The organism is Paraglaciecola mesophila KMM 241, from assembly GCF_000315015.1.
Classification (GTDB): domain Bacteria; phylum Pseudomonadota; class Gammaproteobacteria; order Enterobacterales; family Alteromonadaceae; genus Paraglaciecola; species Paraglaciecola mesophila.
The window spans coordinates 1-57671 of sequence record NZ_BAEP01000064.1 but is presented as its reverse complement, the minus strand read 5'-3'; the positions used below and the strand labels follow the sequence as shown (position 1 = coordinate 57671).

The following is a 57671-nucleotide window of genomic DNA, read 5'->3' as shown; positions in this document are numbered from 1 at the left end:
GCCCCCACAGACACGTTGCGCCCGGGTAAAGAGCTAGTGGTATGGCTAAAAGGCAAGGACGGCAAAAAGCACAGCGATGCAGTAATACGCACTCTCACCTATACCGTACGCGGCGGCGATTCATTGGCCAGAATTGCGCAAAAATTTAAAGTCAATGTGTCAGACTTGGTCGCATGGAATCAAATAAGCACTCAAAAATACCTACAACCGGGCCAGAAGCTTAAAATCAAAGTAGATGTCACTCGCACCTAAGTGCGAGTGGTTTACTTTACCGAGAGAAGCTAACTATTTTGGTTTCTCTCTCGACCTGAGTTCTCCTTTGTCTTTTTATCCGAGCTTCCTTTTTCACCAAGCTTTTTGGTCATCCAATCTTTCCTTTTGCTAAATCACCTCTCTCGCCAAGCCCTGCAGCCCTAAACGACCGTTACCGGATGCCCAGCTAAGAAAGTGCCCGGCTAAAGAAGTGCCCGGATGAAAAAGTGTATGCCCAAGAAAGTGCTCGACTAATATAGGGCTAGGCAAAGAAAGTGCTCAGGCAAAAAAGCGCCCTGCGTACTAGCGCGCTGCTGCGCGATAGATAAATTCAATCCGATTACCACTAGGCTCATACACCACCATATGCTTGTTCGGCCCATTACCCGCCAATTCAGGTGCAAACTCTATCTTGACCTGCTTGTCCTGCAAGAAGGTGTCATGCATCGCATTCAAGGTCGCCTCACTGCTGACTCTAAGTGCCAAGTGATGTAACCCAACATTGTGCTTGCGATCAAATGCCACAGCCGTACTGGGGTCAGTCACGCGCCACAACGTAATGACAACACTGTAGTTTGATAGAAATACAGATGGGTACTTTTCATCACGGCTCAGTACATGAAACCCTGCATACTGGGTGAAAAATCGCTCTGAAGCCTGTAAGTCACTCACCGTTAGCCCGACGTGGTCAACGCCTTGAACGCTTTGTTCTTTCGCTAGTATCTGCCCCGGTTCCTGTGCATGCAGTAGCGTGCTTGCTGAAAACATTAGGCCCAGCCCAACCGATAATAAAAATCGCTTCATTGATGCTTTTCTCTACGGATAGTTAATATTCAAATGAACAGAACGGGATGCTCAATACTATCTTTCATCGATTTATGATCTTCCCTAACTTAGTTAAGCCTTTCATTTTACGCCTAACGCTCCCTAGAACGGCCCATTACACCAGCCAGCTCAAAAGTACAAAATGGCGTTTTTTATGAATGCGAGAAATGCGTGCTTTGGTCTTTTTACTCTAAAATTAACATGAGGCGTTGCGAGTTCGCGCGTTGTCCAAAGTGCAGCGCTTAGCAAGAGATTTTAGCCTGAGCTTTATGATGGCTCGTTTGCACATTCTTGTTTTGCATTCTTGTTTTGCATTCTTGTTTTACATTCTCGCGCAGCCACCCGCCAAAGAAGAGGCTGACTAAAGCCGTCGGAACAAAAAAGGCCAGCTAATCAGCTGGCCTTGAATGTGTCATCTATGTAACGAAAAAATACTATCCCTTACGCCAAGTGGTGCCACTGGGGCCATCTTCAAGAATAATATTAAGGGCATTTAGTGCATCTCTTGCGGCATCTGCTGCTGCCCAGTCTTTAGCAGCGCGGGCATCGTTACGCGCTTTAATTAAGCCTTCAATTTCTGCCACTTCATCATCATCTTGCTGCTCGCCTTGCAAATATTCGCTTGGGCTGCGTTGTAAAATGCCTAGTACCTTACCTAAATTAATCAGCACGCCGGCTAAATCACTGGCTCGTTCATGACCTGCTTCCCCTTCAGCTTTGGCTCTGTTGAGCTCTTTGGCGACGTCGAAGAGCACGGCCATGGCCTCTGGCGTGTTGAAATCATCATCCATGGCTTTATCAAAGCGAGTAAGATAATCAGTACTTTGCATATCGACCCGGGTATTTGCCTTTACGTCTCGAAGAGACGTATACAAGCGCTCAAGTGCACTGCGTGCTTGAGTAATGTTATTTTCGGAATAACTCAACTGGCTTCGATAGTGAGCTGACATCAAGAAATAACGCAGGGTTTCAGCATCGTGTTGTTGCAACACATCCCTTAAGGTGAAGAAGTTGCCTAATGATTTAGACATTTTCTCGCTGTCGACTTGTACCATGCCCGCGTGCACCCAATAATTTACATAAGGGGTGTCGTAGGCGCAGCACGATTGTGCTACTTCATTCTCATGATGAGGGAAAATCAAATCTGATCCACCACCGTGAATATCAAAGTGCTCACCCAAGTGTTTTTGATTCATGGCTGAACATTCAATATGCCAACCTGGGCGCCCTTCCCCCCAAGGTGATGACCAGCTTGGTTCACCTGGCTTAACTGTTTTCCACAATACGAAATCCATGGGATCATCTTTATCGCTGTCTACATCGACGCGCGAGCCCATGTTCAGTTGGTCCAGGTCTTGTTTACTTAGTTTGCCGTAATCCGCATAGCTGCTCACATCAAACAACACATCGCCTGATTTAGCCTGATAAGCATGACCGCGCTGAATGAGGCGCTCGATAATCGCTACGATTTCGGGCATGTGGGTAGTCACGCGGGGCTCAATATCCGGCTCAAGCAACCCTATCGCCGCGAAATCTTCATGCATCATGGCAATTGTGCGCTCAGTTAGTGCACTGGTCGTTTCACCATTTTCATTCGCACGTTGAATGATCTTGTCATCAATGTCGGTGATGTTTCGCACATAATTCACGTCATAGCCTTTGTGGCGTAAATAGCGCACCATTAAATCGAAACTTAAGTACGTGCGAGCGTGCCCCATGTGCGACAGGTCATATACTGTGATACCGCACACGTACAACCCCACCTTTGATTCATGTAAAGGTGTAAAGAGCTCTTTTTGTCGAGTCAGGGTATTGTATATGTGTAGCATTAACCGTTTTCCTATTTGTAAATTCAATGACGTTTAAAATGACCTAAAAAAAGGTGGGCACAACTGCCCAGAACGCCGATTCTATCACTGTGTCACTCCACTCGCATTAATCAATATGAATCAACTGCTTAAAAAGCGCGTCGCTTTACGTTAGAATGGCGAACTTTTATTTTTTATGATTCACCTGAGGGCATTAAAATGGTCACAATTCATACTAACTACGGCGTCATTAACGTAGAGCTTTTCGCAGACAAAGCGCCTGAGACAGTTGCTAACTTTTTAAGTTATGCCAAAGAAGGGTTTTACGACAACACGATTTTTCACCGTGTTATCGATGGTTTCATGGTTCAAGGCGGTGGTTTCGAGCCTGGCATGGAGCAAAAAGCAACAAAAGCGACCATTAAAAATGAAGCGAACAACGGCCTTGCCAACGAAGTAGGCACATTGGCCATGGCACGTACGAATGAGCCGCACTCTGCTAGCTCACAGTTTTTCATCAACGTGGCTAACAACAGCTTCTTGAACTTCCGCAGCGAGTCTGGCGATGGCTGGGGTTACTGTGTATTTGCTAAAGTGACTGACGGCATGGACGTAGTCAACAAGATCAAAGACGTTAAAACTGGCAACTCTGGATATCACCAAGATGTGCCTGTAGAAGATGTGGTTATACAGAAAGTTGAAGTAAGCGAATAATCTAGTTTTCGAGGCCTGTTCATTCTGAATAGGCCTTTTATTGAGTCTCCTCATGTCTTTTACCTACTTTATTGCCGATTTACATCTATCTGCTGAGCGCGAAGATATCAGTCACTGTCTATTTCAGTTTCTTGAGCATGATGCACGCCAAGCAGATGCACTTTATGTATTAGGCGATTTATTCGAAGCCTGGATTGGCGATGACAATCAAACCCCATTCAATCAACAGGTCGCCAGCGCATTTAAGCAGGTTGCAGATTCTGGAGTCGATGTTTTTTTTATTCATGGTAATCGCGATTTCCTTATCCGCGAACGCTTCGCGAAACAGGCTGGCTTTACCTTATTGCCAGAGCAAGTGGTCATTGATTTATACGGCACACCGACCTTGATCACCCATGGAGATGAACTGTGCACTAAAGATGTGGCTTATCAAAAATTCCGTAAAAAAGCCCGTGGTTGGTGGTGGCCTAGGTTAGTCTTGTGCTTGCCCTTGAAAACGCGACAAAAAATTGCCGAAAACGGCCGTGCAACCAGTAAAGAAAATCAGAAACAACTTACGACAGACATAATGGATGTCACCCCTCAAGAAGTCATAGACACCATGTCTCGTTTTAATGTAACGCGGCTAATACATGGCCATACACATCGCCCCGCTATTCACGCTTTAACCGTAAACGGCCAACCTGCCCAGCGCATCGTGCTAGGTGATTGGTACGACCAGGGGAGTATTCTCACAGTGACCAAAGACAGCTTATCACTCACTGAACACCCATTTTTTCAAGCAACAAAATAACGCGTTCAGGTCAGAAAGGTTGTCTAACCACCGCAAGTGCGTCATAAATCTTTAAAATTTCTGCCATTTTTATGCAACCGTAACGTCACGGTTTCGTCAATAAAGTGTCAGCTAACCTTCATACAAGTCCCCTAACCTATTCCCGCTGTTACTAAAGCCGCTAGTAAATAAATCTTAAAAGCACACCACATTCGGGAATAAAAACATGAAAATGAACTGGATATCAACGGCCAGTGCCCTTGCACTAGCTGTATCAACAGCGCTTCACGCTGATGTTTTGCCTAGCTACCAAACGGACAATACTTGGTATGCTGATGCGCAAGCTAAATTGGCCGCAAAATTAAACACTAATAATCAATTCAAAGCCAAGAATGTCATTTTGTTTGTAGGCGATGGTATGGGTATTTCAACACTTACTGCTGCGCGTATTTTACAAGGTCAACTAGCCGGTAACCCTGGTGAAGAAGGCTACCTAAGCTTCGAGACATTCCCCCATACAGCTCATGTTAAAACCTATAATGTAGATGCACAAACCCCAGATTCAGCAGGCACCATGACAGCGATGATGTCAGGCCTTAAAACGGACGTAGGCGTTATTGGTGTCAACGAGAATATTGAACGTGGCGATTGTTCTACGGTTGCCGGTAATGAAGTATCTACCGCATTAGAACTCGCTGAAATAAAAGGCATGGCGACGGGTATTATCTCCACGGCGCGTATTACTCATGCAACCCCCGCTGCGACCTACGCTAAATCGGCCGACCGTAACTGGGAAGATATTTCAGATATGCCAGAGGAAGCCGTTACCGCCGGATGTACCGATATTGCTGACCAACTTGTTAACTTTGAGTCTAACCTTGAAGCCCGTTTTACAGGTGTTGATGTAGACGGTTTAGAGGTGGTCATGGGCGGCGGACGTCGTCACTTTTTACCTAAAGATGCCGCATCTAACAGTGCAGATGCCGTCAGCGAAGTAGAAGGCGATCGCACCGACGAGCGCAATTTAGTCACAGAATGGCAAGACATGTACACAAACGGTACCTATGTCATGGACCAAGCTGGTTTTGATGCAGTAGACGCAGCCACTACCACACGCCTATTCGGTTTATTTAATGAATCACACATGCAGTACGAAGCAGATCGCGCTAATGACGTAGCGGGCGAGCCTTCATTAACTGACATGACCAGCAAGGCCATCGATGTACTAGACAATAACGATAACGGTTATTTTCTAATGGTGGAGTCAGGTCGTATTGACCACGGTCACCATGCCGGTAGCGCATACAATGCATTAACCGATGCCATTGAATTATCCAACGCCATTCAGGCGGCAGTTAATAGCACAAGTTCTGAAGATACCTTAATTTTAGTCACAGCGGATCACGGTCACGTATTTACTATCGCGGGCTACCCGAAACGCGGTAATCCCATCCTTGGTAAAGTAGTTTCTGTTGGTGCTACGGAACCTGCCTTAGCGGCAGACGAAATGCCTTATACCACTTTGGGTTACACCAATGGTAATGGCTTTCATGATTTAGGCGATGAAACCGACGCTGATGCCAGTTATAGCGAAGAACTTGCTGCTGGGCGCATGAACATCACTGACGTCGACACCACCACCTCCGGTTATCACCAAGAAGCGCTTGTCCCCCTTAGCTCAGAAACCCATTCAGGCGAAGACGTGGCGCTGCATGCAAGCGGCCCGGGTTCTCAGTTGGTGCAAGGCGTGGTAGAGCAAAGCGTGGTCTTTCACATCATTGAGCAAGCGCTTGACTTAATTCAGGAATAGGTAGAAAAACATGAAAAATTTAAAATTATCCCTAATAGCGCTTGCGGTAATGGGTCTGTCAGCATGTGACGGAGACGACGGTACTAACGGCACCGATGGCAGCAACGGCGTAAATAGCTTAATTGTGCAAACAGCGTTAGCCGCAGGCGATGCAAATTGCCCGAACAGCGGTGTACAAATTGATTCTGGTATCGATGCAGACAGCAGCGGCACATTGGAGTCTAGCGAAATTGATTCAACTGAGTATGTTTGTTCTCCTGGCGTCACAACGGTAGACAGCAGCGAGTTACTTACTAACGTCAATAATGAATGGTTTGTGGAAGGGCAAGAAGAAGTCGCCGCCGCTCGCCAAACATGGTTAGAAGCAACAAACACCACCTCTGCAAAAATCACTGCGGATACCGCGCCCTCGGTAGCGGCGAAAAGTATCGCTAGTTTACGTGGCAGCGCCAAAAACGTCATTTTATTTGTTGGCGATGGCATGGGCATCTCTACTGTGACTGCAGCACGTATTTTAGAAGGTCAAATGAAAGGTGAGCTAGGGGAAGAAAACCAACTTAGCTTTGATAAAATGGATTTTTCTGGTTTGGCAAAAACCTATAACGTGGATGCACAAACCCCTGATTCAGCTGGCACCATGACCGCCATGATGAGTGGTGTTAAAACCGATGTGGGTGTTATTGGTGTTGATGAAGACATCGAACGTGGTGAGTGCTCAACTGTAGCTGGCAACGAGCTTGTGACCGCGTTAGAGCTTGCAGAAATTGCCGGTAAATCTACAGGTATTATTTCAACGGCCAGAATCACCCATGCTACACCAGCTGCAACCTACGCTAAATCAGCGGATCGTAACTGGGAAGACGTTTCAGATATGCCAGAAGCTGCGGTAACGGCGGGCTGCGTTGATATTGCAGACCAACTGGTTAATTTTGAAAGCATGCTTGAAGCACGTATTAGCGGAGTGGACGTAGATGGAATCGAAGTCGCCTTTGGTGGTGGACGTCGTCACTTCTTGCCAAAAGATGCCAGCTTTAATAGCACCGATGCAGTAAGCGCAGTAGAGGGTGACCGTACAGATGGACGCGACCTCACGGCAGAATGGCAGACAAACTACAGCAACGGCGTTTATATTACTGACCAATCAGGCTTTGATGGCCTAAACACCGAAACCACTGAACGTGTGTTTGGCTTATTCAACGAGTCTCATATGCAGTATGAAGCGGACCGTGAAAATGATGTAGCAGGCGAGCCTTCCGTCAGTGAGATGACAGAAAAAGCAATAAAAATATTGGACAACAATGACGAAGGCTTCTTCTTAATGGTTGAATCTGGTCGTATTGACCATGGTCATCATGCTGGAAGTGCTTACAACGCATTGACCGACACCATTGAGTTTGCACAAGCCGTGCAAAGCGCCATTGATAATACCGACCCAGAAGAAACCTTGATTATCGTCACGGCGGACCACGGGCATGTCTTTACTATTGCTGGCTACCCTAAACGTGGTAACCCTATTTTAGGTAAAGTTGTGAACGTTGGTGCTGATGAGCCTGCAATGGCAGCAGATGATATGCCGTATACAACATTGGGCTACACAAACGGTCTGGGCTTTCGCAATTTAGGTGACGAAACGGATGCCGACGCAACCTACTCTCTTGAAATTGCAGCGGGTCGTCAAGACTTAACGGATGTTGATACCACGAGTACTGGTTACCACCAAGAAGCACTAGTACCGCTTTCGTCTGAAACCCACTCTGGCGAAGACGTAGGCGTATACGCAAGCGGCCCAGCTGCCTTGTTGGTCAATGGTACCAATGAGCAAAGCGTGCTGTATCACATCATGGACTTTGCCGCTGATTTAACAACGCAAGCAAACGCTGCTCAGTCACAAGAGTAGAAACACGATGAGGTTAGGTCGCTTAAAGCGCCCTAACCTTTTTTATTTACACACTAAAAATTTCTTTGTTGTTGGCGGCATAAAACACTTGAATTAAAAATATGTATTTGCAGTACCCCGCTCTACCGTACTGATAAAAATAATCCATAAAGCAGCACGCTCAAGCCGAACAGCAGCACCACATGTAGTTAAGCTCGCAGCCTATCATTTACTATACCAATGGCTTTGTACTTAACCTGCAGGAGTAAAATATGAAAAAGACGCTCATTAATATTCGTACATTACTAGCAACGGGTTTAGCGCTCTCAGCAGTCACAGCGATCTCAATCGTCACATCGCCCACATTTGCGGCGCCCCAAGCGAATGCCCAATGTGCAACAACGCCTTCAAAACTCGGGGCATCCTATATCCTTGAGTCAAGCAATGGTGTTCAGAGCCGTAATAGCGAATTAGTTTTATACCGAAACGGAAAAACCGTAGCGCACCACTACCCACAAACTCAGATCACTGAAAGTTGGTACTTGTCTCCTAATCAACAAGTCAAACCCACGCGATTCTTCGACAGCGCTGAGCGCGCCATCGAATACCAACCCGGGGAAAAGGTACATGGAAAAACCGAAACAGACTGGGATTATCGTAACAATCTGATCTCACAAGCACTGCTTTCACAACTTGATTTAGTAAAAGAAACAGGCACGGGTTGCGAGCTAACACGTCACTACAGTAAAACCATTGGCCATACTAAAATTAGCGTGCAGTGGGCAGTAGAGCAATCATTGTTGCTCGAATACAGTTGGCAACAAGACAACAAAAAAGAAATGTGGACCTTGACTGAAGTTAATCACGACGCCAAAGAAGTTGATCGTTTCTTTGCACAACGTTCACAATACCAGACCACAGATTTTGCCGATATTGGTGACGACCACAGCGATCCTTTTCTCACAAAAATGGTTACCTTAGGCTTTATTGAAAAAGGAGCATCTGGCTTTTACGATGATAAAGGCAATGCACTGGCTGGCGGTCATCATCACTAGTTTATTTATCGGTTGTATTAAATTGAAAGTAAAAACAAAAACGGTTGCTTCAAGGCAACCGTTTTCGTTTCAAACCGTCACAACACGAACTTAAAATACGATCGATTTACCTCGCCCGTGAGACTCAGAGCCTGCGTCTAACTGACCACCACGGTTGATGATCGTGTGTAAATCCCCGAAGCGATTGTTATTCATGGTGTACCCCATGTCTTCCAATGCTTTAACCGTTTGAGGGGTCAAACCATCTTGATAACGGATAACATCTTTAGGCAGTAACTGATGATGAAAGCGCGGAGCATCAACGGTTTCCTGGGCGCTCATATTAAACTCTAACGCGTTTAGAATAGAAGTATACACTGAACTAATAATGGTAGTGCCACCGGGTGACCCCGTCACTACACTCACTTTGCCATCTTTTAATACAATAGTGGGAGTCATGGACGAAAGCATACGTTTTTTCGGGTGGATTTCGTTAGCCTCACCGCCTACTGCACCAAACACATTTGCTACACCAGGTTTAGCACTGAAGTCATCCATTTCATCATTTAATAAAAAGCCTGCGCCTTCTACTACTACGCCGCTGCCAAAACCAAGGTTGATGGTCGTCGTATTGGAGACTGCATTGCCCCACTTGTCGATAATCGAAAAATGCGTGGTTTCCTCACTTTCTTTAAGGCCAGGCTTGATTAACTCAGTTACTGAGATGCTATCCACGCTGATATTAGCGCCGCGCTTAGCAATATAGTCTGGATCGATTAGCTCTGAGACCGGCACTTGAACAAAATCGGGGTCCCCTAAGTACTCAGCTCTATCGGCAAACACACGTTTCCCGGCCTCTGCTAACAAATGTACATAGGGTGCAGAATTATGCTCAAGCTTATCTTTGCCCTTAGTGAGCTTGTCGTACATGGTTAGCCATTGAATTATCGCAATACCGCCTGAACTTGGCGGTGGCGAGGTCAGCACATCGTATTCGCGCCATTTAGCACTGATAGGTTGGCGAGCTTTAGCTTCATACTCCGCTAAATCTTGTTCTGTGATCAGGCCTTTATTGTTAGCCATAAAATCAGCGATGATTTTTGCTGTTTTGCCTTTATAGAAACCATCACGACCTTCGTCCCGAATAAGCGCCAATGTCGCGCCTAACTCCGGTTGTTTAAACACTTCGCCAGCCTTAGCTGAGGCAAAGTAATCATCAAAGTTGACGTCAAAACCTTTGTCTTTTAACCGCTTGCTGTAACGGCTAATGTAGCCAGCGAGTTTTTGCGGCATTACAAAGCCCTCAATCGCTAATTTAACAGCAGGGTCGACTAGGTCTTTCCACGGTAATGTGCCGTATTTTTCATGCGCCAACCACATGCCTGCCACTGTGCCGGGTACGCCTGATGACAAAATGCCAATCACAGATTGATATGGCACCACATCACCGTGGGCATCAAGGTACATATCACGATGGGCAGCAAGCGGCGCTTGCTCGCGATAATCGATAAAGTCAGATTCTTTATCTTTGTAAACCAGCATGAAACCGCCACCGCCAATATTTCCTGCTTCTGGCAAGGTCACGGCTAATACAAACTGGGCAGCAATCGCCGCATCAATTGCATTACCGCCATCTAGCATAATTTGCTGCGCTACATCTGCGCTAAACGCATCAGGCATAGCAACCGCCGATTGACCTATGCTCACTTCGTTTTGAGTTGCCAGAGAGGCTTTGTGCACTACTTGCTCGGGCGCACTGCACGCGCTGAGCATAAAAAATGACAGTACAACTATGAGTGAATACTTCATCAGACTTCCTTTTATGTTAAACATATAACCAGTGAATGCATCATTTAGCCTGCCTAGCTAAATGATGCCATCGCGAAGACGCGTTTACAGCATGATCAGACTGGCAATAAAGTACGCGATAAACGCCAGTGCGCCACCAAATAAGGCATAAGGCATTTGAGTTCGAACGTGGGTCAGTAAGTCACAACCTGATGCAATCGACGATACAGCGGTGGTGTCGGATATCGGCGAACAGTGATCGCCAAACACCCCGCCACCGAGTATTGCCGCCAATACAAGGGAAGGCGGTAAACCTAAGGTTTGAATCAGTGGTACACCAATAGGAATGAGAATAGCGAAAGTGCCCCAACTTGTTCCCGTGGTGAAAGACATGATCCCTCCAGCTAAAAACAGCACAGGTACAATCAAGGATAATGGCAGATAGTCGCCCACTAGGTTAGCCACGAAAATCCCTGTGCCCAACTCTTTTAAGCTCCCCCCTAATGTAAGTGAAAATAACACTATGGTGACCAGTGGCAGTATCTCCCCCATGCCTTTGAAACCTTCATCTACCAACTCTTTGTGAGTATATTTTTTAGCACTTATCAATAAAAAGTACGCGACCATACAAGCCAGCACAGTTGCGTACAGTACAGATTTACTGCCACTTCCCGCGGCAATGTCCCCATCCCCTGTCCACAACATAAAGCCAATCATACCGAATATCATGGTGCCAAGAGGGATAAGCATAAAACGTGCTTTACTAGGTGGGATCGGCAAGCTTACGTCGTTATTCTGCTGCATCTCGCGCTCTGCTTCACGCATAGGTCCGTGTACTCTATCTGTGACTATGGTGTAGGTCACGATGAGCAGTGCAATAATGGCGTAAAAGTTAAATGGAATAGTGCCCCATAATATCGAAACCGGAGATTCTTCTAATTCGTAATTGCTTAATAAGCCAAGGACAAACGCCCCCCAGCCGTTAAGTAGAATCAAGATGCAAACGGGCGCACTGGTGCTGTCGATAACGTACGCTAGACGTGCTCGGCTCATTTTAAATTTATCGTACAATCCACGAGATAAAATGCCCGACGCCAGTACGCTCAAGTTGGACTCAATAAAAACCACTATGCCAGTAAACATGGTAAGTAAGCCAACTTGACGTTTGCTTTTCGCTACGCCTTTATTGATTAGCATCTCAACAGTGGCAGTGACTCCGCCCGAATTGCGTATATACGCAAGCAACGCGCCGATTAACATACTAAATATGAGAATGCGTGCATTCCCTGCCGAACTGGCTATTTCGATAACTCGCTCAATTGAGCCAATAATGCCACTGAATATAAACTCGCTACCATTTCGGTAAGCAAGTAATGCTTCAGCTGAAAATATGGCGAGAATCAACGCCAAGATCACTTCTTTACGCCAAAAAACCACCACGATTGCGATGATCGGCGGAAGGATAGAATACCATTCCATATAGAACCTTATATATGCGCCTGTGCGCTATTATTATGTGTGTTGAACTTGGAGTGTTGACCTAAAATAAATACTTACTCAAGAAGAGTCAATATTCGAATAAATTATCACGCTTAGGAGGTACTCGTCAGCAACATTACACTATTTTTCTGAAGGTATTAAATACTATTATATCGCAAGTGCTGTGGTGTACTTAATTTGCTCCATAGCAAAACTCGATGTGACGTCTGACAACTCAATGCCCCCTACTAGGCGTTTATAAAAGACATCGAAGGCTTTCATGTCAGCTACAACCACTTTAAGCATGTAATCATACTCGCCACTCATGCGGTAAAACTCTACAATTTCCTCAATGCCGGCGGCATATTCAGCGAATCGACCCAACCAATTGATGTCGTGTTGCGCAGCTTTGACTTGCACAAATACAGTCATGCCCAAATTAAGTTTTTCTGCATCAAGTAGCGCCACACGTTTCTTAATGATTCCCAGTTTTTCAAGGTTTTGAATGCGTCGCCAACAAGGGGTTGAACTCAGACCAATCTGTTCGGCGATATCACTAACAGACAAAGTTGCATCATTCTGCAGAAGTCTTAATATTTCCCTGTCCAACCTATCCATAAAAATTAACTCTAATAAAAACCATTAAATGAGAATAATTTTTTAAATTTACAAAAACAAGCACAATAGTTAGAAATTTATTCTGCTATATGCGTGGCATAGTATTGACCTGTTTTCTTTTCTATCAATGGAATACCTAACATGTCGAACGAAGCCCTTTCAATGGCTGTAAATAACACTCATAACGAAAACAACAAACTGATAAACGACCCTAAAAGCTCTTCAGCACCCGCTACCAAAGGGCGCATTTACGACGACATCACTCAAACTATTGGCAATACACCTCTAGTGCGTTTAAGTCGCTTAGGCAATAAGTACAAGGTACAAGGCGAAATACTCGCTAAAGTGGAATACTTCAATCCTGCTGGCTCAATTAAAGACCGTCCTGCGCTGGCCATGATCAATGCACTCATGTTGTCAGATTCGTTTGATGAAAATACTCAAATTATTGAAGCAACCTCAGGCAACAACGGCGTTGCTTGTGCATGGATATGTGCCATGAAAGGGATTCCATTGACCATAGTGATCCCAGAGCATATGTCAATTGAGCGACAAAAATTGATTAAGCACTATGGTGCGAAAGTGGTTACCACGGCGAAAGATTTGGGCACTAAAGGCGCTATCGATAAAGCGAAAGCCTTGGTAGCAGAAACGCAAGGCGCAGTGATGCTCGATCAGTTTGGCAACCAAGCGAATCCAGATATGCACTTTAACAGCACCGCACAGGAAATTTGGCGCGACACAAATGGAGAAGTTGACGTGCTGATCGCTGGCGTCGGTACAGGCGGCACCATCACAGGGATCGCCAAAGCGCTTAAAATTCGCAATCCAAATATCAAAATCATTGCCGTCGAACCCGCTTCATGCCCAGTGTTGAGCGAAGGCTGTGCGGGTGTGCACAAAATTCAGGGTTTGAGCTCAGGGCACGTACCAGATGTATTAGATGTCAGCTTGCTAGATGAAATTATTACCGTGAGTAACGAAGATGCTATTGCTTATGCTAGGGAACTTGCTCGTGTAGAGAGTTTGCCTGTGGGTATTTCATCCGGTGCAGCAGCATGTGCGGCTGTTCAAGTTGCTCAGCGAGCAGAGCTTGCGGGCAAAAACATCGTGACGATCCTAGCGGATACTGCAGAGCGTTATTTCAGTACTGACCTATTTGCTCAGGAGTAACGAGAATGCTCATGAGGATTCGTAGATACCCGTGAGCCAAAAGCTTCTGAAATATAGTGATTTTGGCGCTGTTTATTGGCGCCTTTTTACTAACGCCCCTTAAAGCAAACTGTTATTTCGGCGAATGACCGTTGTAGGCATGATTAAACGGCTGTCGTTTTACCTCATTTGGTTGATCGCCTTGGGCAAAGTTGATGTCTTCAATATGACGCAGCTTTCGCCACGGTCTATCACTGACAAAGAGCATCACCAAAATACCCGCTGAAATAGCACCTGCAACTTTAAACAATAAAATAGCGACCATAAAAAATAAGGTGCCAGAGGTTTGTTGCGGGATATTCGCCAAAGGCAAAAAAGCAGATATAACGGTAGCAAGAACAGCAACGGTAAATAGAAGTGATACAAGTGTTTTATTATTAGACATTATTAGTTCCTCTAAAAATTCCTTTTTGTGTGACTTGTCCCTAATGCACTTTCGTATGCAAGACCACTACAATATAGCCACCAAAGTGAGGGCTATCAAACTGATTTTGAGGGAATATTGAGCGTAAAATGAGGCGTATCAATTTTACGGTAAATAAAACTCGCCCATTAAGCAAATGGGCGCTACGCATTAATTAAATTCGAAGAATAACGCCGCAAGGCTCAAAGACGCGACCAACAACAATACCAATCCATTGATACCGAAATTGTCATTTTTTCTTCTGGTTCGCTTTCGCTTCATTAACAAAACCGTCAAACTTAATGCCACACAGGCAAAAAGCAGAGCGACTAAATAGGTACTTAAAGAGGACGACCACTGTTCGCGACCAGTCACCCCCCAAAAGTCTTGTACACCTGTTACGAATTCTGGGCGGGCATAATGAAACACGATCAAAGCAGCCACGAAGACCACCCAGCCAACAACGTTCACCCCAACGATCGTTTGAAATAATTTATCGTTCTCTACTCGTGTTTTACGACGGTTTTCACCTTGCCAATTTTGCTTGTCTGTTTCCATTGATTGTTCGCATCCGATTTTTCTTGAGTCTAAGCGTCACCTGAGTAAGATTACACACCTTGTGAAATTAGCCAACAAACGGACGTAAAATATTGGTCATCTGCGCCTACTTTTCACACGAATTGGTTCGTTATGTACTGAAGATTAGCTATTTTAGCCGATTATGCAGCGTTATCATGGCACTTACCCCTAAAAAAATGACATAATTTAGCCTTGCTAAATTTTACTAAATACCCAAAGTGGTTTGGAGAGAAAACATGGCGCAAGCCCCAGTGGCAGATATTTTTGCCGGTAAATATTCAGTAGGTCAGCAGGTCACCGTAAAAGGTTGGGTTAGAACCCGTCGTGACTCGAAAGCTGGTTTATCCTTCGTTGCATTACATGACGGAAGTTGCTTTGACCCTATTCAGGTCATCGCCCTGAATACCCTGAATAATTATGCCGACATTCAACGGTTAACCACTAGCTGCTCCATCATCGCCACTGGCGTGCTAAAGGAATCGCAAGGCCAAGGCCAATCGCTTGAAATTGAAGCCGAAGAAATTCAAATTGTCGGCTGGGTAGAAAATCCAGATACCTACCCTATGGCACCGAAGCGTCATAGTTTAGAGTACCTTCGCGAACACGCTCATTTGCGCCCAAGAACAAACGTAATTGGCGCCGTTACCCGCGTGCGTAACTGTTTGTCACAAGCAATACACAGATTCTTCCACGAAAGTGGCTATTGCTGGGTCAGCACCCCTATTCTGACAGCAAGTGATACCGAAGGCGCTGGTGAAATGTTCCGTGTGTCTACCCTAGATATGATGAATGTGCCTACGACCGAACAAGGTCAAGTTGACTTCAGCCAAGATTTTTTCGGAAAAGAAACCTTTCTAACGGTATCAGGTCAATTAAACGGTGAGACATACGCGACTGCGATGTCAAAAATCTATACTTTTGGGCCAACGTTTCGTGCTGAAAATTCAAACACCAGCCGTCACCTAGCTGAATTTTGGATGATTGAGCCTGAAGTAGCATTTGCCGATCTGGGCGATATCGCTCAATTGTCTGAAGATTTGCTTAAATACGTGTTCAAAGCAGTACTCGCTGAACGCGCTGATGACATGGCCTTTTTCGCACAGCGTATCAACAAAGATGCGATTACGCGGTTAGAAAAAGTCATAGAGCAAGACTTCGTGCGCATGGACTACACCGACGCCATCGAAATTTTGCAAAATTGCGGCAAGAAGTTCGAGTTCCCTGTTTCTTGGGGTGTCGATTTGTCGTCAGAGCACGAGCGCTACTTGGCAGAAGAGCATGTGGGCGCGCCTATTATCATGCAGAACTATCCAAAAGACATTAAAGCGTTTTATATGCGTATTAACGACGACAATAAAACCGTTGCCGCTATGGATGTACTCGCTCCTGGGATCGGTGAAATCATTGGTGGTTCACAACGTGAAGAACGCCTTGATGTATTCGATCGTCGCTTAGCTGAAATGGGTTTGAATCAAGAAGATTACAGTTGGTATCGTGACCTACGTCGCTATGGCACAGTGCCTCACTCTGGTTTTGGTCTCGGTTTCGAGCGCTTAGTTGCTTATGTCACTGGCATGCAAAACGTTCGAGACGTCATTGCTTTCCCACGTACACCAGGTAATGCAAACTATTAAATTTGTCCCCTCTAAAAAAAGCCACCCACTCGGGTGGTTTTTTTATACCAATCAGTAACAAAAACGCCCTATTTTCAGCTATATGCTTGAATTAAAGCACTTTATTACAATTTTTTACATCCAAAAGATATTCTCGTTCTATTAATTTAATGAATGTTCTGTATAATCCAACATTACCTCAAATGATGGAATATTTAGGCTACTCTAGGCCTAATCAGAGCGTAAAGTGAAAATACTATGAATTTAAATAGAATAGATCTTAATCTTTTTGCCGTATTCGATGCGATATATACCGCAGGCAGTTTGACCAAAGCTGCTGACGTATTGTGTATAACGCAACCGGCTGTCAGTAACTCACTCGCACGCTTACGAGAAATGTTGAACGACCCACTATTTGTGCGCACAGGCCACAGCATGACGCCGACTCCGGCAGCGCAGAATATCATTGGTCCCGCTCGAGAAGCGCTGGGTTTGTTACGTAAGAGTGTGCAAGAAAGTCACACATTCGATCCCGCTACAGCAGAAATAAGCTATAACTTTGCCGCCAGAGACTTACTTGAAGCGAGTATCATGCCGAGGCTAACTGCTCAGCTACAGAACGTAGCGCCTAACATTACCCTTACTAGCTACGATATTTCACGCAGTAATATTGTTTCTGCGATGGCAAGCGGTAGTTTAGATTTTTACGCAGATGCCTCCTCGGCATTTGTTGACCCACATTTATGTAAACAGAAAATCGCAGAAGACAGGTTTGTTGTCATTGCGCGGCGTAATCACCCGGCGCTAAGCCAAGGTTTAAATATAGATACGTTCTTACAACTTGGGCATATCAATATTTCTCAGCGACGCACAGGTGCAGGTCCAATTGATGTTGCACTGGATAAATTAAATTTAAAACGACGTGTAGTGATGCGCGGCCAACACTTTTTGACCGTGCCTTCCGTGATTGTAAAGACTGATTTAATTGCATGTGTGCCTTATCATCTTGCTAAGCATTATGATTGCTCGATATACGAATTACCTTTCGAATTAGCACCTGTAGAATACTTTTTGTATTGGCATGTGAGCGCGGATCATGACCATGCGCATATGTGGCTACGCGAACAAATAGCTGAGGTTGTCACGACGTTTCATCCTAGTGTGTCAATCACTTAACTGATATTGAATAACGCCCATGTGCTTTATGCGTGGGCGTTTTATCCTCTCACTTCCACCTTCTCGCTCCACGCATTCACATCAAAGCCTTAACTTAAACCTCTTCCCCGCCATACTGATTGGCTAAATCGTCAAGTTCAGAGCAGGTGTAATCAAACCCTTTACCGTCGAATTGATATTTAACACTCACAGTGTCAGAGCCCTTGGCGAGTTTCGCTTTAACCGCCACATTGCCTGATGACGATGTCCAGTGTGTTAATTCATTAAGAAATCGGTTGGCCTTTTGGGCGTCGCTAAATTGAAATTGAAGTTCGCTGATCAACACTGTGTTCCCACTTAAAATAACAAAGGTTTGATGATGCCCGGCACATATCGAAGAGTGACGGCGCTGTCGCGCATGGTAATCAACCCTCCGTTGACTGTCTAGCGCCAACGACGATGGGGTATCTATTTGGTGCGGGAACATTAAAAAGCCGCTTCAAAGAGCGGCTATATGTTCTGAGACGAAGGGTTATTTACCTTAACGTAAATCCATCTCTTGAATAATTTCATGGGCAATATCTGGGGTGGTGCATTCAGGCTTTTTGTGTAAATCCCCTTTCAACTGTCCTTTACGGTGCTTAAGTGCAGCATCTAACTTTTTGGCTGCCTTAGAAATAGCGGGATACATTACCGGATTCTCTGCTGAGGCCGAGATACGTGAGCCTTCATATTGGGTGCTGATTTCTACATCAAACTCGCCATGCTCTTTGGAAATAATGATATCAAGGGCAATTAGTGTTGGGAAATGGCTTGCTAGCTTAGAAAATTTTTCGTTTACATGTTCTTTTACGGTATCGCTTAATTCTACATGGTGACCTGAAAGATTTATTTTCATAGGTTTTCCTTTTGGATTAACGTTACTTCTTTGTTGTACTGTATTTGTTACTGTACGTCTTCTTGTTGCTAGTAATAGACCTTGGGGCTTGGTATTAAAAAACAAGCATTTCAGCGGTCATTTCACATTTAATTGTTTTTTTGCCTACCATTCGCTGAACTTACGTACAATATGTACATTTTACGTGCGAACTGTCTTTCTCTTTTCCTCCCTCTGGTCTTTATCGCACAGATCGTCGTATAAATGCTAATAACCTCTTATTCATTGAAACCGACAAATAAGACCCCAGTGTTATTAGGCCATGAGCAAAGATATGTTCAGCCTTATTAAAACAACACCGCCATCATAAGCGGTTTATTTACGCGAGGAATACTAGACTTTAGGAGAAAAAAAATGAGCAAGACATTGATAATAGGCGCAAGCGGACAGATCGGCAAAATGACGACACAAAAGCTACTCGATAACGGCGAAACCGTTGTTGGACTAGTAAGAGACAAGTCTAAGTTGAATGATATCAAGAGTGACAAGTTAGATGTGGTAGAGGGTGATTTAGAGCAAGATTTTAGTCATGCATTCAAAGGCTGCGACAAGGTAATATTCGCAGCGGGTTCCGGCGGTAGTACGGGTGCGGATAAAACCATGCTCATCGATTTATGGGCCGCGTGTAAGGCTGTAGATTATGCTAAAGCAGCAAATGTCTCTCAATTTGTTATGGTCAGCTCTATCGGCGCCGATGACCCCTCTCAAGGCTCCGACAAAATGAAGCCCTATTTAGTCGCCAAACACATGGCGGATGAACATTTAATCAACAGTGGTGTAGCGTACACAATTTTACGCCCTGGTAGCTTAAAAGATGAAGATGCCAAAGGCGGTTTCCAAACAGCTAAACCACACAGTAAAGACAAGATGATCATCACCCGAGAAGACGTCGCCGATGCGCTGGTATACCTGCTAAGCAACCAGAATTTAACCAACAAGACTTACGAATTGTTTAACGGCGACCATTCACTGGAGCAAGCTTTCGCTTAAAGTATTGTCTCATAGTTATCCCATAGTTCATTGAAACCTGCCCTCTTTACCATAGAGGGCTTTTTTATCCCTGCGGTTTGGCGTTTTCCCATCTCAGTATCATCCCCAAACATGCTACATCCAGCTATAGACCTATATCCTACTTCTAAAGTATGAGTTTTTTTGTGCAAAGGAAGCATGGTGCTCTTCAACGCTTGCCGCCTATTCTAGTACCCGAACTAACACATTGGCTTCATCCCTCAGGGGAAATCCTTTGAACCAAACATACGCTGAATTTTCCAGTCAATGATAAGAGGTACATTATGATCTATTCAAACCCAGGCAGCGCTGATGCTGTAATCAATTTTAAAGATAAATATGAAAACTTTATCGGCGGTGAATGGGTGGCGCCAGTTAAAGGTGTTTACTTCAAGAACCTAACCCCTGTCACTGGCGAAGACTTTTGCGAAATCCCACGATCTAGTGCAGAAGATATCGAATTGGCTATTGATGCTGCTCATGCCGCAAAAGATGCATGGGGTAAAACCTCAGTGCAAGAACGTTCAAATATCTTGTTAAAAATTGCGGACCGTTTGGAAGAGAACCTCACCAAACTAGCTGTTGCAGAAACTTGGGACAATGGTAAGCCCATCAGAGAGACCATGGGTGCAGATATTCCATTAGCGGTCGACCACTTTCGGTATTATGCAGGCTGCATTCGAGCGCAAGAAGGTACACTCTCGCAGATTGATGACAACACCGTTGCCTATCACTTTCATGAGCCAATGGGCGTTGTTGGGCAAATTATTCCATGGAACTTCCCTATCCTGATGGCAGCATGGAAATTGGCTCCAGCACTCGCTGCAGGTAATTGCATCGTGCTAAAACCTGCCGAGCAAACACCTGCGAGTATCCTTATATTGGCCGAATTAATTGCTGATATAGTTCCTGCGGGCGTGCTTAATATCGTTAACGGTTTCGGCAAAGAAGCCGGTGAAGCCTTAGCAACAAGTACACGCATCGCCAAAATTGCTTTTACTGGCTCAACTGCAGTAGGCGGTCACATTTTAAAATGTGCAGCTGAAAATCTCATTCCATCTACGGTAGAACTTGGCGGTAAATCTCCAAATATCTTCTTCAAAGACATTACCAACTTTGAAGATGATTACCTCGATAAATGTGCAGAGGGTTTTGCTTTGGGTTTCTTTAACCAAGGTGAAGTCTGTACATGCCCTTCACGTGCCCTAGTGCAAGAAGATATTTTCGACGAGTTTATGGAGCGTGTGCTAGAAAAAACCAAAAAAATCGTTCGCGGTAACCCCCTTGATGACGCCACTATGGTAGGCGCCCAAGTATCAAAAATTCAGTTCGATAAAATTATGGGTTACATCGACATTGGCCGTAAAGAAGGTGCATCAGTGTTAACTGGTGGTTTTTCTGAAGAATCTGCTCCAGCAATTGATGATGGGTACTACATTCAGCCTACTATCCTTAAAGGCAATAATTCGATGCGTGTTTTCCAAGAAGAAATTTTTGGCCCTGTCATTTCGGTTACGACGTTCAAAACACCAGAAGAAGCAATCGCTATCGCAAATGACACCGCCTACGGTTTGGGTGCAGGCGTTTGGACCCGAGACGCTAATTTAGCGCACAAGATGGGCCGGGCAATAGAATCAGGTCGGGTGTGGACCAACTGTTATCACCTGTACCCTGCTCACGCAGCCTTTGGAGGATACAAAAAATCTGGAATAGGCCGCGAAACGCACAAAATGATGTTGGATCATTATCAGCAAACCAAGAACTTGTTGGTTAGTTATGACACTGCTCCACTAGGTTTCTTCTAAGCTGAAGAAGTACATACCGCCTGATTCTGTCCGCAGGCGGTATGTACATTTATTCGCTGATCCGACATGCGCTTACTTTACCAATTTAACTACCTCGCGTTGATTATTGGCACATTGATGTCCTTTTTCTCATTGGCCAGTCACGCAGATACCGTTTCTGCTAACATTGCACAATTATTTCCAAGCGCCACCAGAGTCGAGGCGCCACTTAATGACATTGCTGTTACGCCTGTATATCAATTAAATGAGTTGCTGGGATACACATTTGAGTCTGACGATTTCACGCAGTTTATTGGTTTTTCTGGACAAACAATCAACCTTCTCATCGGTTTAGATACCAAAGGGATCATCACGGGTATTAAAGTCCTCAATCATAACGAACCGATTTTTTTGCATGGCCTAGGGGAAGAAGCCATGTTCTCCTTTATCGCGCAATACCCTGGACACTCAATCAAAGAACGCTTCATCATTAACAGCCGTGAACAACACTCAGCTGAAAATACCTACTTTGATGGTGTGACCCGAGCGACAATTTCCGTCCTTGTTATCAATGACACCATCATCGCTTCGGCGCTTGCGGTCGCTAGGCAAAAACTTGACGGATTTTTAATCGCGCGTCCTCATCAAATTAAGCAAGATTTCTATCATCCCTTGACCTTCAAACAATTGCTCGAAAAAAAGTATATTCACCATTGGGTGGTAAGCACGAAAGAGGCAATGAGCATTTCCTCCAAGTTAGCGCAGAAAGTTAAAAGCTTATCTGATGGCTATGATGACTTTATAGATATCTACGTTGCGTTCGTCAATATCCCGATGATTGGTAGGAACCTGTTGGGTGACGAAGAGTACAAGCGGCTTTTAGAAGAACTGGCACCCGGCGAGCACGCTTTAATGCTATTCAACAAAGGGCGATATTCCTTCATCAGCGAAGAGTTCATTCCCCAAACAACCTCCAGCCGATTAAACGCTGAGCAAGGTGGGTTTCCGGTAGATGTACGAGACATAGATTTCTACAGCTTCTACCCACCAAGCTTTGCTATTGAGTTACCAAAATTTGATGATAAACGTGTGTTTCGCATCAAATCTCAATCTGGGTTTGATATCAGCCAACAATTCAATTTGAATCTTTTAGTGAGTTATCATTCGTCATTCTTGAATCAACAAGAACATACGTTTACTTTTACGAGTGCCCCAAGCGCAGACTTGTTTGAAGAGACACCTGATGAATTAAGGAAAATCAGCCAGCGTCCACTGTGGCAAAAAATATGGCTGGATCGCCCAGTACAAATTGGCCTCACCATGCTCTATCTACTATTCGTTTTATGGGTGTTCATCACGCAAAACTCCCTAGCCAAAAGCCAAACCAAAGTACATCGACTGCGTTTCGCCAGTTTAATATTTGTACTGTTTTTTGTGGGTTTCTACGCCCAAGGCCAACTTTCCGTGGTGAATATATACACTCTGCTGCTCGCCCTAGGGCGCGACTTTAATATTACGGTTTTTCTGCTCGATCCGGTTATCTTTATCTTATGGGTGTTTGTGATCGCCACCCTATTTTTATGGGGTCGAGGGGTGTTTTGCGGCTGGCTATGTCCTTTTGGTGCACTTCAAGAATTTATGGGTATGCTGGCAATAAGGTTGCGTATTCGCCAATTAAAAATTTCACCAAAGCATCACAAGTTCGCCCAGAAGATCAAATACTTAGTGCTTCTAGGTCTAGTAGCATGTTCGTTCTATTCCCTTACATTGGCAGAAAAGCTAGCCGAAATTGAGCCCTTTAAAACATCCATTACATTGAATTTTGTACGTTACTGGCCGTTCGTTCTTTATGCGCTGCTATTGCTGGCTTTAAGTTTAAAAATTCATAAGGTGTATTGTCGCTATTTATGTCCTTTGGGTGCCGGCTTAGCCGTACTTGGACGTTATCCGTTCTTTAAGTGGCTAAGGCGCCGCAAAGAATGTGGCAGCCCTTGTCAACTTTGTCGCAATAAAAAATGTGCTATAGACGCAATAAAGCCGACTGGTGGCATTGATTATAATGAATGTATTCAATGCCTTGAGTGCCTTGTTACCATTGAGAGTCCTCAACTGTGTGTGGTGGACAAATACAATAAAAAATCCATAAAAGTACGAGAAGTAAAATAACGCTAAGCAGAAACTCTGCCTAAATAATGCTGAACGTTTGTGATATCAGCTTGATTTCAACACAGACCACAAGCTACGTGCTTACCCTACTCATCTGCTTTGGTAAAAGCATTTTGCACTATATGATTAGCGAAAGAGCAGTCGTTACGTGATGCTAGATTTCGGCTCACAACAAAGAATAAAGGCTTTCAATAATGTCCAATATAAAAACAATAACAGCAATTACCCGCTCCATTGACCCAGCCATAGCCGCCCAAGAGTTACGTCAACAACTGTCAAACCCTCATATTACGTTTGTTCTTTTCTATTGTTCATCTGTGTACTCATTACAACGCTTAGCAAGCAACATGGCGTCTGCTTTTGAAGGCGTTGATTTAGTCGGTTGCACCACTGCCGGTGAAATAACCCCTAATGGTTACGAACAGCATTCCATTATCGCCATTGGCTTTAGCGCTTCTTATTTTGCTATTAGCACGCAAATCGTTGAATCAATGGAGAACTTCACCTTAATAGATGCCCAGGAAACAATTAACAAGCTAACCGAAAATTGCTATGTCAAAAAACTTGCTGCAATCAAAAATAACTCATTTTTATTGACGTTGCTCGATGGTTTATCCGCAGACGAGGAGCAATTCTTGGTCACCCTCAACTCAGCTTCAGGCGGTATACCTCACTTTGGCGGCTCTGCTGGTGACGACATACATCTAGCTACAACACATGTGTTCTATCAGGGGTCGTTCTACCAAAACGCGGCTATTGTTCTGATGGTAAATACCCCTTGTGCATTTGAAGTCTTCAGTTGTAACCATATTAAATACCCCACAAGTAAGGTCGTAGTAACCGCTGCGGATGCCGACAGTCGCACTGTGTTTGAGTTAAATGCTGAACCTGCAGCCCTCGAGTACGCAAGATTATTAAATGTAGCCGTAGGGGAGCTTAGCCCAGAGCTATTCGCTCTGCATCCATTGGCGGTTAAAGTCGGAGGACAATACTATATTCGTTCCATTCAAAAAGTGAATGAGGCTGACTTCAGCCTGACCTTCTACTGCGCCGTAGATGTAGGCATTGTGCTGAGTACTGTGGTGATGGATGATATTTTCGCATCACTTAGCAGCGAGTTGAGTCGTATGACCTCCCAGTATGGAGAGCCTGAATTGGTATTGACTTGCGATTGTTTCTTGCGCCGTCTCGAAATAGAGCAGCGCCAGCAACTCCAGCAAGCTAAGGAGTTGCAACAGCGATACAACATACGTGGTTTCAACACTTATGGAGAACATATTGATGGCACGCATTTAAATCAAACGTTCACCGGCGTTTTCATCGCCGGAGGTAACAAATGAGTGGGCAAGAATTACAACAAGAGTTAGCCAAGTTAAGAGCTGAAAACACCAAGCTTAAAAAAATTAATGAGGCACTCATTTCTAGAGTTGAACAAGGCGGGGGGAATCAATATGCGCCTTACGCGGCGTTTGAACATTCCGTGCACTTAGCTGAACAGGTCAGAGAAAAAACTCAGATTTTAAATGAAACCTTGGCCGAGGTTGAGCATAGCCACCGCGCACTAAAGCAAGCCAACGAAGATGCGAATATCTTTAAACAACGTTTTATTGACGCCATAGAAAGTATATCTGAAGCCTTTGTACTGCTCGATAGTGACGGGTTGATACTGCTACAAAATTCTAACTTTGCCACGTTCTGGGGTAAAACAGGATTGGCTATTAAAGAAGGCGCCAATTTCAACGATTTGAAAGATAGAGCAAAATCCAGCGGTATGATCAGGCGTGCAAGCCCGGGGGGCGAACAAAGCAGTCCGGTGTATCAATTAGCCGATGGACGTTGGTTTCAACTAAACGAGCGGCGCACAAGCGAAGGTGGTTGGGTGATGTTGTACACTGACATCACAGATGTCAAAGTAGCCGAGACAGCGCGCTACGAACAAGGCATGATTCAAAAGTCCATGCTGCTACAAGGCTTAATAGACAACTTATCCCAAGGGGTTGTCATGATCAGTAATGCCAATCAAATTGAAGTGTGGAATAACCGATTTGTGCAAATGAGTCAGCTTTCCCCGAATCAATTGCGTTCTATGCCTTACTTTCAGCATTTAACTAATTTGACCGAATTGGAACTCGGCGAACGCCCCCGGAATAAAGACGGTTATTATGTACAAACTCTCTCAAACGGCACCGTACTAGAAATACGCGACCACAGATTACTCAACGGGAAATTGATTAAAACCTATACGGATATCACAGTTCGTCATCGCTATGCGGAATCTCTGGAAAAGAGCGAACGTTGGCTGCGACTGATAACTGATAACGTACCAGCCATGATCGCGTATATTGGCAGTGATTTAAAATTTCAATTCACCAACCAAGTCTACGTAGATTGGTATGGTTGGCCCCAGGGCAGCCTAGACGGCGAATCAATCAAAGATAGCCGAGTAGATTCTGATTACAGCCAGCTTCGTCCCTACATTGAACGTGCGCTAAAAGGAGAAAGTGTCAGCTTTGAAATAGCGGAAAAAAATCACGCTGGTGAATCTAGGTATTTGCTAAAGTCCTACGTACCTAATCGCAATAGTGAAGGTAATGTACAAGGTTTTTTTGTTTTAGTAAGAGACATAACAGAACGCAGACGCAACGCAGTCGCCCTACAAAAAGCCCACGACCAGCTCGAAATTCGGGTAGCTGAGCGCACATCCCAGCTCAAAAGCCTCAATGATGAACTCATCATTGAGGCTGAAGAGCGCAGGCTTGCACAGGTCAACCTGACCACAGCAAAACGTGAAGCTGAGTTTGCCAACATTTCAAAAACAAAGTTTCTTGCTGCGGTTAGTCATGACTTACTACAGCCGCTTAACGCAGCCCAACTTTTTACCAGCTCATTAGGCGAAACGCTCGTTAATACAGAGTCCCTCCCAATCGTAAATTCGTTAACCAATTCCTTAGATGATTTAGAGAATTTAATCAGTACATTAATAGATATCTCAAAGTTGGATGCCGGCGTAGTAAAAGCAGATAAAGGAGTGTTTAAACTCTCAGAGCTGCTGGATAACCTGGCCAATGAATACCAACAAGCTACTGGCCAATACAATATCGAATTACGCTACGTGCCATCAGACATCACAGTGTATAGCGACAGCGTATTACTCGCCCGCATTTTGCGTAACTTTATGTCTAATGCGTTTCGTTATGCAGCGCAGGGTAAGGTATTGTTGGGGTGTAAACGTAGGGGTGATCACGTGGCAATAGAAATATGGGATACCGGCTCCGGCATTGCACAAGATCAGCTCACCGAAATCTTTAAAGAATTTAAACGCTTAAAATCCTCTCAAAGCGCCTTTGGTAATGGCCTAGGATTAGGACTGGCCATTGTCGATAAAATCGCCCATGTACTAGGCCATAAAATCACCGTAAATTCTGAACTGGGCAAAGGTTCTGTATTTTCAGTCACCGTGCCCATATGTGCTAAGCAGGAGCAGCCAAAATATTTAGCCAGCGCGCAAAATTTTGTTAACCCAACAGATTTTTCACATTGTCGGATTTGGTTAGTTGATAACGACGTCAGTGTGTGTGAGGGAATGTCGCATTTACTCAACGGCTGGGGATGCAACACCGTCACCGCAGTGAGCTTAGAGGAGTTAAAGAAAAAGGTAAATATTGCTCACGATGAGGTGGATATTCTAATGTTGGATTACCACCTAAACGATGGTGAACTAGGGGTAGATGTGGCACAGCATATCAACCAAACGCGGCGAAGCACCCTGCCTACTATTATGATCACGGCTAACTACAGCCAGTCACTCAAAAATGAAATTAAGAACAGCAAAATATTGTTGCTTAATAAACCGGTAAAACCCATGAAACTGAAAACATCTATGCTCTATCTATTACGAAAAGCTTAGCGTTTTAAATACTGATTAAAATCAATATCACCGCAACCTACTACCACTTTAACGCGGTTTGTAGCGCCCAACTTTTTAAGGATAGATGACACATGAGACTTAATGGTTGTCTCTGAAATATGCAGATTATAAGCAATCTGTTTATTGGCCTCACCTTTCGTTAAATGTTTTAGCACGATGAGTTCACGGCGAGTCAATAGCGATATTTTTTCGGGAGAAATTTCACATTCATTTGCCTGGTTAGCAACAGCCTGACTTCGCATAATATTAGGCGGTAAGTACACGTTTCCAGCAAACACACTTTGAATGGCTTCCCCAATCACCTGCTTTGATGAAGATTTAGCAATAAAGCCAACAGCGCCATAAGAAAGGGTCTGCAATATTTTTTGCTTTTCAGTTTCAGCCGATACAATAACGACTGGCGTGGTGGGGCATTCATTGCGAACATCCAGTAAACCATTAAGACCCGTCATCCCAGGCATGTTCAAATCGAGTAAGATCAAGTCTATTTCGTCATTGCTTTTGACTAACTCAAGCGTTGATTCAATGTCTTCTGTTTCATAGGTAGTAGAGCCAGGAAACGCAGAACTAATCGTATTGATTATCGCTTCACGGAATAATGGGTGATCATCAGCAACTAGAATTTTATACATGATGCTTAACACTATGTTTTAAATAAAATATTCTACCTTATTTAGTGCTTTCAACCCACCAAAAATTAACAGTTATTTAACACAAAAATGCAGTAAAATGCGGTATTTCACCGCATCAGGTAATAAAACTTTCCGATTAACCTTAGGCTCCAATTAAAATGCCAGGCGTGCCCCTAGATGATATGCGCATAGTATCACTTGCCAAGCTTGATATTTTATCGCCCATAGCGGCAAACTCAGTAAAGGTGTAAGGCAGTTCATGGGTTTTAACAATACCTAACGCCTTATGAAGCATGGCTAAGTGCAAAACATAATCCTGCTCAAACTGTACCTGGTCTTGGCTGAGGGTGCAGCACCAATAATTTTACCCTGTCCATTTGGGAACTCTTCAGTTCGCTGCAGTTTATTCAGCTTAGAATGTCACCACTGCACCAACGGAAATCGTATCATTATCTTCTCCTGCCAAGGAATTCGTTACGTCTGCTTCAGTGTGGTTGTATTCGAAAACAGCAGTTAGTCCAGGGCGAATTGTATTAAAGTAAGCTAAGCCCGTATTCGTATGTTCGGCATCCAGTACACTGTCGGTATTTTCCACTTCAGTTCTTCCATGAGTGACAACAAACCTATGGTCTTCCATGGTGTAGGACGCTTGAAACAACATGCCGTCAGTTTCGATCACCTCAGGTCCAACCAACTGATCGAGCCCTGCGACATGCCCTAACCCTTTAGTGCTATAACCCGAAGCACTCAACGCTAGACCCGCAAACTTTACTTTTGCACCATAGCCTACGCCGGATTGGTTTTGTTCTATACCATCTACTTCACTGGATTGGCTAACACCACTTAACCATGCCATGAATGAACCACTATCGAAGGTCGAGTTGTACATCAATTCGGCCTCAAAACGCGGTAGGTCTTCAGAAGAATCAGACGACAATTTATTAGGATCCATCAGGCCAACTGCAATTTTGAAACCATTGAATTCAGGAGACCGATAAGTGATTTGAGCCTTAGGAAACGGATACGTATAGCCGGTACTGATATTACCGAAAGTTACGTTCCCGCCATCAACTAAGCCAAAAAAGTCAGAGGTTTGACCGAAACCCAAGAGTAATTCATCGTTTAAAATACTGGCGCGGTTAAACAAACCGAAGTCTTTACCGATAAGCACTTCCCCCCAATCAGCTTTAACCGTCGCATAAAATTGGCGCACATCAATCAATGAGCCGGTGCCCAAATCAGCTGGCGATGCGTCTCGATTGTTATCGGAATCGTTTATGGATACCCAAAAAGAAGAGCGCATTTCAATCTTCATATCTGACAACTGATTTGAAAAATTAAACCCCACATTATTGGGTAAAAATCCCATACGTACTCGAGACTGATCTCTGTCTGTACCTACCCCTGTTGCATCGGTGGTTTCAATTGAACTATTGGAGTAAAAGGCATTGACCAAACCGTCAGCACTGAAGCTCAAACCGTTATTTTCGTATATGTCTATTTTAGCTGCGGCACTGAAAGAGGAAGCTATAGCCACTGACAAGGCGCCAAATTTAGTTAATGTGTTCATGATTGTGTTTCCCGTTTTTTGTTATCGTTCAACGGGATCATATAAACACCAGCCTTGCTAAAAAATTACTCGTGGTAATGAAATCACGCATTATTTAGTATGACGAAAAAGAACTAGTACTTAAGGAGGGAAGCTTTAATCAAAGACAGTTGTTCTCGCTGGCTTAGCTGAATCGAGTAAAAGGAAGTAAAAAAGAAACCAAGCAAATAAAAACGTTACTGGAATTGTTTTTTGATTGCCCGCAAGAGAAAGCGCATTAGGAGCCAAGTAAATAGTAAAAGTGTTGGAACAGCAACGCCCTTCACTAGGATTTTATCAAGCGCTAAATTAACCGATGCAAAGGCATTTAGTACGTAATCTAGCAGGCTCATAGAATAATATACAATCGCCACAATCGACACGCCTTCCACTATTTGTTGCAATCGCAACTGCACTTCGCCACGTCGATTGATTGCCGCAAGCAGTTTTTGGTTTTGTTGCTCAATAGATAGGTCAACACGTGTTCGCAGTAAACCACTTGCCCGCTCTATGCGAGAGGTTAAGGCATCTAACCGGCGCGTTAACGCCTGGCACGTCTTAACACCTGGACTAAGCCTTCGAGTGACAAACTCGCTTAAGCGTTCTTTATGGCTGAGCTCTTGCTCTTTGAGCTGGGAGATTCGTGAGCACACGAGTTCATAATAGGCATCCGTGGCGCTAAAGCGATAGCTAATATCAGCCAGTATTTGCTCTGTTTGACTGGCTAAATGCGACAAAGTGCTAAGCATTTCTCCATCATCAGCCTCGTTAATGCTCGCCATACTTTGATTTATCCCCACCAAACGTTGTTCTATTTGTGCCACGTCAGCTGATAACGCTTTAGCGATGGGCAAACTTAATAGCGCCATCATTTGATAGGTTTCAATTTCCAGTAAACGTTGTACCAAGCGCCCAGCTTGATAGGTATTCAGAACCGATGTTTGAATATACACCCGAGAAAAGCCATCACTGTGAATTCGAAAGGAGGTAAATACATTTGCTCGTCCACTGGATACCGTGCTGCCTAACACCTGATGGTTTTCAAATGCCTGACAAAGCAACTCGTCACTAGGTGGTTCTGCACTTAAAATGACGTTAACAGCACTAACAAGATCGCCAACCAGTTCGTCAAACCATTGCTGGGGTACAAACTCGATAGCAAAACTGTCAAACAACGCCTCACTGACGCCCTTTCTGATGAAGGTGTAACTGGAAAACTCTAGATGTCGTTCCCAGCGGATTTCAAAACCAGTGAAGCTCTGGTAATAGCAACAGGCATCGGGTTCAGGTGGTGGTACGTTATAGCGTGCGCACAAGGAACATAATTGTTTTAGCTCTTGTACACGTTGGTCTTGGTTAATCCGCACAGCAATATGACTAATACTAGTGCCAGTAGCAATTTCTACACTAGGCCGATTGTGTAATTCTTGACCCAAATTTTGCCGTGTTTCTGAAACCCATAAACGAGGCGTGTTTTTAGTATTTCCCACCGCAGCTTCTTTATTAAGTTGTATCGTCATTCTGGTGGCTTCATTAACGTCTAGTAAGCGAACATCAATTGACACTGCCTGCAAGCAAACTTGGGTGTTTTGCTAATAGAGCAGCTTGCCAGCTTAGTTCATCAGTGCCTGATTCTGTTCGCGGACGCCTCAGAGTAATTGACTCTTGGTGCACTATACGACTTGGTGGCTGACTCAAAAATAGAATTCTATCGGCCAAGTAAACCGCTTCTTGTAAATCGTGAGTGACGAAAATCACACTACATCTTTGCCGCTGACAGAATTTAATCAGCAATAGACGCAGACGCGCTGCCGTAGGGGCATCAAGGGAATTAAACGGCTCATCAAGTAATAATAACTTGGGGTTAATAAGAAAAGCACGAGCAATGCTGACTCTACGCTGCATACCTCCTGACAAAGTACGAGGGTAGCAATCTTGTTTGCCTTCGAGCCCAACACTTGCCAGCAATTCGCTGATGGTGTCCGGTCGACTGTTTGGCTGTACTAACAATAAGTTTTGCTCAATGGTTAACCAAGGCATCAATCTAGGTTGTTGAAATATGTAACCAATTTGGGTACACATTTGGCCGTAGAAACGCTCGCCTTCAAATACAATACTGCCCGCCTCGCTCGGCTCCAGGCCGCTTATCATATTAAGCAAAGTCGTTTTACCACAGCCTGAAGGGCCAATAATTGCGACAAATTCCCCTGCGGCTAAATTAAATTCAATATTATCAAGTACATTCGTGCCATGGATGTACTGTTTATTTTCGATACGAACATTGAGTTCAGCCATGCGCACTTCCCCGAGCAATTAATTTATCAAGAGGACGGAAAATAGCACCTTCAACGCAAAGTATGATGCTAATAAAAGCACACGTGTAAGCCAATATGCCAGTGATGTCAAAGAACTGAAATTGGGTATTTAATGCAAAACCAACTCCGTCACTGCGCCCTAGTAACTCAACAACTAGGACAATTTTCCAAATCAATGACAGTCCAGAGCGAGCTGATGCCATGATAAAGGGATACAGTTGCGGCAAAAATACTTTAAAAAAAGTACGACTGGGCGATAGTCGGTAGATTTTTGCAACAGCCAACAGGTCGCGGTCCACGACCCTCGCCCCTTCTCGGATCATCACCACGACCGTAGGAATCTTATTTAGCACCACTGCCGCAATAGCAGCACTTTCTACCAAACCAAACCAGATATAGCACAGCAAAATGGTCACCAAAGCAGGAACGTTTAAAGCGATGATTAATGCCGTATCAGTCAATTTATTTAGCTGTGAATAGGACCCCATCAGCACGCCGATTACCACACCAATGAGCATAGAAATCACAAAACTGATGGCTACACGATTAAGGGTGGCCCAGAGGTTTAAGAGCATATCCCCTTGGGTTAGGTGAAAATGAATACTGCTGAGCACCGCAGTACAACTGGGAAAGTCGGGGCTGGCCACCAGCCATGCGACTACTTGCCACAGCACCCCAACGGCTAGCACAGTCGCTATACGGCTAAGTAACCAGCGGCTCGTAGCCTGGGTCAAAAATACCATTGGGGATAGACGGGTAACAAAAACCGGCCAATTAATGACAGTCTGGTTAGCGCTGTGCTTAGGAATGTCATCGAGCGCTTTCATCTTCAACCACTGGATTCCAGCTCAATAAACGCTGGTCAAATGCATAGAACGTATGCTCATCTAAGGATGTGGCATTGCCCACCAAACTATGTCCACCATGCTGGGCCAATACAGCAAATATGTCTTTCGTTGCCGTTAATTCTTGAAGGCCAAACCGATGCAAAAGCCCCCTTCTATATTCGGTTTGTAAACGCGTAAACACCTCATCATCTTCTGCTTTAGTTAAACCGCGAATTCGCGTCCATTCTTCATCCGATGAGTAAAGAATTTGCTTTGCCGCCAATGATGCTTGCAAGAAGCCTTTTATGCTATTCGCATGCTGCTCAGCCCAAGGTTTTTTGAATGCCCAGCCAAGTAGAGGCACATCGTTTTCAATATGAAGTGCGTGTAATATCTCAGGCACGGTAACCAATAGTCTATGTCCCTTGGCTTTTAAGCGTGCGCCGTAGTGCCAAAAGTTGATCCCCGCATCGAGCTCTCCCCTTAACATGAGTACGTTGAGTAAGACAGGAGACATAAAACTCGGTTTAGTTTCATTTTTTATATCAAAACCATATTGAGCTTTTGCATATGCTTGCAGTAACAACCAGTTTTTATCCACCTCGCCACCAGCAATACCGACTCTTTTATTCGCTAAATCGCGAACGTCCTTAGCGGGTGAGTCATTTGCAACATATAACCCGCCCGTGGCAATCGAGGTAGGAAAAAGCGTGATATCTTTATCGTTAGCGCGCTGGCGATTTACCCATAGCCAATCGGTTAAAATGATGTCCACCGCATCGCTTTGCAAAGCCACTGCTGAAGCATTTTTACTGCCCAAAGATAATACGTCTAACGTGAATCCGTATTTTTTATCCAGCTTGTGGTGTTTAATCACATCCACTTCCCAATTGACAGTGCCGTATTTCAACACGCCCAAGCGCACGTTTGGCGACTTTTGCGCAAAGGCTTTCATACTGATAGCCATCACTATTACGACCAAGCTAAATATCAGCAAACGTCTTATTTCTGCGCCCTTGAACATGGACTACTCCTTTTACGCTTAATCGAGCAAATTGCGTACTAGACTCGAGTGAACCTGCACGCGTTTTTTAATAGATGACACATATCCCAATTATTAAAATCTCGCTTCAATGCCCAAATGAATAGCTCTAGGTTGGCCTCCAAAGTAGCGGTAAGAGCCAAACGCATAATCCGCGCGACTGGCATATCGCTCGTCTAGTACATTCTCTAGCCTAGCTAATAGACGCACCTTATCAGACAGAGAAAATTGTCCACGTAGCTGCAACAAATTATGCCCTTGGTATTCATGCTCATTCGATGGGTCTAGGTAATAGCTACCCACATGCGCCCATTCGAGCTCCAATGATGAGTCTTTAGTGGGCTGCCAAGCGAGGCGAATATTGCCCAGCTTACGTGGAGCCGTATCCACGTCATTCCCTTTTAGCACACCGCTATTGGCGTGTTCTGATTCGTATTGATGTATCGCGTAAGTGTAATTAACCGCAATAGACACGTTGCTAAGTAAGGGATAATCCATACCCACTTCTACCCCTTTGTGAGATGTTTCAGCATCAGTCACATTCAGGCCATCGTCGTCTCTAAAGAAGAAGTGATCTTTGGTCATGTAAAATGCCACCAGTTCAAAGTTCATATCATGGGCTAAACCTCTTACCCCAACTTCTTGGCTAGTCATTTTTTCTGATTCAATTTGCCCTACCACTTGCTGATTTTGAATGCGGTACAAGTCAGTGGTCTGCGGGGCTCGAAACCCCTGAGACCAATCAGCAAAAAGTGCTACGCTCTCATTCATCAAATAATTAAACCCAATCTTTCCGCTGACATTGTCAAAATCATCTTTGCTATCAGCTGGGCGTTGATACAAACATGCGACAGGCTCATTATTACCATTGACACATGGGCTGCCGTCAGCCTGTGTGGTTCCATCAGCAAGTCGATTTTCATAATCGTAATGGGTACTATCAAAACGTACACTAGCCGACATTCTCAACGCGTGACTGTATTGCCAGTCAGCTTGAACATAAGGGGCCAAAGTCAACGCATTAACCTCGTAGTCGTAATGCACACCTTGCTGGCGCGCTTTACCAAAGCTAAAGGTACTGGCCTTTTGTTGTGTTTCAGTCAGCTCGCCTGAGGTCCACTCTGCATCTGCGCCAATAACGAGCGCCAAGCTCGGGTCGAATTGCCAGTGATAACTACTGGTCACGCCAATGCTGGAGTGGCTATTTTCTTCTATCGCTTCAGAGGGTAAATAGTGTTGGCGAAACTCCATATCGTTTGTTCTGACGTAGGGCGTGAGCACAAAATATCTGTCATCAGATAAAGTACGTTGCCATTTGCTCGCGACACGTATTGATGACCACTTTCGATAAGCGTCGTCTTCGCAGTTTTTTTCCATGGCTTGAGTGTCTTTAAACAAACGAGCATCTGCGTAAGTCGATTCAAAGCAACCTTCGCCATTGTCGCCAGAGGCAATAAAACCCGCTGTGTTTTGATCAAGTACGAAGCCGGAAACACTCGTCGTTATCGAGTCTTGCTCATCACTGTATTCATGTCGCAACCCAACTTTGGCAGATGTAAAGTCACTGTTATCGCGATATCCACCATCGTCTATCAATTGCGTATTAATGCTTAAACCGTGTGCACCAAAATCGTTGCCCAGGGAACCTTGCACTTGATAGTGCTCGTTTGGCCCAAGTAACAAAGTCACATCACCGCCGTCACGAACCGCTTGACTAATGACATTCACCACACCGTGAACCGCATTTGACCCATAAATCGCACTTGCTGGGCCACGCACAATATCGACTTCTTGCGCTTGCGCTAGATTTAGCTCTGATAAGCCGTTGTTATTCGCAAAGCCTGCAGCACGTGTTGCGATACCATCCTCTAAAAACAAAAAAGCCCCCCCTGCGCCAGGCCCTGTCACCACGGGAGACCGCAAGGAAGGCAAAGATTCCATCCCGTTATTGGCTTGTACGTACACACCTGTGGCGCGATTAAGCAAGTCGCTCGGGTAAATTGAATGCACTGTTTGAATGTCTTGCCGATTGATGCGCGCCAAATTACCAGTCAGTGTTAATAGATTTTCCGCTTGACGCGTGCCTGTAACAACGATGACATCAGATATATCAGTCTTTGTAGCTGTTAATTCAGCTCTGTCTTCTTTGATTATCTTTGTTTCAGCAGCATCTCTCTCGACAGCTTTGGCTTCAGCGATAGTTGCAGCAGCTAAGCTTGTAGCAGCCAACATGGAAAGTGGAAAAACAGTGATTATTTTGTTAACTGACTTTCGAAACATCACAATTCTCAAAGTATTCGTTAATGTATGTTTTATGCTATTGCCAGCCCTGTTTTTATTCTTTCCTCCTTTAGTATGACTACTCTCGTCAATTAAGGCAGAAATGCGGCATTTTCGTTGAATGTCAGCATGCTTAGCCATTAAAACTGTACCTGTACATTAGCCGTTACACGTCGCGGACTACCTGGGCCAACAAAAAAAGCCTCATCAATGTCTGGGTGTACATCCTCTAACACCTCATCTGGCTCACCATAGGTGCCAAAGGTATGGTATTGCCGGTCAAGGGCGTTATCGATGCGAACTGAAAGCAGCACAGAATCACTCACTTGGTAGTTTGCATACACATTGGCAATAGCGTAAGACGATATCTTTTTATTCTCATTTGCTTCATCTCCTCGGTAATACGATGAGGATGAAAACAACCATTCAGCCCCTAAAGTAAGTGCTTCGTTCAGTGCCCAGCTGGTGTGCATTTTCACTTGATGCTGAGGCTGACCAGGGATTGTGTCACCGGCTTCCACTTGACGACCCCCTCCTAGGGGATTATTTGGACTAAATGTGATAAATTCTGACTCAAAAGTAGCATCTAGGTAACTGTAATTGGCACCAAAACTAAGGTTATCTTTTTGATGCAAGAACGATAGCTCTGCCCCTTGGCGATTGGTTTTATCAACATTGATAAAGTAGCCCTCTGACTGCGTCACGCCCGCTTGTTGAAAGATAATGTCATCCACGCTTTTGGTGCGATATAAGGTGGCCGTTAGCGTATTTCCGTCAGAGTGATAATCAACCGACGCCTCAATGGTTTTTGCTACGACCTTGTTCAGTGGTGGATCGGCCACAAAACCATTGGGTAGTTTACATGGGTCGTCTTCATCGGCACAGCTTAGCTCTGCTGGGCTTGGCATACGTGACGACTCGCTATAACTGAGTGAAATATCCCATTTTGGGGAAAGAGAATACTGCACCCCTAAAGCAGGGTTGAATCGGTTGAAATGGTGCTCGCCGTTTAACGAGCCCTCACCTACATCTATCCTGTCGTGCATCGATATTTTACTGTCGTTATAGCGCCCAGAGACACTGATTAACCAGTGTTCATCAAAGCGCATTGAGTAACCAGAGTAGAGGTAGTGCTCATAGGTTTTTACCCCTAGTCTCACTTGAGACTCACTGTCAAAAAATCCTGTGGGTGAGACAGAGCGATCATCCTCAGCTGTACTGTTGTGCAAAATGCCAAACTCGGTATCACTAACAAAATCGATATCAGCTTGGTCTATCCCGCCACCAATCACCCACTCATGCTCCCCATGCTGAGTTTTTTTGCTGTGCATAAGCTGAACAGCTAAGCCATAACTCTTGTTTTCGGTGGCACTTTGATTCAAAGTGCCGTCTATGTCGTCTGCGTCCAAATCAGATATGTCACTGAAAGTTACCTCCGGGGCATAACCCACAAACTCAACACGCTCCACCTCGTCATCCTCTTCCTCACACAAGGTAACAACATTATTAAACTCACATTCTTCGTAGTCGCTGTCATCACCGTTAGTGGTGTCGATATTGTTACGCCTGAAATAGCTGTTTGCTTGCAGTGTAAAGCCGTTGCCTAAGGCTGACTCGCTGCTAAGCGCGAACATACGATGATCGTTTTCAGTTCTATCGGGATAAGTGTAAATAGCGTCGTATCCCTCGGCGTCTTGCAAACCCTCGGGAACAGCACCGTTACCTGTTAAGGCGTTGTCATTAGCTGCGGCGAATAGCTCAAGATGATGGGTATCCCCTTTGTAAGTCAGTGTGGTCAATACCTGCTTTAAATCACTGCTGGAAAAATCCCGCCAGCCATCTTCGCTTAAACGATTAATAGCCACGTAATAGCCCCAACGGCCATTGTTTCCGCCGCTTTGCACCGTCGCTTGGCGTTGCCCGAAACTGGCTATTTGAAGGTCTAGCTCGTTGCGCGCGAAGGTGAAACCGTTCTTAACCCGCATATCTAATGCACCGCCTAGGGTATTCTGCCCAAAACTAGGGTTTGAGCCCGAATACAGCGCGACGCTATCAAGTGCTGCAAAGGGAATAAGATCCCAGTTGACTGTATCGCCAAATGGCTCGTTAAATCGAATACCGTTTAGGTATAAAGAAATACCTTGGGGCAACCCCAGCAGGGGCGACGCTGTAAATCCACGGTATTGCACATCAGGTTGAAAAGGATTGTTCTGTACATCATTGATATGCACGCTGGTTAAGCGATTTTTCATGTGTTGTGACAGCGAGAGCGCATTGCTTTGTGCTAACTCCTCACCGCTGATGGTTTGAATACTGCCAATGATACTGGTGGTGTTGTGTTCACTAAAAAGAGGGTTTTGCCCAAACACACTGATCGTTTCAAGGCTAGCGATTTCATTTGCCATACCCTCAAAACTTAATATTACACCGACTGCGATTGCATATTTCATCATCAATTCCGTTGCGTTAGTTATCACTTCAGCAAGGAAATTAACGGATAGTTGCTTTGGCTACAACTTACCTCAAGAGCCAATAATTTTAAAATAAACTATAAAAATCATAACCTTACTACATACTCATTCTTAAGACTCCTTCTAAAGTAGGAGACCATTCCTGCCAAAGTCAGCTCAACCTACTGCTTTTGAAAAAGGAAGCATTATCCACGACCCCGAAACGTCACTAGCGCTATAACGCAGGTTACTACTGCGCTGCTGAACACCACGGCAAAAGCAAGTTCATTAATTTGCCCGTACAAAGCAAATCGCAACAACTCAACGCAGTGCGTAAAAGGGTTATACTGACAAATCCAAAACAATACGACGTTTGCTTCTTGCATCTTCCATAAGGGATACAGTGCGCTGGACAAGAAAAACATAGGGAAAATAACAAAGTTCATCACACCTGCGAAGTTCTCTAGCTGAGTAATAAGATTGGCGAGCATTAATCCCAGCGCGCTGAGGAAAAACGCGGTTAAGAAAATAGCAGGTACAGCGTATAGGTATCCCGTAAATTCAATATCGATTCCCACCAGTCTGGTGATGAATAAAAATATAATCACTTGAACCGTCGACAAAATAGCCCCAGCTACGAGTTTACTGAACAGTAAAAAGGACCTGGGCACTGGGCTCATAAGCAAGACTTTCATACTGCCCATCTCTCGGTCGTACACCATAGACAACGAGCTTTGCATACAATGAAATAAGATGATCATGCCGCCAAGTCCAGGCGTTATATACTGCTGATACGTGATGTATGTGCTGTAGGGTTCCATTATCGAGATCCCCAGTGCCGAACGAAACCCTGCCGCAAATACGACCAACCACAGTAACGGACGCACCAATACACTCAGCAAGCGGGTTCTTTGTTGTAAGAAGCGCAATATTTCTCGTTTAATGATGCCATTCATGCAGCATAAATATGTCGCTGGGCTCATATCACCTCCATGCTAGCGGTTAACTTACGGTATAGCTGTGGCACATCATCAACCTGATATTGAGAACATAAATCTTGGGTGATCCCATGCGCTTTGACGTCCCCACCGCTAAGCACAATCAAACGGTCTTCTAGAGTGACTTCATCCATTAAATGCGTTGCCCACAACACGCATAAGCCTTCTCGCTGGGTTAACGCGCGCACATATTTGATGATCAGTGCGCGACTCTCTATATCCAGTCCTACAGTAGGTTCATCAAGTAATAGTACGCTGGGCAGATGTAACAATGCTCGGGCGATTTCTACCCGCCGGCGATGCCCCCCATTCAACGCTCTAACTTTCACATCAAGCTTGTCCTTGAGTGCCAATACCGACAAAATATCGCTAATATTACTCAGAGCATTCGCCGAAGAAATCCCTTGCAGCGATGCGTGGTACAACAAGTTTTGTTTGACGGTTAAATCTAAGTCCAAGGTGCTTTGCTGAAACACTACCCCCATAGAGCGCATAATATTCCTACGGGCGCTTTGAAGGCTCAAACCGCATACCTTGATTTCATTATTAGCTGTATCGACTGCGAGATCTTTGCCCGCACCTGTTTTAGCTAGCGAGGCAGATTTTAAGCCCGTGAGCAAAGAAAATAAGGTGCTTTTGCCTGCACCATTTGGTCCAAGTAAAATATTGATACCCCTTGGCAGGGTCAAATTCACGCAATCAAGTACGCGCTTTTTGCCATAACAATATGACAAATTTCGTACCTCGATACTGGCGCTACTTCTCATCCGATCGGGCTCTGTTAGGCTAAAGTTATTTTGCGCGGCAGCGTTCAGCTTGGTATCAATTGGCTTGATCATTTTGCGCCACGCACTACTACGCCCCAAGGATAGCGCCCTACCTTGATAGAATGCGTGACCTTACGTTTTGCAATATCAATCACCGACACATCGCCGCTAACACCATTGGTGGTTAACAGCTTGCTTTGGTCTTGATTAAAGGCTAATTGCCAAACTCGTCTGCCCACCAATAAGTATTCTTCAATATCCATACTAGCAACATCAATGATCGCAATATGATTTGCTGGCCCCAGTGCAACGAAGGCAGTTGTGCCGTCCCTGCTCAATTCCACCCCGACGGGTTGAACTTTGTCCCTATGTACCCCTGAAATAGCGAAGGTAAATTCATGTATAACCTGACGAGTATTGACGTCAAACACGCTTAAAGTGCCACCAATTTCAGAGCTAACCCAGAGTTGCTTGCCATCTTGCGAGAACTTGGCCGATCTCGGGCGTGCGCCGACCAGTGAGTTATCAATGTTTTCATAAGTTTCTGTGTCTATCCAGTGCACCATATTGGTTGTTTCTGAGGTAACCACAACAAGTTTTCCGTCAGGGCTTACAGCAAGTCCTTCGGGCTCTACACCCACATCGATTTGCGTTATCACTTGTCTCGACCCAATATCAATAACCGTTAGCAGGGCATCATCTTCGTTTGAGGTATAAATGATTTTGCCATCGGGGTGCAGAGCAATGGTTTCCGGGTCTTCCCCTGAAGGTAAGTCTCCTGTAACGGTTTCATCGACTAAATCAATGATCTGAATGCTGTCAGAGTCACTGGCGCACAGATAAGCAGTAGAGCCATCGTGGCTCAGTACCAACCCTCGGGGTCGCTGACCAACGTCAAACTCGCGCAGTACTTTGTGCTGGGCAAGATTGATAACTGAAATGGTGTTGTCTTTTTCATTTGATACGTAAGCAAGTTCTTCTGCTTGTGCCTGAGTGATTGCGTTACAGCCAAGCAACATCGCTAATAACAGCGACATATTAAAAGTGTTTTTTTTCATAAGTGACCTCTATTGATATTGGTGGCTCATTTGCATCGCATTTCACGTGCATCAAAACCCAAGGTATCAAGTTCGTTTGTCGGATGTAGCATTCCAACTTGGGGCGATTCAGACACAAAAGCGTTTGGCTGCACCAATGCCAAAGGCATTCTTAACTGACCATTCCATGAGCGAAAACTGAGCTTACGCCCTTTATATGCGGCCAATTCAAAGGCATCAGAATGAATATACTTAATCAACTCAGCAGGTTTGCCTGAATCTGTTTGCTGAGCCGCCTGGGCAATACTTCGTACCGCTAAATAAGCACTGAAATCCAATTCATTCATGTCTCTTGCCGTCATTTTGCGAAAACGACTTTGCAGTTGCGCCGCGCCCCATTGCTCTATAACTCGATGCCATGCCAGCGCTTCTAAGCCAGCTGAACCGATAACCGGCCTTGGCAAGTATGTGTTGTAAGGTATGAATTCGGCGAAGTCCTTGTGAGCATCAGCGACAAAAACCACATCATAAGGTCGAGAGGTTTGGGTAAATATCGGAATTTCTTGCTGGGTACTGCGCCGCAAGTCAGTGTTAAAATTCCACACTTTTTGCTCAATAATGTTTAACCCAAAACGTTTTGCTGCAAGAGAAAACGCATGTGCTATATGCTCATCGGTCGACCCCTCACCTTTGATCAGCAGTATTTTCGATAACCGCTTTGCCACAAGCCATTGAGCCAATGCGTCTGACTTCATTCGGTAACTCGGGACCGTGTGCAACACAGATGACAAACACAAGGTTTGGCGCATATCATCCGCAGGCTCGCTGACATTAAATACCAGCACCGGTTTGTTTTTCGCCCATCGATCTATGGCTTCAAACACACCACTGTCGCCACTGACAAGAAATACGAATACACCACTTTTAAACTGCTGCTCAATTCGTTTGAGCAAGTCCTGAGAAGCGTTTAACTCAAACTGAGATAATGTAAACGTCTGACCGATAAACTTACCCGTTGAGTTAGCATCATTCACTGCCAACTGCGCACCAAGCAAGCCACTGTCTTCAGGTAACGCATTAATATTACTGAACGTTGCGACGTGGTCTTTTAATAGCTTCAAATAACTCACCTCAAAACTAAGGGGAGCATTTTCAGCGGCCGATTGGCCGTTAAATAGCAAAATACAAACTGTAGACAAAACCCAAGTCAGACGTTTAATAGCGCTTATTTTGCACCTTATTAATTGGCTTATTTCCTTGTTCATAGTCCGTTCCTCTATTCACGCTAAAACGACTTGTGACATCAGCATATAGAAGAACACGTGTGTTGGAAATTCTACCCTACAACAGCTAACCAACTGAATTTAAAGAGTTAAGTGTAATTTCACGTAGAAATTTTGTTAAAAATCATCCTAAAGGATGAGATTTAATCTAGCTAAAGTGCAATGTGTGGATGCCCCGCAGATGGGTAAGCTGAACCTCGTTGATTAAATGACTAACCAGTTACATACAAAGAGGATAAACGGTGATGATTAGACATACATTAAGCCGCAGTATTTTTATAGCAGCCATAACTACTTGTTCTTTTGGTTTGGCTGCACATGGCTCTGTGACCCCGCAGAGTGTTGATACATCAACCATACCAGAGTTAGGCGAAGAATGGTCTGACACCAACCCTTACCGTGATGCAGAAGGTCATGATCGTGACGAAATTTTGCGAGTTGGCTCATCAGCTTACAATCAGAACTGTGCGCGATGTCATGGCCTAGGTGGCGTCTCTGGCGGTATAGCACCTGATTTACGTATGTTAGCTCCAGACTATGATGGAGACGAATGGTACGTATATCGCGTGCAAAATGGGGCCGTACGAAACGGTGCTGTTTATATGCCTAAAATGACCGAACACCTCAATCAGGAAGCATTGTGGGCCATTCGTAGCTGGTTAGAGTCTGTCAGTGACACCCAGTAAAACCTTGCTTCGGATTTTGTGGGCGGCTTTCGCACTGTTTTCCAGTGAAATGAGTCTAGCCCGCCCTTACGATGACATAATACAAACCCATTTTATTACGGTTGCCGTATATCGCGATTTTGTGCCTTTCTCATTTCAAAAAGACGGCAAAGATTTGGGCATTGACGTGGAAATAGCCAAACATATTGCTCAGCAACTAGGCGTAGAGCTCAAGTTAAAATGGGCCACTGCGGATGAGTCCGTAGAAGATGACCTACGTAATAATATCTGGAAGGGACATTTCCTCGATCGCACCGTTGCAGACCTAATGCTGCGGGTCCCTTATGATAAAAAATACAGCTTAAAACGCGATGACATAGGTGAATTGGTGAATGGGCAAGTGCATATGTTTGCCCCCTATCATGTGGAATCATGGCAGATAGTATATGACCAATCAGCGATTGAATCGGTGCCGACAATTGCTGTTTTTCAGTACCATGACATAGGCGTTGAAAACGATTCTATTCCTCAGTTCTATTTGATGTCAGCCTTTGCTGGGCGTATGCGCGACAGAAGCAAACAATTTGTCACCATCCCTTTGGCGATACAAGCAATGCAAGCAAAAGAGATAGACGCCGTGATGGGCATGCGCAGTCAAATCAGTTACTACCAAAGCCGCTTAAGCAACCAGCATTATCCCTTGGCGCAAAACGGTTTCCCTAATATTGGCAAACAAAAGTGGGACATCGGCATGGCCGTTAAAACAGATCATCGTCAGTTGGGTTATGCCATAGGCGATATCGTTGAGGAAATGACGAAGAATGGGACCATGAAAAAGATTTTCGATGGCTACCAGACAATATATGAAGCCCCTGAGTATTACTCTCCTTGAACGTACGCCTTAAGCTCTCCTACTAAGTGATGAATAAATATCCTACGCCTGAGTCATAGAGCCAAATAAATACACAGAATACTATGCATATACCCTAATGAAGGTTCCGTTTTAACGATATGAAATATACAGCAATAACCTTAATTAGACCCTGAATATAAACACGCAAAAAACTAAAATTTCATGAGGAAATAACGATGAACAATAAAGGTATGAAAACAGTATTGTCATTATCAGTGCTCATATCCATTGCACTGTCCCCTGCGGTATCCGCTAATGTTACAGACAAAGACATTTTAAATGACCAAGCGACAACAGGGGATGTGGTGTCGTATGGCATGGGCCTCAAAGGTCAGCGCTACAGTCCCCTATCAAAAATTAACGGCGACACCGTTAAAGAAATACGCCCCGTTTGGGCATTTTCATTGGGCGGCGAAAAACAGCGAGGCCAAGAGTCACAACCCTTGATTAAAGATGGCGTCATGTATGTCACTGGTTCGTATTCTCGGGTTTATGCGATTGACGCCAACACGGGTGACGAACTTTGGCAATATGATGCACGCCTACCTGACGGTATTATGCCTTGTTGCGATGTGATCAATCGCGGTGTAGCCCTGTATGGTGAACTCGTTATTTTCGGTACGTTAGACGCCAAATTAGTCGCCTTGAATAAAGACACAGGCAAAGTTGTTTGGAAGAAAAAGGTCGAAGATTATAAAGCTGGATATTCTATCACCGCAGCCCCGATAATCGTTAAAGGGAAGATAATAACGGGTGTAGCCGGTGGTGAATTTGGTGTAGTCGGTAAAGTGCGTGCTTACGATGCAGTTAATGGTCAACTCGTTTGGGAACGCCCTACTGTTGAAGGCCACATGGGTTACATATGGAAAGACGGAAAAAAAACCGAGAACGGCATATCGGGCGGAAAGCCAGGGCAAACGTGGCCTGGTGATCTATGGAAATCAGGTGGCGCTGCGCCTTGGTTAGGCGGTACATACGATCCTGATGTAGATTTACTCTTCTTCGGCACAGGTAACCCTGCACCGTGGAACTCTCACCTTCGCCCCGGCGACAATTTATTTTCTTCGTCCCGTTTAGCCATTGACCCCGATACAGGTAAAATAGTGTGGCACTTTCAATCAACTCCTCACGATGGTTGGGATTTTGATGGCGTAAATGAACTGATTTCTTTTGATTACAAAGAAAACGGGAAAACCATAAAAGCGGCAGGCTCTGCGGATAGAAACGGCTTCTTCTATGTATTGAATCGCGAAAACGGTGATTACATTCGAGGCTTCCCGTTTGCCGATAAAATTACATGGGCATCAGGGTTAGATAAGAATGGGCGCCCCATTTTTGTGGATAGCAACCGTCCTGGCGATCCGTCGGAATCAAAAGAGGGCACGCAAGGCACATCCGTTGTTTCTGCACCTGCCTTCTTAGGCGCCAAAAACTGGATGCCTATGGCCTACAGCAAAGACACTGAGCTGTTTTATGTGCCGTCGAACGAATGGGAAATGGACATTTGGAACGAACCTACTGCCTATAAAAAAGGCGCTGCTTACCTCGGTGCGGGTTTTACCATTAAACCCATCAACGAAGAGTATATAGGCGTATTGAAAGCAATCGACCCGAAAACAGGCAAAGAAGTGTGGCGCTACCAAAACTACGCGCCATTATGGGGAGGCGTTTTGGCCACAGCAGGTAACTTGGTGTTTATGGGCAACCCTGAAGGTTATTTGCTTGCATTTGATGCTAAAACGGGCGCAATAAAATATAAGTTCAATACCGGATCAGGCATAGTTGGCTCACCCGTTACCTGGGAAATGGACGGTGAGCAGTACATATCAGTTTTATCCGGCTGGGGCGGCGCCGTTCCGCTTTGGGGTGGTGACGTAGCACAGCGCGTTAAACACTTTAACCAAGGTGGCAGCGTTTGGACCTTTAAACTTCCTAAATAGTCTGCGCCCTATCCGCGAGCTAATCCGATGTTTAAAAAACAATTGAGACCAGCATAGCTGGTCTTTTTTTTGGGGGCTCGATTAGCTCTATTTTCAACAAACAGCAACCCACTTTGTTCTGCACATTTACCTTCGGACTCCGCTTTATTTCCTTGCTACTATCGCTCCTGTCGATGCTTGTAATTCAAAACCTACTTTGAAGTGCATACTGTGGAATAAGATAAGGAATAGAGAACAAGATGTATTATCTACTGACATACAATGTCGAGCCTGACTATTTACAAAAGCGTGAGGCCTATAGAGAGGAACATTTGAAGTTAGCGCAAGCTGCATGCGCTCGTGGCGAGTTGCGCTTAGGTGGCGCATTAACCGAACCCACCTTGGGCGCGGCGTTGTTATTCGAAGGAGCCTCGCCAAACGTCGCCAAAGAGTTTGCCAAAAATGATCCCTACGTGCGCCATGGGCTGGTCAAAAACTGGCATGTGAATCAATGGGCTATTGTCATAGGTGCGGGCATTGAGCCTATTTAACACGAGAATTTAAAGCAAACACTTGGTTTTGCGCACACACTAAACGTTGATTACAACATTAGGAGCCAATATGCCATTAGCCCAATTGAATATTGCTACCACTTTATACCCCATAGACGCACCTGAAATGGTGGATTTTGTGAATAATTTAGCGCCTATCAATGCCATAGCCCAAGCAAGCCCAGGTTTTATTTGGCGCTTACAAGATGACAGCGGTGATGCCACGCACATTCAGGTTTTTGATGATCCAAATATGATTGTGAATATGTCGGTGTGGGAGTCAATTGATGCCCTAAAAGCATTTATGTTCAAGACCCATCACCGAGATTTTATGCGCCGCAAAAAAGAGTGGTTTCAACATAGTGATGTAGACACCTATGTGTTGTGGTGGATCCCAGAAGGTCATACGCCCAGCATTGACGAAGCTATCAGCAAGCTTACTTTTTTGCGCGATAATGGCGAATCGCCAAATGCATTTACGTTTAAACGTCCCTTTAATCAAAGCGAATGCTTAACCCTGTCTTAAAATTCCCGCCTTGGCAGATGACAAAAAGGCACATGGAAAAACCAAACTAAATATCCCGCTAAAGTATTTTTTACCCTCAAGCTAATTGTGTCAGTATCAGAACTCATACAGTGAATTAGTTTAGGCAAAAACGGAGTGGCAATGGCAAACGTTATTCTAATAGGAATACTTTTTTTTATTGGCGGTGTGAACAAAGTACAGGCACTAACCTTATCACCTTTATTTTCCGACCATATGGTACTGCAGCGAGAAAAACCGCTACGAATTTGGGGCCAAGCACCCCCAGGCCAAAAAATCACAGTAAGTTTATTGGGGCAACGTTACCTTACTCAATCGGATCACAATGGTAATTGGGAAACCGTGTTGCCTGCGCACGATAAAGCTGGGCCTTTTACGTTAACTATTGACGCTGATGACTCAAAAACCATTCACGATGTGTATTTCGGTGAGGTGTGGATAGCCAGCGGACAATCCAACATGGAGTGGAAATTAAAAGGCGATGTGGTGGGCAATGAACAAGAAATCTCGACAGCCAACCTCCCCCTAATTCGCTTTTTTGACATACCTGACACCGTTGCCTCCACTAAGCAGCGTCACTTGCCTGTTAGCCATTGGCAGGTTGCTTCGCCCGAAACTGTGGGTTATTTTTCCGCGGTTGCCTGGTTTTTTGCGAGAAAATTGCAAGAGCAAGAAGACGTTGCAGTTGGCATTATCGAGAGTAATTGGGGCGGTACACCAGCTGAATCCTGGATTGATTTAGACGTTGTCGCCGCCACGCCAGGCTATGCACAAAAAAGTGCAAAGGTTAAAACACGGCAAAACTGGCCCGAAATTCTTGCTGATAACGAAGCCAAGAGCATAAAAAAATGGCAACGAATAAACGATCTTAAAAGCGCCTCAGAGCAAGATGCCATTGGTTTGGACTATGACGATAGCCATTGGCAACACATAGAATTACCCAACAAAACCCCATTACATGATTTCGTTTGGCTACGCCGCGAGTTCACGTTGAAAAATTTGCCCGACACCCCTATCACGTTAAGTTTCGGCGATATCGTGCAAAATGCCTTTATCTTTATAAATGGGCAACACTTGGCGAGCGAAGACTGGAAAACCAATGAGTCAGTTCACGCGATACCCGCAGCATTATTGCGACAAGGCAGAAATATTATCACCCTGCGCGTCAATAGTGATTGGAATAACCAAGTGACTATCGGTAAAAAAGGACAAATATATTTAGACATAGACGACGTCAAATCGGACATTTCGTCACATTGGCGGCTCAATAACAACATCGAAGCCCCTATGCCTAAAGTGATCAATTACAGCTTTACTCCGAGCTTTTTATACAATGCTATGATCTACCCATTACTGCCTTATACCGCCAAAGGCGTGATTTGGTATCAAGGTGAAAGCAACATAAACAAGCATGAGTATTACCACACCCTTTTTAGCAACTTAATCTCCAACTGGCGCGAGCGAGCCCAAGCACCTGGACTGCCATTTCTATTCGTACAAATATCCGCTTATCTTCCACCAAGTGAATTGCAACCTAACAGCAAATGGGCTTACCTGCGAGATGCCCAGCGACAAACACTATTTGTACCCAATACTGGGATGGCAGTGTCCATAGACGTAGGCAGTGCGGATGATTTACACCCCAAACAAAAACGCCAAGTAGGAGAGCGTTTATGGCGCCAAGCTGCCCCTAAGGTTTATGGGCTTAGCTTAGTGGCAAGCGGCCCAGACTTTGTCGGGCTGAGTGCCAATCAAGGCAAAATTGAGCTTGAATTTAACAATGCCGAAGGACTGAGCACGGCTGACAACACCCCATTAAAAGGCTTTACTATTGCTGGCGCAGATAAGGTCTTTCGTAAGGCAATTGCGCATATTGAAGGCTCAAAAGTAATCGTTTCTCACCCAGAGATTAACAAACCCGTGGCGGTGCGGTACGCCTGGGCCGATAACCCTATTGCCAACCTTACCAACAATGAAAACTTACCTGCGGTGCCCTTTCGAACAGATGATTGGTCAATAGAAGAAGTCAACGCAAAGTAGCGCAGCACTTTGCTAAGTAGTTAGTGTTTAAAGTTGAGAGTTAAAACTTAGCGTTCGGATTGTGATTAAGGCATGAGCGCAGCGTTTCAGGTTGATGGCTATGAGCTAAAGACCCATGGCTCGGTACGTGCTTTTGAGCTAAACCTGACACGGTATAACCGAAGCCTAGGGCATAAAGCGAAAAAGCAGAACGCTTTAAACGCCAAGTTTACTGACGTTTAGTTTGTTACAAGCCAGCTCAGCGACGATAAATAACGCTGCTGAGCTATCATCCTAGCTGTGGTTATTAGTATGCTAAATTTTCGATTCAAGCCGCAATTGACTTTGTTTTAATGCAATGACCTAAGGGTTCTGCTTTATGCGAATATTGCGATAAAAAACTTCAGCCCCTTCAGATTGAAATTCAATTTTTCCCTTAGTGAGTGGGACCTGCTTACCATCGATAACTTGCCTTGAATGATAAGCGCGGAATACTTCGCGGCCATTTATTTTATGGATCACTACTTTGTTATCTGCGATCACTTCCATGGTGTCCCATTGGCCAATCGGGCTCTCATACTCGCCCAATTTTAATACACGGTTCGCAATGTCTTCACATAGCGGCATATCAGGTGCGTAACGGTAAAAATGCCAGTCGCCGTCATTTGCATCGCCACAATGTGTATCAATTAAAACACCATCAAGGCTGTGATAATCGCCGCTATCGCCCACTTGAATTTGCATTTCATGGCTGCGCATCCAGTGATTCATAGATGCACCAGGTTCGCCAACAGCAAAATACAACACGCCGCTGTCACGAGGTAGGTTTTCTCTGGGCGGCCATTTCTTATCACCCCATTTCACATCAAATTTAAGATGAAAGTTTTCGTATTCCTTGATTGTACTAATACCGCCCCACTCTTCGCCCGATATGCGCAATAGTCCATCTTGAACGCTGAATACCTTCTTAGGGTCGTTGTTTACACCGCGCACAGGTAAATAATCAGGATCTTGATATTTGCTGTCTTTAGGTTGATAACTCACAAAAGTTTGCCAGCCTTGTAGATCATTCCCGTTAAAAAGCGACACCCATTTATCCCCACTGTTGCTAATTTCTAGCGCCTCCGCGCTGGCGTTAACAGAACTGGTATTGGCGCTTTTTGAGCCACTGGCTTCTGTTACAGTTTTCACATCTTTTGAAGCGCTCGATGCTTGAGGTGTTTCACTGGCGCCACAAGCGGTTAGTACTAAACAAGCCACTAGCGACAAACTCTTAAAGGTATTGGTCTGATCCATTTTATTGTTCTTTTTTGATGATATGCCCGTCGCATCAGTGTAAGGAAATTAACGGTAAATTCGATAATCAAAACCAATAACGGGTTTGTGTTATTCCACAAATATACTGCGGCGTCCTTTTTGTATTTAACCTCAGCAGAGAGAATTACATTGGTGTTTACCCATTCCCCACTCGCCTCCCCATTCCTTAAACAGCTCGTTCTCGATAGAGACAACAACTGGTTTTATATACAGTCACCTATAAATCCATTATATTTGCCCATTAGAACAAGATGATTAGGTAAAGTAATGCTCGGCAACATGCTAGATACTATGCAGCTCAACGAACAACAGCAAAAAGCAGTGGAATGCAAAGACGCAGCAGGCATGGTTGATACATCACCTTTGCTCATTATTGCGGGTGCTGGTACAGGCAAAACCAACACGATCGCCCATAAAACAGCGCAACTTATTTTGAATGGAGAATCGCCCGATAAGATCTTACTCGTCACCTTTGCACGGCGAGCAGCGGGTGAATTGTCGTCCCGCGCTAACCGGATCATCGAGCAGCAGCAATATAAAAAGAATAAAAATAAACAACGCCATCAACCAATTAAAATGTCATGGATGGGCACATTCCATTCGATATCAGCTCGTCTACTCAGAGAGCATGCAACGGCCATTGGTTTAGAAAGTGACTTTACCATTATGGATAGAAATGATAGCGCCGATATGATGGACGTTATTCGTCATGAACTGAATTTCACCTCCACCGACAGACGCTTTCCAAAAAAGAAAAACCTGCCTCGATATTTACTCACGCTGCGTCAATAGCCAGCAAGCACTTGAAGACATTTTAGATGCACACTTCCCCTATTGCCGCGAATGGCATCAAGAGCTCAAAACCCTCTTTGCAACGTATGCCAAAGCAAAAATGGAACAGATTTGCTTAGATTACGACGACCTACTTTTATACTGCTATCACATGGCCCAAGTACCACAAATTGCCCAGCAAATACGAGACCAATTTGATTACATATTGGTCGACGAATACCAAGATACCAATGTATTGCAGGCAGGAATTTTAATGGGCTTCTTTCCTACCGGTAAAGGGTTAACCGTGGTAGGTGACGATGCCCAATCTATCTATTCATTTAGAGCGGCGAACGTTGATAACATTCTCACGTTTCCTGAGCAATTCTCACCACCGGCCCGCGTCATTTCGCTAACTCAAAATTATCGCTCTCATCAGAGCATTTTGGATTTATCCAACGCCCTATTAAGTGAAGGCTCAGAAGGCTACAAAGTCGCCTTGTTCAGCGAGCGCAAATCAGGCGCGAAACCTAAATTAGTGACCGTTGAAGACGACAGCAAGCAAGCCGAATACATTGTTGAAACGCTGTTAGCGGCGCGAGAACAAGGCGTTGAACTAAAGAAGCAAGCCATTTTGTTTAGAGCGAGTCACCACAGTGACCGTCTCGAATTAGAGCTAACTAGGCGCAATATTCCCTATGTAAAGCACGGTGGCCTTAAGTTTTTAGAAGCTGCTCATGTAAAAGATTTACTCTCGATATTACGCTGGGCAGATAACCCCAAACATAAAATATCTGCATTTAGAATATTGAAGCTCTTGCCTGGTGTGGGGCCTAAAATCGCTGATAAAGTCATTAACATGCTCACTGAAAAGCAATATGTATTCAGTGAGCTGCTTGACTTCCCCGTACCTGCACTGGCAAAGACGCTTTTCCTAGAGCTGATCAAAGTGGTGAGCGCTATTGGCAACAACCAAATTGGTTGGTCAGATCAAGTTAACCAAGTGATTAATGTCTATAAAACGCTATTAGAAATTAACTATGACGATCACTTCGTCCGATTCGGCGATATCGAACAGTTGGCCCAGATATCACAGCAGTTTTCCTCTAGGGAACGCTTTTTAACCGAGCTCACCTTAGATCCCCCTCAATCAACGGGCGACCTTTCTGGCCCGCCGTTAATTGATGATGATTTTCTAATCCTCTCAACTGTGCACAGCGCCAAAGGACAAGAGTGGAATAATGTGTACGTGCTAAACGTGGCTGATGGCAACTTCCCGAATGAATACGCTGCTGGCGACAAGCGTAGTTTAGAAGAAGAAAGGCGACTACTGAATGTGGCGATCACCCGAGCAAAAAATGAACTGCACCTTATACACCCCATGAAATATTGGGTACCAGAGCAACAACGACACGGGGACCAACATGTATACGGGGCAAAAAGCAGGTTCTTAACTGAGGGCATCATGCAATTACTAGAGACAACGCAATTCCCTAGAAGAGAGCTTAACGAAAAAGAAAAAAAAGTCGCCACCGCTGCCATTACCGACATAAAGAAAACCGTACTGGGGATATGGAATGAGTAAGCGTGAACACTCCACTCGTGTATTTGTAGTGGCATACTTAATTTAGCCACCGAGCAACAACTAATTACGCTTTGTCACGCTTATGCTCCCACTGAGTATTTTGAGCTCACTGAATAGTTGAGCTCATGTACTCAACTAATACCAAAGGCCACTGTATTCGTGATGATAAGACGGGTCATATCAATAACACTCACAGTCCTATTCCACAAAGATTGGGGTTAGACTCTGCTCAATGGCTAACGTTAACTACTGAGTTTGAAAAACACTTCTGCTACGCCGCAGGTGCTGAGCAAATGATGAATGCGTTCAAGCGCCACACCCATCATCAACGTCTGCGAGGAATGACCAAAGCGAAAGCGTTGTTAAAACGCGCATAAGACATTGCAACTAACACATCTAATGCTTCTCTTGTAGCATAGGCGTTTGCCTAAAAACTGACCTGACTCGCCGTTTCCTTTCTCTACGCTCATTTTTCCAGTAAAAATCCCCAATCATTCAGATAAAAGTACCTAAACGCTTGATGAGGGGTATTCCCCCTTCTAAGCAGGAGAGTTTTTTACACGACTTTAAAGATGGATGTCTTTGTAAGTAAGTAGAAAATCCAAGGAGGCAGACATCAAGTCAGAACCGTTTTGTACATGGCGATGATGTCAGCGATACAAAGTAACCCCGTATTCAAGGAAACATATCAACGATTAGTCGCTGCGGGTAAGCCTAAGAAAGTGGCGATTATTGCCTGCATTAGAAAGATGGTTGTCATCTAAAATTCAATGCTCAGAGATGGGGTCATGTGGGAAGCGCCAAAGGCTACAAATTAGCTATTGACGCCATAGTCTCTTGTTAGGTGCGCTCATAAATCTTCCAATGCTTTTCTAACACTTTCGTAATTTGGCGGAAACCTGCATCCACCTGAAGAGTAAGTGTTTAATTTTTTTGATTTAATATAAAGAACAAAAGACAAACCATCGCAAATAAGTGGAATATCACTTTCTGGATACTCGGGCTTCCATTCTCCGACTCCTAATTCTATTAGCCGCTTAACTAAGTTTTGCTGAGTTTCGAAGTCTAACGTTAGAACTTTGAGTGATGGTGTACTAGGTATCCATTTGGATTCGTTATCAAGTTCAAAATGGTCGTCAATATAAACATATTGATCATCTTTTATGTATATCTCGTGACGGTACTGACTCAAAAAATGAGACTCTCGAAAAGCAATCTCAATCGCCTCTGAAGTTATGGGCCAAAAAAGTGCAAATAAAATTATTTTCTTAAAATCCACTATTGAGCACCTAACGCTTTGCCAAGGGGCAAATGCGAACGTTGTTGGGCGAAGCCCAGTGAGCATTTGTCCCAGCCGCGTTTTTTGCGGCGAACTTAGGCAACTTGTTATATTTCAATTTAAATAAACTCTGAGGTTTTTAGCATTTCAGTGAATTTAGTCATGAAGTTGTTGAGTGCTTTATCTGCAGCAGCATCCACCTGCTCAGCCTGAATCTCATTAGGTTCATCAGGAATATTAACTTCTGGCATTGGTACTTGCTCAAAGAAACCGAAATCCATTGGGTTTAGAGATGTTTTATTTTTAGCGTCATAAATTCTAGCACTCACATAATTTAAAGCATAAGCATCGCATGATCCGAAGATACACCTAGAATATAAACCATAACCTGATAGATAAGCCGATGAGTTTACCCACGCTGGTCCAGATGGAGGATAAACAATAACTATGAAATCTAGGGTGTTTTCTTGAGCTATTTTATCCAGAGTAGCTTTATATTTATCTTTAAAATCAATGTAACTAAATAAGGAGTTCTTGTTTTCAAGAAGACTTGGATTTGCAGCAATTAATTTAGGAATGTGGCCATGGTTTGTCAATATAGTTGATATTTTATGGTTAAATTTCTGATGATAATTACTGTTTGAAGTTTCACTAAGATTTTTATTACTAAAGATAGTCGTGCCAATATGTTGATATGTTGGTGACTCATCTATAAGTAACATTACTCCTATTTTTGATCCTACTTCTGGCTTTCCATAATTTGCTGGCACCGATGCACACCCTACGAGTGACATTAATATTATTGCAATAGTTAACTTGTACACGAACTCTCCTTGAAATATAACGCCCCAATCTAACGAATCCCCTCATAATTATGAGCAGAAACAATAATATAGACACGCATGGCGCTATTTGACGTCCTCTATTGAAAGTAGGAATTTCGCAAAAACCAACTAGATAACAACACCATGCGTGATATTTCTATCTTACACGATTTGCTTAAAAAACAATGCCCTAATCTACATGCCAAACGTCTTTCCTCTTTGATGATTGCCACCCAATCTTTGCTAGGTGGCCAGCAACTGTCGTTGACCTAATTAGGACGGAATATCTCAGGCTCCGTAGCCCCGAAACACAACATAAAGCGCATCGACAGACTGCTTGGTAATAGCAATCTACATAACGAGCGGCTCGACATCTACCGTTGGCACGCAAAGCTGCTTTGCGGTGCTAACCCCATGCCTGTTGTACTCGTGGATTGGTCTGATGTGCGTGAGCAGCTTAGGCATTTAACCTTACGTGCATCGGTCAGTGTTCAAGGGCGCTCTGTCACACTTTATGAGCGCGTATTTTCCTTTGCTGAGTACAACTCTCCTGTCAGTCATAATCCGTTTTTACGGGAGTTGGCGAGTATCCTGCCGTCGGGTTGTTGCCCGTTGATTGTTACCGATGCGGGCTATCGCAACCCTTGGTTTCGTGAAGTCGAAAAGCATGGCTGGTTCTGGCTAGGTCGAGTGCGCGGAGATGTGGGTTTCAAGCGTGATGGGCAAGCTTTATGGCAAAGTAATAAGTCGTTTTACCCCAGCGCAAATTCGCGCGCAAAATACCTTGGGTGTGGGCAACTGGGGCGTAAAAGCCCGCTTCATGCACATCTGCATTTGTACAAAGCAAAGGCCAAACATCGAAAGGACAAACGCTCTTCAAAAGCAGGACGAAACCACACCGCCCAACAAAGCTATCGAGCGGGTAGCAAAGAGCCTTGGCTACTCGCCACTAATCTTCCCGAGAACGATAAACTGAACTCAAAACAGCTGGTTTCCCTTTATGCAAGACGGATGCAAATAGAAGAAACCTTCCGCGATATTAAAAGCCCGCAGTACGGTATGGGACTACGCCACAGCAACAGTCGCTGTACCAAACGATTCGACATATTACTGCTGATTGCGATGCTCGCAGAATGGTTATTACGGCTACTCGGTCTCATTGCTCAAAAGCAAAACTGGGAAAGAGCATTTCAAGCTAACACCATCCGTAATCGGCGCGTGTTATCTATTATTAGACTAGGCAGAGAAGTCAGGAAAAGAGCAAAAGATTACAAGATGAACTCAGCCCAAATTACCTGGGCCGTACTTACCATAACAGCGCCAATATATTATCTGGGTTCACAAAGAAGGGAGGCCAATTCTATGAGGGGATCCCCCAGCGCCCTGTTAACAGGCAAAAAACAGTTGGTTAAAATTAGCGACGAAGGAGCAAAACCAACTGTTTTTTGTCCTACTTTAATGACTTGTTAGCCATTTTATCGACTAGTTTTCCGTTAATAACAAAATATCTTTTAGTGTGGTGCACGAACCTTTTAGCACCTTGAACAATTCCGTTACTGTCTTCCCAATTATCATTCCATTCTTGTACTGCTTCCAATGGGTCATCATAATCTTCAGGAAATTTCAGGAAGTCGAAAATGGCAATAACCGATCTAATAGCAAGTGTTTTTTGCGAAGGGTCTGGAATGTTTTCATCTATAATAACTCGGCTTACGACCATGTTAGATCCTGATTTTAATGCGGCATTATCTAAAGACTTTTCACTATCCCAATCCTCGATTCCATAGAAAAACTGGGGTGGGAGTGGTTGTGGGTTTTTCTTTCCGGATTTCTTATACGACAGTACTCGATAAAGTTCACCACGAAGTTGCTCTTCTGAGATGGTAAATGAGCTTTTTACATCATCAGTAATAAGTTTATTTTTAAGTGATGTAGTTTTTAATAATAGTCGAGAAGCTCTTACCCAAATAATACGGTCATTATTACGATCTTTTAATAAGTTATAAACTTCATTAAAAGCGTCATTTGCTATTTTGAGATATACCTCGTCACTTTTTCTCTGGCGATCTGCTGATTGATGACTGCGATCTCTGAAGAAAGCTAGAACAGCTATCATACCGCCACAACTTATAGATATACCTGGCAATAAACCTAGATTGCTTTTATCTATAAATGGGACACACTCGATTAATCCAAATACAGCTAATAGGGAAAGTAAAAGAGATATACATATCACTATTGAAAGGGTTACTAACGCTACTGTTGATAAGTACTTCAAACTTTCTCCAAATGGCTAACGCTTTG

Annotated in this window: 50 protein-coding genes and 3 pseudogenes (1 of these 53 running past the window's edge); 26 read left to right on the top strand and 27 right to left on the bottom strand. The window is 44.4% G+C overall.

The features are described 5' to 3' along the window. Positions 1–252, top strand: partial view of a LysM peptidoglycan-binding domain-containing protein gene (locus tag GMES_RS15960; protein ID WP_006993777.1) — the final stretch only. It extends 1410 nt beyond the left edge of the window; the window shows 252 of its 1662 coding nt (coding positions 1411–1662); its start codon lies beyond the left edge, outside the window; its stop codon occupies positions 250–252. A gap of 129 nt (positions 253–381) precedes the next feature. On the opposite strand, the gene GMES_RS22495 is transcribed toward GMES_RS15960, so the two are convergent. The 3 genes from GMES_RS22495 to cysS all read right to left on the bottom strand — a co-directional run bounded on the left by GMES_RS22495 (position 382) and on the right by cysS (position 2906). After that, on the bottom strand, positions 382–522 hold the full coding sequence (locus GMES_RS22495; RefSeq protein ID WP_153811084.1) for a hypothetical protein: 141 nt from the start codon (positions 520–522) through the stop codon (positions 382–384). A gap of 33 nt (positions 523–555) precedes the next feature. Then, positions 556–1056 (bottom strand): VOC family protein, encoded by a 501-nt coding sequence (locus GMES_RS15955; protein ID WP_006993776.1) that lies wholly within the window; start codon positions 1054–1056, stop codon positions 556–558. A 455-nt stretch (positions 1057–1511) separates the two neighbouring features. Further along, positions 1512–2906 (bottom strand): cysteine--tRNA ligase, encoded by a 1395-nt coding sequence (cysS, locus tag GMES_RS15950; RefSeq protein ID WP_006993773.1) that lies wholly within the window; start codon positions 2904–2906, stop codon positions 1512–1514. Positions 2907–3104: 198 nt separating this feature from the next. Between cysS and GMES_RS15945 the strand changes: the two genes are divergently transcribed. From GMES_RS15945 to GMES_RS15925, 5 genes are all read left to right on the top strand, one after another. Beyond that, positions 3105–3599, top strand: coding sequence for a peptidylprolyl isomerase (locus GMES_RS15945; RefSeq protein ID WP_006993772.1), 495 nt, complete (start codon positions 3105–3107; stop codon positions 3597–3599). A gap of 52 nt (positions 3600–3651) precedes the next feature. Beyond that, complete coding sequence (gene lpxH, locus GMES_RS15940) at positions 3652–4392, top strand: UDP-2,3-diacylglucosamine diphosphatase (RefSeq protein ID WP_006993771.1); 741 nt, start codon at positions 3652–3654, stop codon at positions 4390–4392. Between the two features lie 205 nt (positions 4393–4597). Further along, positions 4598–6181 (top strand): alkaline phosphatase, encoded by a 1584-nt coding sequence (locus GMES_RS15935; RefSeq protein ID WP_006993770.1) that lies wholly within the window; start codon positions 4598–4600, stop codon positions 6179–6181. Between the two features lie 10 nt (positions 6182–6191). Next, a complete protein-coding gene (locus GMES_RS15930) occupies positions 6192–8078 on the top strand; it encodes an alkaline phosphatase (protein ID WP_006993769.1) in 1887 nt (628 codons plus the stop codon). A 251-nt stretch (positions 8079–8329) separates the two neighbouring features. Next, positions 8330–9112 carry a hypothetical protein gene (locus tag GMES_RS15925; RefSeq protein ID WP_006993768.1) on the top strand — a complete coding sequence of 261 codons (783 nt, stop codon included), beginning with the start codon at positions 8330–8332 and terminating at the stop codon, positions 9110–9112. 90 nt (positions 9113–9202) lie between these two features. On the opposite strand, the gene ggt is transcribed toward GMES_RS15925, so the two are convergent. The 3 genes from ggt to GMES_RS15910 all read right to left on the bottom strand — a co-directional run bounded on the left by ggt (position 9203) and on the right by GMES_RS15910 (position 12976). After that, positions 9203–10900, bottom strand: a complete 1698-nt coding sequence (ggt, locus tag GMES_RS15920; protein ID WP_006993767.1) for a gamma-glutamyltransferase — start codon at positions 10898–10900, stop codon at positions 9203–9205. Positions 10901–10984: 84 nt separating this feature from the next. Continuing rightward, complete coding sequence (locus GMES_RS15915) at positions 10985–12358, bottom strand: Na+/H+ antiporter NhaC family protein (RefSeq protein WP_006993766.1); 1374 nt, start codon at positions 12356–12358, stop codon at positions 10985–10987. A gap of 168 nt (positions 12359–12526) precedes the next feature. After that, positions 12527–12976, bottom strand: coding sequence for an Lrp/AsnC family transcriptional regulator (locus GMES_RS15910; protein WP_033187016.1), 450 nt, complete (start codon positions 12974–12976; stop codon positions 12527–12529). A 141-nt stretch (positions 12977–13117) separates the two neighbouring features. Between GMES_RS15910 and cysK the strand changes: the two genes are divergently transcribed. Continuing rightward, positions 13118–14149, top strand: a complete 1032-nt coding sequence (gene cysK / locus GMES_RS15905) for a cysteine synthase A (RefSeq protein ID WP_006993764.1) — start codon at positions 13118–13120, stop codon at positions 14147–14149. Between the two features lie 112 nt (positions 14150–14261). Here cysK and GMES_RS15900 read toward each other — a convergent pair whose 3' ends face one another. Continuing rightward, a complete protein-coding gene (locus GMES_RS15900; RefSeq protein ID WP_006993763.1) occupies positions 14262–14573 on the bottom strand; it encodes a hypothetical protein in 312 nt (103 codons plus the stop codon). Between the two features lie 189 nt (positions 14574–14762). Beyond that, positions 14763–15149, bottom strand: a complete 387-nt coding sequence (locus GMES_RS15895; protein WP_006993761.1) for a hypothetical protein — start codon at positions 15147–15149, stop codon at positions 14763–14765. A 257-nt stretch (positions 15150–15406) separates the two neighbouring features. Between GMES_RS15895 and asnS the strand changes: the two genes are divergently transcribed. Together asnS and GMES_RS15885 are read left to right on the top strand one after the other, a co-directional pair. Beyond that, complete coding sequence (asnS, locus tag GMES_RS15890) at positions 15407–16804, top strand: asparagine--tRNA ligase (RefSeq protein WP_006993760.1); 1398 nt, start codon at positions 15407–15409, stop codon at positions 16802–16804. A gap of 237 nt (positions 16805–17041) precedes the next feature. Next, on the top strand, positions 17042–17959 hold the full coding sequence (locus GMES_RS15885; protein ID WP_006993759.1) for a LysR family transcriptional regulator: 918 nt from the start codon (positions 17042–17044) through the stop codon (positions 17957–17959). 94 nt (positions 17960–18053) lie between these two features. On the opposite strand, the gene GMES_RS15880 is transcribed toward GMES_RS15885, so the two are convergent. Both GMES_RS15880 and hpf read right to left on the bottom strand, forming a co-directional pair. Then, positions 18054–18284, bottom strand: a complete 231-nt coding sequence (locus GMES_RS15880) for a hypothetical protein (RefSeq protein WP_006993758.1) — start codon at positions 18282–18284, stop codon at positions 18054–18056. A 195-nt stretch (positions 18285–18479) separates the two neighbouring features. Further along, positions 18480–18836: a ribosome hibernation-promoting factor, HPF/YfiA family gene (gene hpf / locus GMES_RS15875; RefSeq protein ID WP_006993757.1), complete on the bottom strand. Its 357-nt coding sequence runs from the start codon at positions 18834–18836 to the stop codon at positions 18480–18482. A gap of 393 nt (positions 18837–19229) precedes the next feature. Between hpf and GMES_RS15870 the strand changes: the two genes are divergently transcribed. The 5 genes from GMES_RS15870 to GMES_RS15845 all read left to right on the top strand — a co-directional run bounded on the left by GMES_RS15870 (position 19230) and on the right by GMES_RS15845 (position 27740). Further along, positions 19230–19865, top strand: a complete 636-nt coding sequence (locus tag GMES_RS15870) for an SDR family oxidoreductase (RefSeq protein WP_006993756.1) — start codon at positions 19230–19232, stop codon at positions 19863–19865. A 302-nt stretch (positions 19866–20167) separates the two neighbouring features. Beyond that, complete coding sequence (gene exaC / locus GMES_RS15860) at positions 20168–21688, top strand: acetaldehyde dehydrogenase ExaC (protein WP_006993754.1); 1521 nt, start codon at positions 20168–20170, stop codon at positions 21686–21688. Positions 21689–21754: 66 nt separating this feature from the next. After that, positions 21755–23833 (top strand): 4Fe-4S binding protein, encoded by a 2079-nt coding sequence (locus GMES_RS15855; RefSeq protein WP_006993753.1) that lies wholly within the window; start codon positions 21755–21757, stop codon positions 23831–23833. A gap of 194 nt (positions 23834–24027) precedes the next feature. Continuing rightward, positions 24028–25173 carry a nitric oxide-sensing protein NosP gene (gene nosP, locus GMES_RS15850; protein WP_006993752.1) on the top strand — a complete coding sequence of 382 codons (1146 nt, stop codon included), beginning with the start codon at positions 24028–24030 and terminating at the stop codon, positions 25171–25173. Continuing rightward, positions 25170–27740 carry a hybrid sensor histidine kinase/response regulator gene (locus GMES_RS15845; RefSeq protein WP_006993751.1) on the top strand — a complete coding sequence of 857 codons (2571 nt, stop codon included), beginning with the start codon at positions 25170–25172 and terminating at the stop codon, positions 27738–27740. The genes nosP and GMES_RS15845 overlap by 4 nt, the downstream gene beginning before the upstream one ends. Here the strand turns inward: GMES_RS15845 and GMES_RS15840 are convergent. The 13 genes from GMES_RS15840 to GMES_RS15780 all read right to left on the bottom strand — a co-directional run bounded on the left by GMES_RS15840 (position 27737) and on the right by GMES_RS15780 (position 42962). After that, on the bottom strand, positions 27737–28393 hold the full coding sequence (locus tag GMES_RS15840) for a response regulator (protein ID WP_006993750.1): 657 nt from the start codon (positions 28391–28393) through the stop codon (positions 27737–27739). The two genes, GMES_RS15845 and GMES_RS15840, sit on opposite strands and share 4 nt — an antisense overlap. Positions 28394–28535: 142 nt before the next feature. Next, positions 28536–28700, bottom strand: coding sequence for a hypothetical protein (locus GMES_RS22310; RefSeq protein ID WP_006993749.1), 165 nt, complete (start codon positions 28698–28700; stop codon positions 28536–28538). Between the two features lie 105 nt (positions 28701–28805). Further along, positions 28806–29963, bottom strand: a complete 1158-nt coding sequence (locus GMES_RS15830; RefSeq protein WP_006993748.1) for a porin — start codon at positions 29961–29963, stop codon at positions 28806–28808. A gap of 215 nt (positions 29964–30178) precedes the next feature. Then, positions 30179–31501: a DUF3422 family protein gene (locus tag GMES_RS15825; protein ID WP_006993747.1), complete on the bottom strand. Its 1323-nt coding sequence runs from the start codon at positions 31499–31501 to the stop codon at positions 30179–30181. A 34-nt stretch (positions 31502–31535) separates the two neighbouring features. Further along, positions 31536–32276 carry an ABC transporter ATP-binding protein gene (locus GMES_RS15820; protein WP_006993746.1) on the bottom strand — a complete coding sequence of 247 codons (741 nt, stop codon included), beginning with the start codon at positions 32274–32276 and terminating at the stop codon, positions 31536–31538. Next, positions 32269–33039 carry an ABC transporter permease gene (locus tag GMES_RS15815; RefSeq protein WP_407636010.1) on the bottom strand — a complete coding sequence of 257 codons (771 nt, stop codon included), beginning with the start codon at positions 33037–33039 and terminating at the stop codon, positions 32269–32271. Before GMES_RS15815 ends, GMES_RS15820 begins: the two co-directional genes overlap by 8 nt. 67 nt (positions 33040–33106) lie before the next feature. Beyond that, the gene (locus GMES_RS15810; RefSeq protein ID WP_006993744.1) at positions 33107–34147 is read right to left on the bottom strand and encodes an ABC transporter substrate-binding protein; all 1041 of its coding nucleotides are present in this window, start codon (positions 34145–34147) and stop codon (positions 33107–33109) included. Positions 34148–34240: 93 nt separating this feature from the next. Next, on the bottom strand, positions 34241–36445 hold the full coding sequence (locus tag GMES_RS15805; protein WP_039987632.1) for a TonB-dependent receptor: 2205 nt from the start codon (positions 36443–36445) through the stop codon (positions 34241–34243). 140 nt (positions 36446–36585) lie between these two features. Beyond that, on the bottom strand, positions 36586–38895 hold the full coding sequence (locus GMES_RS15800; protein ID WP_006993741.1) for a TonB-dependent receptor: 2310 nt from the start codon (positions 38893–38895) through the stop codon (positions 36586–36588). A gap of 206 nt (positions 38896–39101) precedes the next feature. Then, the gene (locus GMES_RS15795; RefSeq protein WP_006993740.1) at positions 39102–39878 is read right to left on the bottom strand and encodes a lanthanide ABC transporter permease protein PedC; all 777 of its coding nucleotides are present in this window, start codon (positions 39876–39878) and stop codon (positions 39102–39104) included. Further along, positions 39875–40732, bottom strand: a complete 858-nt coding sequence (locus GMES_RS15790) for a lanthanide ABC transporter ATP-binding protein PedB/LutE (protein ID WP_006993739.1) — start codon at positions 40730–40732, stop codon at positions 39875–39877. The genes GMES_RS15795 and GMES_RS15790 overlap by 4 nt, the downstream gene beginning before the upstream one ends. Continuing rightward, complete coding sequence (locus GMES_RS15785; RefSeq protein WP_006993738.1) at positions 40729–41718, bottom strand: YVTN family beta-propeller repeat protein; 990 nt, start codon at positions 41716–41718, stop codon at positions 40729–40731. Before GMES_RS15785 ends, GMES_RS15790 begins: the two co-directional genes overlap by 4 nt. Positions 41719–41744: 26 nt before the next feature. Further along, entirely contained in the window at positions 41745–42962 is a 1218-nt protein-coding gene (locus GMES_RS15780) for a lanthanide ABC transporter ABC transporter substrate-binding protein PedA1 (protein ID WP_006993737.1), read from the bottom strand. 263 nt (positions 42963–43225) lie between these two features. Here GMES_RS15780 and pedF point away from each other — a divergent pair, with 263 nt between their 5' ends. The 7 genes from pedF (at position 43226) to GMES_RS22490 (ending at position 49834) form a co-directional block, all read left to right on the top strand. After that, positions 43226–43666: a cytochrome c-550 PedF gene (gene pedF / locus GMES_RS15775; protein WP_006993736.1), complete on the top strand. Its 441-nt coding sequence runs from the start codon at positions 43226–43228 to the stop codon at positions 43664–43666. Continuing rightward, entirely contained in the window at positions 43653–44537 is an 885-nt protein-coding gene (locus tag GMES_RS15770; protein WP_006993735.1) for a substrate-binding periplasmic protein, read from the top strand. Before pedF ends, GMES_RS15770 begins: the two co-directional genes overlap by 14 nt. 197 nt (positions 44538–44734) lie before the next feature. After that, on the top strand, positions 44735–46498 hold the full coding sequence (locus tag GMES_RS15765) for a PQQ-dependent methanol/ethanol family dehydrogenase (RefSeq protein ID WP_006993734.1): 1764 nt from the start codon (positions 44735–44737) through the stop codon (positions 46496–46498). A gap of 239 nt (positions 46499–46737) precedes the next feature. After that, complete coding sequence (locus GMES_RS15760; protein WP_006993733.1) at positions 46738–47028, top strand: YciI-like protein; 291 nt, start codon at positions 46738–46740, stop codon at positions 47026–47028. 70 nt (positions 47029–47098) lie between these two features. Further along, complete coding sequence (locus GMES_RS15755; RefSeq protein WP_006993732.1) at positions 47099–47554, top strand: DUF3291 domain-containing protein; 456 nt, start codon at positions 47099–47101, stop codon at positions 47552–47554. A 141-nt stretch (positions 47555–47695) separates the two neighbouring features. Next, positions 47696–49612 (top strand): sialate O-acetylesterase, encoded by a 1917-nt coding sequence (locus GMES_RS15750; RefSeq protein WP_006993731.1) that lies wholly within the window; start codon positions 47696–47698, stop codon positions 49610–49612. A gap of 72 nt (positions 49613–49684) precedes the next feature. Further along, positions 49685–49834: a hypothetical protein gene (locus GMES_RS22490; protein WP_006993730.1), complete on the top strand. Its 150-nt coding sequence runs from the start codon at positions 49685–49687 to the stop codon at positions 49832–49834. A 120-nt stretch (positions 49835–49954) separates the two neighbouring features. Here GMES_RS22490 and GMES_RS15745 read toward each other — a convergent pair whose 3' ends face one another. Further along, on the bottom strand, positions 49955–50887 hold the full coding sequence (locus tag GMES_RS15745) for a 3-keto-disaccharide hydrolase (RefSeq protein WP_006993729.1): 933 nt from the start codon (positions 50885–50887) through the stop codon (positions 49955–49957). Between the two features lie 288 nt (positions 50888–51175). Here GMES_RS15745 and GMES_RS22845 point away from each other — a divergent pair, with 288 nt between their 5' ends. From GMES_RS22845 to GMES_RS15730, 4 genes and pseudogenes are all read left to right on the top strand, one after another. Continuing rightward, entirely contained in the window at positions 51176–51700 is a 525-nt protein-coding gene (locus tag GMES_RS22845) for a UvrD-helicase domain-containing protein (protein WP_226990317.1), read from the top strand. After that, entirely contained in the window at positions 51627–53264 is a 1638-nt protein-coding gene (locus GMES_RS15740) for an ATP-dependent helicase (protein ID WP_307524908.1), read from the top strand. Before GMES_RS22845 ends, GMES_RS15740 begins: the two co-directional genes overlap by 74 nt. A gap of 137 nt (positions 53265–53401) precedes the next feature. Then, a pseudogene (locus tag GMES_RS15735) lies at positions 53402–53641 on the top strand (hypothetical protein); the annotation flags it as partial. Between the two features lie 219 nt (positions 53642–53860). Next, a pseudogene (locus GMES_RS15730) lies at positions 53861–54082 on the top strand (IS110 family transposase); the annotation flags it as partial. A 32-nt stretch (positions 54083–54114) separates the two neighbouring features. Here the strand turns inward: GMES_RS15730 and GMES_RS15725 are convergent. Further along, positions 54115–54543: a hypothetical protein gene (locus GMES_RS15725; protein ID WP_006993726.1), complete on the bottom strand. Its 429-nt coding sequence runs from the start codon at positions 54541–54543 to the stop codon at positions 54115–54117. Positions 54544–54662: 119 nt separating this feature from the next. Next, the gene (locus tag GMES_RS15720) at positions 54663–55367 is read right to left on the bottom strand and encodes a hypothetical protein (protein ID WP_006993724.1); all 705 of its coding nucleotides are present in this window, start codon (positions 55365–55367) and stop codon (positions 54663–54665) included. A 144-nt stretch (positions 55368–55511) separates the two neighbouring features. Here GMES_RS15720 and GMES_RS15715 point away from each other — a divergent pair. Continuing rightward, positions 55512–56733: pseudogene (locus GMES_RS15715) on the top strand (IS4 family transposase). Between the two features lie 84 nt (positions 56734–56817). Here GMES_RS15715 and GMES_RS15710 read toward each other — a convergent pair. Continuing rightward, positions 56818–57645, bottom strand: a complete 828-nt coding sequence (locus tag GMES_RS15710; RefSeq protein ID WP_006993723.1) for a hypothetical protein — start codon at positions 57643–57645, stop codon at positions 56818–56820. Positions 57646–57671: the final 26 nt, after the last annotated feature.

What these genes read in the sequence shown, in the direction of transcription:
- GMES_RS15955 (WP_006993776.1), bottom strand. Translation starts at nt 1,056, where the DNA reads ATGAAGCGATTTTTATTATCGGTTGGGCTGGGCCTAATGTTTTCAGCA.
- cysS (WP_006993773.1), bottom strand. Translation starts at nt 2,906, where the DNA reads ATGCTACACATATACAATACCCTGACTCGACAAAAAGAGCTCTTTACA.
- GMES_RS15945 (WP_006993772.1), top strand. Translation starts at nt 3,105, where the DNA reads ATGGTCACAATTCATACTAACTACGGCGTCATTAACGTAGAGCTTTTC.
- lpxH (WP_006993771.1), top strand. Translation starts at nt 3,652, where the DNA reads ATGTCTTTTACCTACTTTATTGCCGATTTACATCTATCTGCTGAGCGC.
- GMES_RS15935 (WP_006993770.1), top strand. Translation starts at nt 4,598, where the DNA reads ATGAAAATGAACTGGATATCAACGGCCAGTGCCCTTGCACTAGCTGTA.
- GMES_RS15930 (WP_006993769.1), top strand. Translation starts at nt 6,192, where the DNA reads ATGAAAAATTTAAAATTATCCCTAATAGCGCTTGCGGTAATGGGTCTG.
- GMES_RS15925 (WP_006993768.1), top strand. Translation starts at nt 8,330, where the DNA reads ATGAAAAAGACGCTCATTAATATTCGTACATTACTAGCAACGGGTTTA.
- ggt (WP_006993767.1), bottom strand. Translation starts at nt 10,900, where the DNA reads ATGAAGTATTCACTCATAGTTGTACTGTCATTTTTTATGCTCAGCGCG.
- GMES_RS15915 (WP_006993766.1), bottom strand. Translation starts at nt 12,358, where the DNA reads ATGGAATGGTATTCTATCCTTCCGCCGATCATCGCAATCGTGGTGGTT.
- GMES_RS15910 (WP_033187016.1), bottom strand. Translation starts at nt 12,976, where the DNA reads ATGGATAGGTTGGACAGGGAAATATTAAGACTTCTGCAGAATGATGCA.
- cysK (WP_006993764.1), top strand. Translation starts at nt 13,118, where the DNA reads ATGTCGAACGAAGCCCTTTCAATGGCTGTAAATAACACTCATAACGAA.
- GMES_RS15900 (WP_006993763.1), bottom strand. Translation starts at nt 14,573, where the DNA reads ATGTCTAATAATAAAACACTTGTATCACTTCTATTTACCGTTGCTGTT.
- GMES_RS15895 (WP_006993761.1), bottom strand. Translation starts at nt 15,149, where the DNA reads ATGGAAACAGACAAGCAAAATTGGCAAGGTGAAAACCGTCGTAAAACA.
- asnS (WP_006993760.1), top strand. Translation starts at nt 15,407, where the DNA reads ATGGCGCAAGCCCCAGTGGCAGATATTTTTGCCGGTAAATATTCAGTA.
- GMES_RS15885 (WP_006993759.1), top strand. Translation starts at nt 17,042, where the DNA reads ATGAATTTAAATAGAATAGATCTTAATCTTTTTGCCGTATTCGATGCG.
- hpf (WP_006993757.1), bottom strand. Translation starts at nt 18,836, where the DNA reads ATGAAAATAAATCTTTCAGGTCACCATGTAGAATTAAGCGATACCGTA.
- GMES_RS15870 (WP_006993756.1), top strand. Translation starts at nt 19,230, where the DNA reads ATGAGCAAGACATTGATAATAGGCGCAAGCGGACAGATCGGCAAAATG.
- exaC (WP_006993754.1), top strand. Translation starts at nt 20,168, where the DNA reads ATGATCTATTCAAACCCAGGCAGCGCTGATGCTGTAATCAATTTTAAA.
- GMES_RS15855 (WP_006993753.1), top strand. Translation starts at nt 21,755, where the DNA reads ATGCGCTTACTTTACCAATTTAACTACCTCGCGTTGATTATTGGCACA.
- nosP (WP_006993752.1), top strand. Translation starts at nt 24,028, where the DNA reads ATGTCCAATATAAAAACAATAACAGCAATTACCCGCTCCATTGACCCA.
- GMES_RS15845 (WP_006993751.1), top strand. Translation starts at nt 25,170, where the DNA reads ATGAGTGGGCAAGAATTACAACAAGAGTTAGCCAAGTTAAGAGCTGAA.
- GMES_RS15840 (WP_006993750.1), bottom strand. Translation starts at nt 28,393, where the DNA reads ATGTATAAAATTCTAGTTGCTGATGATCACCCATTATTCCGTGAAGCG.
- GMES_RS15830 (WP_006993748.1), bottom strand. Translation starts at nt 29,963, where the DNA reads ATGAACACATTAACTAAATTTGGCGCCTTGTCAGTGGCTATAGCTTCC.
- GMES_RS15825 (WP_006993747.1), bottom strand. Translation starts at nt 31,501, where the DNA reads ATGACGATACAACTTAATAAAGAAGCTGCGGTGGGAAATACTAAAAAC.
- GMES_RS15820 (WP_006993746.1), bottom strand. Translation starts at nt 32,276, where the DNA reads ATGGCTGAACTCAATGTTCGTATCGAAAATAAACAGTACATCCATGGC.
- GMES_RS15815 (WP_407636010.1), bottom strand. Translation starts at nt 33,039, where the DNA reads ATGGTATTTTTGACCCAGGCTACGAGCCGCTGGTTACTTAGCCGTATA.
- GMES_RS15810 (WP_006993744.1), bottom strand. Translation starts at nt 34,147, where the DNA reads ATGTTCAAGGGCGCAGAAATAAGACGTTTGCTGATATTTAGCTTGGTC.
- GMES_RS15805 (WP_039987632.1), bottom strand. Translation starts at nt 36,445, where the DNA reads ATGTTTCGAAAGTCAGTTAACAAAATAATCACTGTTTTTCCACTTTCC.
- GMES_RS15800 (WP_006993741.1), bottom strand. Translation starts at nt 38,895, where the DNA reads ATGAAATATGCAATCGCAGTCGGTGTAATATTAAGTTTTGAGGGTATG.
- GMES_RS15795 (WP_006993740.1), bottom strand. Translation starts at nt 39,878, where the DNA reads ATGAGCCCAGCGACATATTTATGCTGCATGAATGGCATCATTAAACGA.
- GMES_RS15790 (WP_006993739.1), bottom strand. Translation starts at nt 40,732, where the DNA reads ATGATCAAGCCAATTGATACCAAGCTGAACGCTGCCGCGCAAAATAAC.
- GMES_RS15785 (WP_006993738.1), bottom strand. Translation starts at nt 41,718, where the DNA reads ATGAAAAAAAACACTTTTAATATGTCGCTGTTATTAGCGATGTTGCTT.
- GMES_RS15780 (WP_006993737.1), bottom strand. Translation starts at nt 42,962, where the DNA reads ATGAACAAGGAAATAAGCCAATTAATAAGGTGCAAAATAAGCGCTATT.
- pedF (WP_006993736.1), top strand. Translation starts at nt 43,226, where the DNA reads ATGATTAGACATACATTAAGCCGCAGTATTTTTATAGCAGCCATAACT.
- GMES_RS15765 (WP_006993734.1), top strand. Translation starts at nt 44,735, where the DNA reads ATGAACAATAAAGGTATGAAAACAGTATTGTCATTATCAGTGCTCATA.
- GMES_RS15760 (WP_006993733.1), top strand. Translation starts at nt 46,738, where the DNA reads ATGTATTATCTACTGACATACAATGTCGAGCCTGACTATTTACAAAAG.
- GMES_RS15755 (WP_006993732.1), top strand. Translation starts at nt 47,099, where the DNA reads ATGCCATTAGCCCAATTGAATATTGCTACCACTTTATACCCCATAGAC.
- GMES_RS15750 (WP_006993731.1), top strand. Translation starts at nt 47,696, where the DNA reads ATGGCAAACGTTATTCTAATAGGAATACTTTTTTTTATTGGCGGTGTG.
- GMES_RS22490 (WP_006993730.1), top strand. Translation starts at nt 49,685, where the DNA reads ATGAGCGCAGCGTTTCAGGTTGATGGCTATGAGCTAAAGACCCATGGC.
- GMES_RS15745 (WP_006993729.1), bottom strand. Translation starts at nt 50,887, where the DNA reads ATGGATCAGACCAATACCTTTAAGAGTTTGTCGCTAGTGGCTTGTTTA.
- GMES_RS22845 (WP_226990317.1), top strand. Translation starts at nt 51,176, where the DNA reads ATGCTCGGCAACATGCTAGATACTATGCAGCTCAACGAACAACAGCAA.